Origin of the sequence: Mesorhizobium sp. B3-1-7 (assembly GCF_006439385.1) — a bacterium.
In the GTDB taxonomy this organism is placed as follows: domain Bacteria; phylum Pseudomonadota; class Alphaproteobacteria; order Rhizobiales; family Rhizobiaceae; genus Mesorhizobium.
Window position 1 is genome coordinate 1 of the sequence record NZ_VFTL01000020.1, and the last position, 57671, is coordinate 57671.

Genomic DNA, 57671 nt, shown 5'->3' on the forward strand with positions numbered 1-57671 from the left:
GCCAACTTCATGGGCTTCGTCAAACTCGCCGCTATCGCCATCTGGCTCAAATAGTTAAATCGTCACCACCGCCTAGTCGAGGGCAAGCTGATGACCAGACCGCCTCTCGGCTCGACGATGCGGCTGATCCGTCCGGCGCCGAATGTGCTCGGCTTCTACGATGGCCGTGTCGATGGCGTACGCATCTGGTCGGACGAGTCGAATTGGCTCGACGACGGCGCCTACACGCTCGGCATCTGCACCTATGCGATCGTCGATGGATCGCAGGCGCTCGTCTACGACACGCACATATCCCTGCCCCATGCCCGCTTCATCCGGAAAACCCTCGAAGAGCTGGGCGTGACCTCGATACGCGTCGTTCTCAGCCATTGGCATGACGACCATATCGCCGGCAACGAGGTGTTCCAGGACTGCGAGATCATCGCCAACACCCTGACTGCCTCGGCACTCGAACGCGGCCGCGCCGAGATCGAAAGCGGCAACCCGCCGATCAAGCCGCTCGTTATGCCCAATAGGACGTTCGACAACAGCCTCAGCCTGACGGTGGGAGCGATCCCGATCGAACTGCGCCAGGTCGAAATCCACAGCCATGACGGCACGGTGCTGCTGATGCCCCAAGCTGGCCTGCTGCTTGCGGGCGATACGCTGGAAGATTCCGTCACCTATGTCTCGGAACCGGAGCGTCTGGCGGAACACTTGATCGACCTCGAGCGCATGTCTGGCTGGCGGTTCGATCGAATCCTGCCCAACCACGGTTCCTTCGAGGCAATCGAAGCCGGCGGCTATGACAGAAGCTTTATCGCGGCGACCGAGGCCTATGTCCGAAAGCTGCTTGCCTGCCGGCAAGACCCCGACCTGGCGAAGCAGGATTTGAGGACCTTCGGCGCCGACATTTTTGCGACAACGGCGGTTGAGTATTTTGCGCCTTATGAACCCGTTCACCGGCAGAACGTGGAGGCCGTTATCGCGGCGAAGCGCCGGTAATGTGCGCTAGGCGAGGAAGGGCCGCAGCAACAGCTCGACGCCGAGCAGGACCAGAAAGATCAGGAACCACCGACGGAAAGTCGCTGGGCTGATTTTCTGGCGCAGCACCTGCCCCAGCCACATGCCGAGCAAGGCCGGCAGCACGGCGAGCGAGGACATCGCCAGATGCCCGGCCTCGAAGGCGCCATGCGAGGCAAGGCCTAGCGCCAGGGCGATCGTCGACACCGTGAAGGAGAGGCCGAGCGCCTGGATGAGATCATCGCGGCTCAAGCCCAGCGCCTGGATGTAGGGGACGGCAGGCACGACGAAGACGCCGGTGCCGCCCGTGACCAGGCCGGTGAGGAAACCCACAAACGGCGACGACCAGCGTTCGGCGCGTGCCGGCACCGTCGGCTGCCGCGCGAGCAGGCTGTAGGCGGCATAGACGATCAATGCCGCGCCGAGGCCGGCGGTCGTCCATTTGACGTTGTCGCTGGCGAGCAGCCGCGAACCGGCGATGGTGCCGATCAGGATGCCCGCCATCATCAGCCACAGCCGGCGCAGGATCGCGGAAAAACTCGGGCCGGCGAAAAGCTGCCAGACATTGGTGACGAAGGAAGGCACGATGAGCAGCGATGCCGCGGTCACCGGCGGCATGATGGTGCCCAACAGGCCCATCGCCAGCGTCGGCAGGCCCATGCCGGTCACGCCCTTGACGATTCCGGCGAGCAGGAAAGTGATTGCGACGGTGAGCGTCAGCAGCAGGGAAAAATCGGACATCGCCCTTCATGATGCGCCGCCGCATGCTTCAAAAGAGCCAGAAAGGCTCGTTGCGGGTGGCACAAAAAAGCGGCGCCTTTCGGCGCCGCTTCCGTCTCGGGAGGGAGACGTCGTCTGCGATGGAGCCCGCGGATTACGCGGCGGCTTTGGCCTCGATCTGCTTGGCCTTGTCCGAAGACTGGGTAATCGCGATCTTGCGCGGCTTCAGCTCCTCGGGAATGTTACGCTTGAGGTCGACGAAGAGCAGGCCGTTCTTCAGCGTGGCGCCTTCCACTTCGACGTGATCGGCCAGCTGGAAGCGGCGCTCGAAGGAGCGGGAGGCGATGCCGCGATAGAGCAGCTCCGAGCCCTCGCCGTTGTTCTCTTCCTTGCGCTCGCCCTTGACGGTCAGCACGTTGCGGTGCGCCTCGATCGAGATCTCGTCTTCGGAGAAGCCGGCAACGGCCATCGAGATGCGATAGGCGTTCTCGCCGGTGCGCTCGATATTATAGGGCGGGTAGGTCTGCGCGGTCTCGGGCTGGCCGAGCGAGTCGAGCATGGTGAACAGCCGGTCGAAGCCGACAGTCGAACGATAAAGCGGGGAAAAATCAACGTGACGCATAGGTGTTCTCCTTTTGAGCAACATGGTTTGCGTGTGACCGGTGCGAAACCCTCGAAAGGCGTTCCGGATGGGCCAGCGGCCCCGACATCGGCGGCCACAACCCTCATTTGGGAAGCTCAAAAAGCCATTTCAAGGTTTTCTTCGCGGTCGCAATGCGGCCACGTTCATGAACGGTGGATGAACCACCGCTTCGGCATCCGTTCAGTCATGCAGCGCTAGGCTTGGTCACGTTCGAGCAATTCCAGGAGAAGTGCGAAGCGGTTTTCCGTCCGGAATTGCGTCAAGACACAGAGACAAGCGGCGCCTCTTTCCCTGCGCCGCGACGAGGCCGAACCGGGTGCAACGTCCCTTCCTCCCGGATCGACAGAGGCCGGAAGTGCGCCGCAGGCACTTCCGGCCTTCCCCCTGCGCTGGCAGCCGCGTAAATCCTCGCAACGCCTTTGCTTTTGCCGCCTGGCCGTCTATCACCATGCCGACGCCTCGCCCGTCCGGGCAAAAGAGCAACCATCGACGCGCCGAATGACGGATCTTTTCCATCGCACAGAAGACAATCCCGCGCCGCAGAATGCCGCAGGCGGCTTCTTCATCACGCGCGACGGCAAGAAGATCCGCTACGGCGTCTTTGCCGCTGTCAGCCGCCCGCTGCAGGGCACGGTGGTTCTGCTGACGGGGCGCAACGAATGCATCGAGAAATATTTCGAGACCATTCGCGATCTCGCCGATCGCGGCTTCAGCGTCGCTGTCCTCGACTGGCGCGGCCAGGGCGATTCCAGCCGCCTGCTGCGCGACCGCCAGCGCGGCTATGTCCGCAGCTTCCGTGACTATACGCGCGACCTCGAGCAATTCTTCGAGGAGATCGTGCTGCCTGACTGCCGCGGCCCCTATTACATCCTAGCCCACTCCACGGGCGCGGTGATTGCGCTGCTTGCCTCGCCATCGATGGTCAACCGCGTGCGCCGCATGGTGCTGCTGACGCCCTTCCTCGCGGTGCCCGACCTGCCGGTTTCGATAAGCACGGTGCGGCGCGTCTGCGCGGTCTTCTGCGCGCTGGGTCTCGGCAGGCTCTATGCCGCGCTCGGTCCGCGGCCGAAAGTGCCGCCGCCCTTCGAAATGAACAAGGTGACCTCGGATCCCGAGCGCTACCGACGCAATGTCGGGATCTACGAGGCCTGGCCGCAGCTCGCGCTCGGCGGCCCGACGATCCGCTGGCTGAAGGCCGCCGCCGCCGCCGCGGAAGCCGTCAGCGATCCGGATTTCATGGCCAGGGTGAAGGTGCCGATGCTGATCGTCGCCGCCGGCGCCGACCGGGTGGTCTCGACCAGGGCGGTGGAAGCCTATGCCAGGAAACTGCGCGTCGGCTCGCTGTTGATGATCGACGGCGCCGAGCACGAAATCCTGCAGGAGAAGGACATCTACCGCGAGCAGCTCCTGGCCGCTTTCGACGCCTTCATTCCGGGCACCGGCGACGCTCCCTGAGCGCGATCGAAATCCTGCGGCGACCAGCCCTTGCCGCTTGGCGCATCAGCCGCGCAGCGCCGCCGTCGCCGCCGCGTGAAGCTCGGGCGTCGCGGCCGCCAGTATGTCGCCGCCCTTTTCCGCCGGTCCGCCTTCGAAAGTGGTAATGACGCCGCCGGCCTTCTCGATGATCGGGATCAGCGCCACGATGTCGTAGGGCTTCAGGCCCGGATCGGCGACGATGTCGATGCTGCCCGCGGCCAGCATGGCGAAGGCATAGCAGTCGGTGCCGTAGCGGGCGAGTTGCACCTTTGTCTCGAACTGGTCGTAGCGCTTGCGCGCATCGCCCTTGAACAGGGCCGGCGTGGTCGTGAACAGCGTCGCTTGCGCAAGGTCGGTCGTCTTGCGGGTCGCGAGCCTGCGCGGGCCGCCCGGTCCCTCGTAGTGCGAGCCGGAAGCGTTGGCGTAGAACAGTTCGCCGGTGAAAGGTTGCGACATCATGCCGGCGACCGCGTCGCCGTCGACGGTGAACCCGACCAGCGTTCCCCACACCGGGACGCCGGAAATGAAAGCGCGGGTGCCGTCGATCGGGTCGATGACCCAGACATGCCGGCTGGCGAGGTTCTGGCTGCCATGTTCCTCGCCGAGAATGCCGTGCTCGGGATATTCGGCGGAAATCAGCGCCCGGATCGCGCGCTCCGCCTCGCGATCGGCCTCCGTCACCGGATCGAAGCTTCCCGCAAGCTTGTTGGTGACCGCCCCCTGGCTGCGGAAGCGCGGCAAGGTTTCGGCGGCGGCGGCATGCGCGATGCGCCGCATGAAATCGGTGCTGATATCCAAGTCACTCTCCCCATCGCGGCCTTTGCCAGCCGCTCTTTCTCACGGAACAGGCGCGCTGAAGACCGGCCAGACGCCCGTTTTCTGTTGCCCGAATGTCACATCTGAGCCGCCGAAGCGGAATTTCCACATCATATTGAATTAAAAAAGCCTGCTGTCGATTGACATTTGTGCGGCGCACAATAATTTTGTCATCGGACAGGTTTTCCTGTCCATGCCCTCCTTGGGCGTTTCCTCCCTAGACTTCGACCGTGTCGTGAAAACGATGCGGTCTTTTTTTCGAGCGATTCCAGGAAAAGTGTGAAGCGGTTTCCGTCCGGAATTGCGTTTATAAGAACTCGGCGCGCCGACCGCGCCGTCATTCCGCCGCGAGCGGCAAATCGACGAAATGATGGTCGGGCATCGACATCAAATCGGCCGAGAAGCGGGTCAGGTTGCAGGCCAAAGCGTCGAAGCCGGCCGATTTCTGGAACGTCCGCTCGTCCATGTAAAGCCCGCGATTGACCTCGATCTGCAGCGCATGCAGATGCCTTGCCGGCCTGCCATAATGCTCGGTGATGAAGCCTCCGGCATAGGGCTTGTTGTGCGCGACCGAGTAGCCCATGCCGACAAGCAGGCTGATGGCCATCTCGGTGAGCGCCGGCGATGCTGAAATGCCGAACCGGTCGCCGATGATGAAGTCGGGCCGCACACCATTGTCGCCGACGCGGATCGAGGCCGGCATCGAATGGCAATCGATAAGCACGGCATAGCCGAACCTGGCATGCGTCCTGGTCAGGAGCCGCTTAAGCGTCTCGTGATAGGGCTTGTACACCGCTTCGACGCGTCCCACCGCCTCGGCCAGCGGCAACCGGCCAGGATAGATATCGAGCCCCTCGCCGACCAGTTTCGGCACCGTGCCGAGCCCGCCGGCGACACGCGCCGAGCGGATGTTGCAGAAGGACGGCACTGGCTCCGCGAACATGCGCGGATCGAGTTCCCAAGGCTCGCGGTTGACGTCGAGATACGCACGCGGAAAATTGGCGGCCAGCAACGGCGCGCCGAGCGCCACGGCGCCACCGAAGAGTTCCTCGACATAGCAGTCCTCCGACCGGCGAATGGCGTTGCGGTCGAGCCGCGCCATAGCCAGGAAGCGCTCCGGATAGTGGCGGCCGCTATGCGGTGAGTTGAACAGGAAAGGCACGCGCTGTTCGGCGCCCGATCGGATTTCGAAGGGTGGAATGACCGAAAAATCCTCGGCTGCCGTCTTCAATTTGTACGAACCAGGAAACAGCACTGCATCATGGCATGAAATTGCCATCTTGCGTCCGGCATGTCCAGCATTTCAGGCGGTGAAACCGCGCCTCGAGCCGGATGTCGGATGCCCTTCATTCACTTGATGTTTACCGGCGCGACCGCATATACAGGATGGTTAACGGTCTTGCCCGACGGCAGGCTTGGGGCGGGTGATTCGGACGGGATATGATGGCACGCATTCTGCTGGCGGAAGACGATGACGATATGCGCCGCTTCCTCGTCAAGGCGCTGGAGCGCGCCGGCTACCAGGTAAGCGATTTCGACAATGGCGCCAGTGCCTATGAGCGGCTGCGCGAGGAACCTTTTTCGCTGCTCCTGACCGACATCGTCATGCCGGAGATGGATGGCATCGAGCTCGCCCGCCGCGCCACCGAGATCGATCCGGACCTCAAGGTGATGTTCATCACCGGCTTTGCCGCGGTCGCGCTCAATCCCGATTCCAAGGCACCCAAGGACGCCAAGGTGCTGTCGAAGCCCTTCCATCTGCGCGATCTCGTCAACGAGGTCGAGAAGATGCTGCAGGCGGCCTGAGCCGTCTTCTGCTTCGCATTGAGACTCCCATCGGCGGGCTCTTCGCCGATGCGACAAACGGAAGCCGTCTTTCCACATTCCCGCTATTGACGCGCCGGATCAAAAGTGGTGTATGCGCGGCTTCGGATGGGCGTGTAGCTCAGCGGGAGAGCACTGCATTGACATTGCAGGGGTCACAAGTTCAATCCTTGTCACGCCCACCATCCTTCCAATAACTTCGCCGATCTCCGCCACTAGACCCCGAGCACACCGGCTAGGAGCATTGCAGCCACTGGTCGCGCCCGGTGGCGACGTGAGCAGGCGGCGTCTTAATATTTGTGAAAGTGCACGCAGCCGTGCTGCGATGGATTCCCCTCGCTGAACAGCCCGTAGGCCTCTGTCGGCGGGATTTTTGTTGCGCGGCCTAATTTCATTAGTTGTCACTAAAATCATTGATGCAGAAACCTGCCAATTGGCGCATAATATTCGCCTGCCCCGCGCAGCAATCCGGGGTAAGGGCCCGGCCTGTCTGCCCTAGTCCCCCGACTTCCCGCAGGCCGGGTATCGTATGTCTGGCCAGCTAGTTCAGCCTGGGCGCCTTGTCGGCAACGAAGGGCGCCAGCGCGTCGGAGCAGCGCAAGAGCTGGACGCCTTCCCCATAGAGCGGCCCGACAGTTCCGCGTTGGGGTTTGCGTTGGGTTGAACCGCCGGGCCTAACCGACTCGGTAAGGGTGAGTCGGCCAAAGAGAAGGCTAAATTAGCACCCATGCATTGATATAGATTTCTATGCCTTTCCACTGGTTTCGTTGGCCGGATACGCGGCTTGCGCAATGTTGCTCAATCATATGACAGGGCTCGTCTGAACTAAGGCGGCAAGAGCAGCACGGCCATGAGAGCGTTTGCTGCCATCCCGATCATAATCGCGCTGCCGGTAGCGCCAAACTGCGATGGCGAGCATCACGGCGCCGATGGCGGCGATGTAGGTTGAGACGGGATCGATAGCGTTCAAGATGCGTCCGCGGCGATGGTGAACGGGCGGGTGGTGGCCGTGGTGCCCTCCGAGGGAACGCGAATTGCGCTACTCAACCTTCACGTTGATCGTGATGCTGTAGGATGCGCCATCGTATGTGTGTACCGACAGGGCGATCTGGTCATGGCCTTTGAACCCTGACATGGACCGGTACAGCACCTTTATGCCGTCCACCTTACGGAAATTGCATTTCCATCGAATGTTGCTTTTGGTGAAGTGAGGAAACGTCTTCGCGTTGACGATGGAGATTTTCCCGTGACTCGGTCCGGAAACCGCCTTCAGATCGACCGGCCCCGCGTTCGAGCAGTCGGGGTTAACGCTAGCTCCGTCGTAGACTTTGATTTCCTTCCCCGAAAGCGCTGTCCTTTCGAGGGTTTTCGAGTTCCCCCATGCGGCGGCCTGGCCTGCACCAAGTCCCAAAAAAATAAGCGCGATCCCAACGGCAGTAACGCGGTAGCCCATCTTTGTTGCCCCTTCGTTGAAGTAGATATCCCGAGTGTTCTAGAGGCGCCCCGGCAAAACGCCATGTATCGTGCTATCAAATGACCGTTATTGGCGAAGAATTCGATAACCGCTCGATTGAGTATCGTATTTTGCCGGCCCGCCGAAACGGCACCTTTTCCTTTGGCTGACACACAGGGAAGATCGCACTCTCTGGCACAGGAACGGCACAGATATTTCGAATGTTTTTGCTCTGTTCACGTTCATTTTGGGCCCATTACGCAATGAAATCAGAGAACGAACTGCATTGACATTGCCGGAGCCACAAGTTCAATCCTTGTCACGCCTTCCAAATAACTTAGTCAAGCCATCTGGCTGAGAACACTCCGGCGGCACAACTACTTGAGATCCCCTTCGAACATCACGAGCACGCGGTTCGACGCCTTGAGCGCGAAGCGCATGGCTTCCTCATAATCCGGGTCCGCGTAACAGGCCTTGGCGATCTCCAGCGACGGAAATTCCACAAGGACCATGCGCTTGGCATCGCGCGCCTCGACGAGCAGAGGCGGCTGCTTTGTCGTGTTGGTTCGTGCCTGGTATCTTTCGCCGATCGGCATCCAGAGGCGGCTGTACTCGGCCTGCGCCTCCTGGTCCGAAATCTCGGTTCCGACGATGAGCCAGTATCCTTTCACGCTGAAGCGCTCTCCCTGATGATTACCGGCCTACACCATGAACTCGCCGCCGTTGACGTGCCACAAATGGCCGGTGACGATTTTGCCCATATCCGATGCCGAATAGAGGCAGGCATGGCGACATCCTCTGCGGTGCCGAGTGGCATGGTCGGCTTGCCGCGCGCGGCAGTCACGATCTCGATCCTCGCCCGCCGCGGGGTCGCACAAGGCCCGCGCGGGGGATGGGCTCAGATGCCCGACATCGCCAGCAGGGTCTTCATCCTGGCGGTCGCAAGATCGGGGTCTGCCAGCAGGCCGGCCTGGTCGGAGAGCCGGAAGACCTCCGCGTAATGGCATATGCCGCGCGCCGACTGCATGCCGCCGATCATGGTGAAATGGTCCTGGTGCCCATTCAGCCATGCCATGAAGACGATGCCGGCCTTGTAGTATTCGGTCGGCGCCTCGAAGATCTTGCGCGACAGCGGCACGGTCGGCGCCATCAACGCGTCGTAACCGGTCTTATCGCCTTCTGCCAGCTTCGCCAGTGCGGCATTTGCCACGGGTGCGATGGCGTCGAAGATGCCGAGCAGTGCGTGCGAATGCCTCTTGCCGTCCCCGGCGATCAGCTCCGGATAATTGAAATCGTCGCCGGTGAACATCACGACGCCCTCGGGCAGCCGGTCGCGCAGCAGCACTTCCTTCTCGGCATCGAGCAGCGATATCTTTATGCCCTCGACCTTGTCGGCATGCCGCTCGATGATGGCGACGACCGTGTCGAGCGCCGCGTCGAAGTCGTTGCTGCCCCAGTAGCCCTTGAGCGCCGGATCGAACATGTCGCCCAGCCAGTGCAGGATGACCTTGCCCGACGCCTGGGAGAGCATGCGGTCGTAGACGCGGGCATAATCGTCAGGCCCCTTGGCCACCGCCGCCAGAGCGCGGCTCGCCATCATGATCGCCTTGCCGCCCTCGCCTTCAATGAAGGCGAACTGGTCTTCATAGGCGCGGATGACGTCGTCGACCGTCTTGGCCGCAGCCGGCGCAAGGTGATCGGTCCCCGCCCCCGATGCGAGGTCGGCGCCCGGCACCGTTTTGGCCTCCGCGATCGAGCGTCGGATCAGTTCCTTCGCGCTCGCCCAGTCGAAACCCATGCCGCGCTGGGACGTGTCCATGACCTCGGCGATGCGGAAGCCGAGCCGCCACAGATGATGGCGAAACGCGATCGTCCTGTCCCAGTCGACCGCTGGCCGAGACCAGGGATTGGTCATGGCGATGGGATCGGCAACGACATGGGCGGCGGCATAGGCGATGCGTGAAAATCGCGCGCCCATGCTCGGTTCGACCGGTTTGCCGACGAGCCGGTAGCTGACCCGGCCGCGGTTTGCCGCAGGCAAGATGATGTCCATGGAACTCTCCCGTTGCGGCCGCTATAAATGGAACGTTCCAATAAATCAAGAACCTTTATGATTCAAGGCGCCCCAGCCGGTGAAGCATCGTGTCTCTAGAGGATAATCCTTGCATTCATTGAGATTTTGAACCGCTCCAATCAATTTTTTGAATCTTATCGGAATCGCAATTGACTCTGATTTCGAACGATGATTAGAACGTTCCAATAAATTCGTTCAAAAAACACGGAGAACGGGACGAGGATGGCCAGCCGGGCCAAGGCAACGATCCTGGACATCGCCCGCGAGGCCGGCGTGTCCAAATCTACGGTGTCGCTCGTGCTGCAGGGCAGCGGGCTGATCCGGCCTGAAACCGCGACCAAGGTGCGCAAGGCGATCGAGGATGTCGGCTATGTCTACAACCGCGGCGCCGCCAATCTGCGCAAGGCCCATTCCAACGTCATCGGCATGGTGATCAACGATCTCACCAACCCGTTCTTCGCCGAGCTTGCCGTCGGCATGGAGCGCGTCTTCCAGGCGGCGGGCGTCGTCCCCTTCATTGCCAACACGGCGGAAAACCCGGTGCGCCAGGAAGAGGTACTGAAATCGCTGATGGAGCAGGGTGTCGCCGGACTGATCGTCTCGCCGGCGCGCGGCACCACGCCGGGCGCCTTCCGCCGCATCGAGACGGCCGGAGTGCCGATCGTCTTTGCCATGCGCCGCCTGCCCGACAGCCGCATCCCGGTGATCGCGCCGGACAATCATCGCGGCGCGGTGCTTGCCACCGAGCATCTGATCCGCAAGGGCCATCGCCGCCTGGCGTTCTTCGGCGGCTCGTCCGATCTCGTCGTCTATCACGAGCGCCTGGGCGGCTTCCTCGAGGCTTGCGAAACGATCGGTATTCCGGCCTCCGACCGGCTGATCGTCGAGGGCGAGACCAGCCGCAAGGGAGGCATGGCCTGCCTGGAGACGGCGCTCGCCGCGGCCGAACCGCCAACTGCGGCACTCTGCTTCAACGACGCGGTCGCCTTCGGCGCCATGCTGGCGCTGCGTCGTCGCAATCTGGAAGCAGGAGCGGACTTTGCCGTCGTCGGCTTCGACGACGTCGCCGAGGCCGAGCACTACAGTCCGGCGCTGACCAGCGTTGCCGTCGACACAGCGGGTCTCGGCGAACGCGCGGCCCACGTCATGCTGAAGATGATTCAGTCGCGCACCACGCGCGCCGAGGACCATATCGGCGCCGTCAGCCTGGTCGTGCGGGAAAGCAGCGGCCCGGAACGCAACAGCCAGGTGGGAGACGCGGCATGAGCGTGCGATGGGGATTGATCGGCGCGAGCACGATCGCCAGACAGTTCGTGATCGATGCCATCCGCGCGCAGGCCGATGGCGAGGTCGCCGCCGTGATGAGCTCGAATCCCGAGCGCGCCAAGGCCTATGCCGGCGAGAACGGCATTCCGACCGCCGTCTCGACCCTCGACGCGCTGCTCGACGCCGACATCGACGCCGTCTACATCTCGACCACCAACGAACTGCATCTCGAGCAGGGTCTTGCCGCAATCAAGGCCGGCAAGCATGTGCTGTGCGAAAAGCCGCTGGCGCTGACCGGCGCCGATGCCCGCAAGATGGTTGCGGCAGCCAAGGCCGCCGGCATCGTCTTCGGCACCAACCACCATTTGCGCAACGCCGGCGCCCATCGCGCCATGCGCGAGGCGATTGCCGCCGGTCGTATCGGCAAGCCAGTCGCGGCGCGCGTCTTCCACTCCGTCTACCTGCCGGAGAACCTGCAGGGCTGGCGCATCGCCAAACCCGAGGCCGGCGGCGGCGTGGTGCTCGACATCACCGTGCATGATGCCGACACGCTGCGCTTCGTGCTCGGCGACGATCCTGTCGAAATTTCGGCCTTCACGCAGTCGGCAGGCATGGCCGGCGGCGGCCTGGAGGACGGTGCCATGTGCATCTGGCGCTTCAAGTCGGGTGTCATCGCGCAGTCGCATGAAGGCTTCACGACAAAATTCGCCGGCACTGGCTTCGAGGTGCATGGCTCGGAAGGCTCCCTGATCGCCACCAATGTGATGACACAGAAGCCGGTCGGCTCGGTGCTGCTGTGCACGGCCAAGGGCGAAGAAGAATTGAGCTTCGACCGCGAGGACCTCTATGCCCGCTCGCTGCGCCAGTTCCATGCCGCGATCCGCGGCGAAGGCCAGCCTTCGGCCACCGGCGAGGACGGCATCTGGTCGCTGGCCTCCGCCGAAGCGGCTTTGCAGTCGGCGAAGACCGGCAAGACTGTTTCGATCGATCCGAAACTCGGGAGCGGAAATTGAGCAAGGTTGTTTCCGCGGCCCAGGCCGCCAGCCTGATCAAGGACGGCATGGTCGTCTCGGTGTCGTCGTCGAGCGGCCTTGGCTGCCCGGACGCCGTGCTTGCCGCGATCGGCGAGCGTTTCGACGCGGAGGGCCATCCGAAGGCGATCACCACGCTGCACCCGATCGCCGCCGGCGACATGTACGGCATCAAGGGCATCGACCATCTCGCCAAGCCGGGTCTGTTGAAGCGCACTTTGTGCGGCTCCTATCCGTCCGGCCCCTCCTCGTCGGAGCCACCGCGGATTTGGCAGATGATCGGCGACAATTCGGTCGCCGCCTACAATGTGCCTTCAGGCATCCTCTTCGATATGCATCGCGAGGCCGCCGCCAAGCGCCCCGGCGTGCTGACCAAGGTCGGCCTCGACACGTTTGCCGATCCACGTCACCAGGGCTGCGCCATGAATGCGGCGGCCAGCGAGCCGATCGTTTCGGTTGAGCAGTTCGACGGCGAGGAATGGCTCTATTTCCGCGCCATCGTCCCCAACATCTCGATCATTCGCGCCACCACCGCCGACGAACGCGGCAACCTGACTTACGAGCATGAGGGCGCCTATCTCGGCGGCCTGGAGCAGGCGCTGGCGGCCCGCAACAATGGCGGCATCGTCATCGCGCAGGTCAAGCGCGTGGTCGAGAACGGCACGCTGAAACCGCATGACGTGCGCGTGCCGGGCGTTCTGGTCGACCATATCGTCATTGCGCCCGACCAGTTGCAGACGACGCAGACCCCTTACGATCCGGCGATCTCGGGCGAAATCTTCCGGCCGCTGTCGAGCTTCCGCAACGCCGAGATGAACGTGCAGAAGGTGATCGCGCGCCGCGTCGCCATGGAATTGCGCGACGGCATGGCGGTCAACATCGGCTTCGGCATCTCGGCCAACGTGCCGCGCATCCTTCTCGAAGAAGGCCAGCACGGCAAGGTCACCTGGGTGATCGAGCAGGGCGCGGTCGGCGGCGTGCCGCTGCTCGACTTCAAGTTCGGCTGCGCCTCCAACGCCGAGGCGATTATGCCTTCGCCGCACCAGTTCATCTACTTCCAGGCCGGCGGCTTCGACGCCTCGCTGCTCTCCTTCCTGCAGATCGACCGCCACGGCTCGGTCAACGTCTCGAAGCTTTCGGCAAGGCCGCATGTCACCGCCGGCGCCGGCGGCTTCGTCGACATCACGGCGCGGGCGAAGAAGATCGTCTTTTCCGGCTTCTTCAATGCCGGCGCGAAACTCTCGCTGGCCAATGGTGCGATCCGCATCGACCAGGAAGGCAAGGTCAAGAAGGTTGTCGAGGAGGTCGAGCACATCTCCTTCTCCGGAAAACGCGCCGTCGCGCAAGGCCAGGACATCACCTATGTCACCGAACGCTGCGTGATGAAGCTGACCCCCGACGGCCTGATGGTGACGGAGTTGGCGCCCGGCATCGACCTCGAGCGCGACGTGCTGGCGCAGGCCGAGATCCCGCTCGCCGTCGCCAACGACCTCAAGGTCACGCCTGCGGCGCTCTATCAGGACCGGCCGATCGGCCTGTCGCTCAATGGCGGCGCTTCGCTCGGAGGTGCGCATGGCTGAGCATCTCGTCACCTTCGAACAGAACGGCGCCATAGGCATCGTCACACTGCGGCGGCCGGATAAATTCAACGCGCTCGACATCCCGATGCTGCGTGCGCTCGAAGCAGCGCTTGACGAAGCGGAACTGGCCGAGGGCGTTCGCGCCGTGCTCATCGGTGGCGAAGGCAAGGGCTTTTGCGCCGGCGGCGACGTCGAGGCCTGGGGGACGATGAGCGCGGCCGATTTCCAGGTGCAATGGGTGCGCTATGGCCACCGCGTCTTCGACCGGCTGGCGCGCCTGCGGCAGCCCACCATCGCGGTGCTGTCCGGCCATGCGCTGGGCGGCGGGCTGGAACTGGCGGCGGCCTGCGATTTCCGCGTCGCCGAAACCCAGGTGAAGCTGGGCTTCCCGGAAACCTCCATCGGCGTCGTGCCCGGCTGGTCCGGCACGCAGCGCGCCGTGCGCCGCTTTGGCGCGCAAGTGGTGCGGCGCATGGCGCTGGGTGGCGAGATTTTGCTGGCCCCTGACGCGCTTGCGCTCGGCGTCGTAGACCGTGTCGTAGAAACCGGCAAGGCGTTCGACGAAGCGAAAGCTTGGGGAGAAAAAATCGCCGAGCGCGGGCCGCTGGCAACCGAGGCCGCCAAGCTGATGATCGGCATTGCCGAGGGCGAGGAAAACGCCGCCGCGGCCGAGGCGCTGGCCAGTGGTTTCATAGCGCTCACCGCCGACCTGAAAACCGGCGTTAGCGCCTTCAAGGCCAAGCAGAAACCGGCCTTTTCGAGATCCTAGAGAAGAGACGATGAACGCACCGCTCAACATTGCCATGCCGGCCGAGGCGTCCCAGGCGCCCAAGACCTACAAGCTCCTCATCGACGGCAAGCATATCGAAGCGCGCGATGGCCGCGCGATCGAGCGCGCCAGCCCCGGCCATGGCTTTGTCGTGTCCCGCTATGCGCAAGCAGGCGCAGCGGACGTCGAGGCTGCGGTTCAGGCGGCGCACAAGGCTTTCGAAACCGGCCCGTGGCCACGCATGAAAGCATCGGAACGCGCGGCGGTTCTGCTGAAGACGGCCGACCTGATCGAGACTCGGCTGGAAGAGATCGCCCGCCTCGATGCGCTGGAATCCGGCAAGCCGATCGCCCAGGCGCGCGGCGAGATCGGCGGCGCGATCGACATCTGGCGCTATGCCGCCTCGCTCGCCCGCACGCTGCATGGCGAAAGCTACGCCAATCTCGGCGACAATATGCTGGGCGTCGTGCTGCGCGAGCCGATCGGCGTCGTCTCGATCATCACGCCGTGGAATTTCCCCTTCCTGATCGTCAGCCAGAAGCTGCCCTTCGCGCTCGCCGCCGGCTGCACGGCGGTGGTGAAGCCGAGCGAGATGACGTCGGCCTCGACCTTCGTGCTCGGCGACATCCTGCTCGAGGCAGGGCTTCCTGCAGGCGTCGTCAACATCCTTGCCGGCTTCGGCGCCGATGTCGGCGCGCCGATGGTCAGCCATCCGCTGGTCGAGATGGTCTCCTTCACCGGCTCGACCCGTGTCGGCAAGATGACCATGGCGGCCGCTTCCGATTCCTTGAAGAAGGTCTCGATGGAACTCGGCGGCAAGAACGGCCAGATCGTCTTCCCGGACGCCGACCTCGAGGCAGCGGCGGATGCCGCGGTGTTCGGCGGCTTCTTCAACGCCGGCGAATGCTGCAATGCCGGCAGCCGCCTGATCGTGCATGAGGCGATTGCCGACGACTTCCTCAACGCGGTCAAGGCGCTGTCCCAGAAGGTCCGCGTCGGCGATCCGCTCGACGACCGCACCAAGGTCGGCGCGATGATCTCGGCCGATCATGTGGAAAAGGTAGCCGGCTATGTAACGGCGGCGAAAACCCACGGCGGCAACGTTTTCACCGGCGGCGCCCGGCTTGCATCCAATGCCGGCCAATATCTCGATCCGACCATCATCCGTAACGTTACAGAGGATATGGCGATCGCGCGCGAGGAAGTGTTCGGACCGGTGCTGTCCGTGCTCACTTTTGAAACGATTGAAAAGGCATTGCACATTGCCAACAACACGCCCTATGGTTTGTCTGCAGGGGTGTGGAGCGCCGGCGTCGACACGTGCATGTCGGTGGCGCGCGGTGTGCGTTCGGGGACGGTTTGGGTGAATACGTTCATGGAAGGTTATCCCGAACTGCCCTTCGGCGGCTACAAGCAGTCCGGTCTGGGACGCGAACTCGGCAAGCGCGCAGTCGAGGACTATACCGAGGAAAAGACCATCCAGTTTCATCGCGGCCAGCGCACCGGGTGGTGGGTCGGCTGAGTTGGGAGACCCCGGCGGACACCCGCCGGTTATGTGTATGCAACAAGGGAGGTAGTACATGTTGCGCAAACTGCTTATCGGAACGGCTCTTGCGACGAGCTTTGCGTTCTCGGCGCATGCCGCGGACGTCAAGGAAGTGCAGATGCTGCATTGGTGGACGTCGGGCGGCGAAGCGGCCGCTCTGAACGTGCTGAAGCAGGATCTGGCCAAGGAAGGCTATGCCTGGAAGGACGTGCCGGTGGCCGGCGGCGGCGGCGACGCCGCCATGACCGCGCTGAAGGCGATGGTCGCGGCCGGCAACTATCCGACCGCATCGCAGATGCTCGGCTACACCGTGCTCGACTACGCCGCCGCCGGCGTCATGGGCGACCTGACCGAGACCGCCAAGAAGGAAGGCTGGGACAAGTCGGTTCCGGCCGCCCTGCAGAAGTTCTCCGTCTATGACGGCAAGTGGGTCGCGGCTCCGGTCAACGTCCACTCGGTCAACTGGCTGTGGATCAACAAGGCGGTGATGGACAAGATCGGCGGCACCGAGCCGAAGACCTTCGACGACTTCGTGGCCCTGCTCGACAAGGCCAAGGCGGCCGGCGTCACCCCGCTGGCACTCGGCGGCCAGAACTGGCAGGAAGCCACCATGTTCGACTCCGTCGTGCTGTCGACCGGCGGTCCGGAGTTCTACAAGAAGGCAATGAACGACCTCGATGAAGAGTCGCTCAAGTCCGACACGATGAAGAAGTCGTTCGACAACCTCGCCAAGCTGGTCACCTATGTCGACCCGAACTTCTCGGGCCGCGACTGGAACCTCGCCACCGCCATGGTCATCAAGGGCGACGCGCTGGTTCAGGTCATGGGCGACTGGGCCAAGGGCGAGTTCCACGCCGCCAACAAGACCCCGGGCACCGACTTCCTCTGCTATCGCTTCCCCGGCACCGACGGCTCGGTGATCTACAACTCCGACATGTTCGGCATGTTCAACGTTCCGGACGACCGCAAGGCCGCCCAGGTCGCTCTGGCCACTGCCACCCTGTCGAAGAGCTTCCAGTCGGCCTTCAACGTGGTGAAGGGTTCTGTCCCGGCCCGCACCGACGTGCCGGACACCGACTTCGACGCTTGCGGCAAGAAGGGTATCGCCGACCTGAAGAAGGCCAATGAAGGCGGCACGTTGTTCGGCTCCCTGGCGCAGGGCTACGGCGCCCCGCCGGCCGTCGCCAACGCCTACAAGGATGTCGTGTCGAAGTTCGTCCATGGTCAGATCAAGACCTCCGACGAAGCCGTGACCGAGTTGGTCAAGGCGATCGACGACGCAAAATAAGCGTGCCTTGAACTGAGCCTCCCCTGCCCTGGCGGGGGAGGTCTCCTACCGAAGCAAGGTCCGGGATTGCTCGGGCTGGCGCGGTTCGCGCCGGTCGGTCCCGTGGCAAACCGGTACTGGACAAGCCGATGAGCACAGTTGCCGAAACCCAGATCAAGCTGACACCGGAGCACGACGCCCGGCCTGGCGCGTCGGTCCGTTCGCGGCTGCAGGACCTGCTGCCGAAGATCGTGTTGGCGCCAAGCTTCGCGGCGACGATCGTCTTCGTCTACGGCTTCATTCTGTGGACGATCTATCTGTCCTTCACCAATTCCAAGACCTTCCCGTCCTATGCCATCACCGGCCCCCGCGCCTATCAGCGGCTATGGCGCTGGACCTTCGAGAGCGACCCGCCGTCGAGCTGGTACACCTCGATCACCAATATGGGCATCTTCGGCTTCCTTTATATCGGAATCTGCCTGGCGCTCGGCCTGTTCCTGGCCATTCTGCTCGACCAGAAGATCCGCGGCGAAGGTGTCTTGCGGCCCATCTACCTCTACCCGATGGCGCTCTCCTTCATCGTCACCGGCGTCGCCTGGAAATGGTTCCTCGACCCCGGCCTCGGGTTGGAACAGACGCTGCATCAATGGGGCTGGACGAGCTTCCATTTCGACTGGATCAAGAACAAGGATTTCGTCATCTACACGGTGGTGATCGCCGGCGTCTGGCAGGCTTCCGGCTTCGTCATGGCGATGTTCCTGGCCGGGCTTCGCGGCATCGACGGCGAGATCATGAAGGCGGCGCAGATCGACGGCGCATCCACCTTCCAGCTCTACCGCCGCATCGTCATCCCGCTGCTGCGGCCCGTCTTCCTGTCGGCCTTCATCGTGCTCGCGCACCTCGCCATCAAGTCCTATGACTTGGTGGTGGCGCTGACCAGCGGCGGCCCCGGCGGCTCGGCCTGGCTGCCCTCCAACTTCATGTATGAGTTCACCTTCAAGCGCAACGAAATGGCGGTCGGCTCGGCAAGCGCGGTGATCATGCTGATGACCATCACGGCCATCATCGTTCCGTATCTCTACTCCGAGCTCAGGGAGAAGTCGCGATGAGCGCCGTCACTTCACCCGCCCGCCAGGCCGAAAGCGGCGTCCGCGCCAGGACGCTCAACCGCATCGTCATCTACGGGCTGCTCGCGCTGTTCGCGATCTTCTACTTGATGCCGCTCTTCGTCATGCTCGTCACCTCGTTCAAGACCATGGACGAGATCCAGAACGGCAACATGCTGTCGCTGCCGCATGCGCCGACCTTCGCACCATGGGTAAAGGCATGGAGCGAAGTTTGCTCGGGCCTGACTTGCGTCGGCATGAAGGGCTACTTCTGGAACTCCATCAAGATGGTCGTGCCAGCGGTGCTGATCTCGACGCTGCTCGGCGCGCTCAATGGCTATGTGCTGACCAAATGGCGCTTCCGCGGGCACACCCTGGTCTTCGCCATGATGCTGTTTGCCTGCTTCATCCCATTCCAGTCGGTGCTGTTGCCGATGGCGACGATTCTGGGCAGCCTTGGCCGCTTCGGTGTCACCCTGCAGAACGCCACCGGCTTTAATTTCGGCCTCGGCAATTCGACCGTCAATCTCGTCTTCGTCCACGTGGTCTACGGCCTCGGCTTCACCACGCTCTTCTTCCGCAACTACTACGAGGCCTTCCCAACCGAGTTGATCAAGGCGGCACAGGTCGACGGCGCCTCCTTCTTCCAGATATTTCGGCGCATCATGCTGCCCAATTCGCTGCCGATCATCGTTGTGACGGTGATCTACCAGTTCACCAACATCTGGAATGACTTCCTGTTCGCCTCCGCCTATGCCGGGTCCGGCGACGTGATGCCGATGACGGTGGCGCTGAACAATGTCGTCAACACTTCGACCGGCGTCGTCGAATACAACGTCAACATGGCGGCGGCGATGATTGCCGCGCTCCCCACGCTGATCGTCTATGTCGTCGCCGGCCGCTATTTCGTGCGCGGGCTGATGGCGGGCGCGGTCAAGGGCTGACCCTATTTTCTGAAGGAACGATCATGGCTTTTCTGGAAATTGATGGGCTGAAGAAGCGCTTCGGGAATGTCGAGATTCTGAAGGGCATCAATGTCGAGCTCGAAAAGGGCGGCTTCCTCGTGCTGGTCGGCCCGTCCGGCTGCGGCAAGTCCACGCTGCTCAACACCATTGCCGGCCTGGAGCAGATCACCGAGGGCGAGATCCGCGTCGACGGCCGCGCCATCAACGACCTGCATCCCTCGAAGCGCGACATCGCCATGGTGTTCCAGAGCTACGCGCTCTATCCGAACATGACGGTGGCCGGCAACATCGCTTTCGGCATGGAGATGCGCGGCGTGCCGGTGACGGAGCGCCAGGCTGCGATCGACAAGGTGGCCAAGGTTCTGCAGATCGGCCACCTGCTCAACCGCAAGCCCAGCCAGCTTTCCGGTGGCCAGCGCCAGCGCGTCGCCATGGGCCGGGCGCTGGTGCGCGACCCGAAACTCTTCCTGTTCGACGAGCCGCTCTCCAACTTGGACGCAAAGCTGCGTGTCGACATGCGCATCGAGATCAAGCGCCTGCACGCCACGACCGGCACGACCATCGTCTACGTCACGCACGACCAGATCGAGGCGATGACGCTGGCGACCAAGATCGCCGTCATGCGCGACGGCGAGGTGCAGCAATTCGGCACGCCGGCCGAGATCTACAACAACCCGACCAACATCTTCGTCGCCGACTTCATGGGCTCGCCGGCGATGAACCTGATCCCGGCCAAGATCGACGCTAATGGCAGCGGGCTGTCGGTGGTGCTGGACCGCGAGGCGCGCCAGCCGATCGTGCTGCCCATGCCCGCCGCGCCTGCGGGCCTGTCGGCGTTCAAGGACAAGCAGGTGATCTTCGGCGTGCGTCCCGAAGCGCTGACCGACCCTGAGGGGGCCGAGCGGAACGGTTCGAACATTGCCACCGCCGACTGCCACATCGAAGTGGTGGAGCCGGCGGGTTCGGATACGTTCGCCGTCACCAATCTGGGCGGCAAAGGCGTCGTGGCGCGGCTGCGGGCCGATGCCAGGATCCAGCCCGGCACCAGCACGCCTTTAGCCTTCAACCTCAGCAAGGCGGTGTTCTTCGACCCCGCGACCGAGAAGCGCATCCTCTGATGCCTGTCGCCCAAAAGTGGGTCCGGTTTTGGGGCAACGACATGCAGCAAAACAAAGATCTATGAAAAATCCGGATATCGTCATCATCGGCTCCGGCATCGGCGGCGCCACGATCGCCTCCGGCTTGGCCGGCAGCGGCGCCTCGATCCTGATCCTTGAGCGCGGCGAACCGCTGCCCGCGACGCCGCATGCGCGCTCGACGCGTTCCATCTTCGTCGACGAGCACTACCGGCCGAAGGAGATGTGGCGCGAGGCCGGCGGTGCTGCCTTCAACCCCGGCAACTACTACTATGTCGGCGGCAATTCGAAGTTCTTCGGCGCGGTGCTGATCCGCTACCGCAAGGAGGATTTTGCCGAGCTCGAGCATTTCGGCGGCGTCTCGCCGGCCTGGCCGTTTTCCTATGACGAATTCGAGCCCTGGTATTCGAAAGCCGAGCAGCTTTTTCGCGTGCGCGGCACGCTCGGCGAGGACCCGACCGAGCCGTTCCATTCGATCCCCTACGCCTTCAAGCCGGTGCCGGACGAGCCGCCGATCGCGCGCGCCCGCGCCGAGTTGAAGAGCCTCGGACTGCATCCGGCATCGCTGCCGCTCGGCGTCGACATCGAGGCCTGGCTGAAAGACGGCAAGACGGGCTGGGATGCGTTCCCCAACACCGGCCAGGGCAAGATCGACGCGCAGACTGGTCCGCTGACCGAAGCGCTGAAGGATCCCAACATCCGGCTCGAAACCGGCGCCTATGTCGACTGGCTCGAAACCGCGCCGCACGGCAAGTCGATCGCCGCCGTCCACTATACACAGAACGGTGCGCAAAAGACGCTGTCGCCGAAGCTCGTCATCCTGTCGGCCGGTGCGATCAACTCAGCCGCGATCCTGCTGCGCTCGCCGTCGCCCAATACCAGCAAGAAAGGGGGCAAGGGCCTCGCCAACAGCTCCGACCAGGTCGGGCGCAATTTCATGAACCACAATTCGAGCGCGATGCTGGCGATCGATCCGCGCCGCCGCAACGATAGCGTCTACCAGAAGACGCTGATGCTCAACGACTACTATCTGTCCGACGGCAAGGGCGGCAAGCCGCTCGGCAATGTGCAACTGCTCGGCAAGATCGACGGCAACATGCTCAAGGCCAATGTGAAGACGATGCCGAAATTCGCGCTCGACTACATGGCCGGCCACGCCGTCGACTGGTACCTGATGTGCGAAGACCTTCCCGATCCGGAAAGCCGCATCATGGTCGACGGCAAGGAGATCGTCATGCAGTGGCGGCGCTCCAACATGCAGTCGCTGGAAGGCTTGGCCAAGGTGATGCGCGAGAACCTTCGCGCCTGCGGTTATCCAATCGTGCTGTCGCGCCCCTTCGACAAGCGCACGCCCTCGCATCAGTGCGGCACGGTGAAGATGGGCGACGATCCGGCCACCTCGCCGCTCGATCCGCTCTGCCGCGCCTGGGACCACCAGAACCTCTACGTCGTCGACGGCGGCTTCCTGCCGACATCGGCCGCCGTCAATCCGGCGCTGTCGATCGCGGCGCAGGCGCTGCGCGTCGCCGAACATATCCGCAGGACGGAACTTTCTTCATGATCGGTCGGCGCCGCCCCTCATCCGCCTGCCGGCACCTTCTCCCCGTAAACGGGGAGAAGAGGGCTGGCCGCAACGCCGGCACTCATTCTGCAGCGCTGGCGATTGGCGAAAGCGCCGGCGACAGCATCCTTCTCCCCGTCACTATACGGGGAGAAGTGCCCGATCCACCCTCCGCAGCAGCAGCGCAGCTGCTGCGGAGGACAGGCAGGGCGATGAGGGGCAGCGCCTGCGTCCGCGAGGCTAGTCTCCTATGACCCGCCCGGCAGCCATCGTCACCGGCGGCGCGCGCGGAATTGGGCTCGCTTGTGCCGAGGCATTGGCCGACGCCGGCTTCGACATTCTGATCGCCGACCTTGCCGAGAAGCCCGATGTCAATCTGGCCTCCAACATCACCAAGCGCGGCGCGAAGTTTGCCTACCATCGCTGCGACATCGCTGATCTCGCAGGCCATGCTGCACTCGTTGATGCTGCGACCAAAGCCTTCGGCCACATCGGCTGCCTGGTCAACAATGCCGGCGTCGGAGCCGTCATGCGCGGCGACTTGCTGGACCTGAAGCCGGAGAATTTCGACCGCGCATTAGGCATCAACCTGCGCGGCACGGTGTTCCTCAGCCAGGCCGTCGCCAAGGCTATGCTTGCGGCGCCTGCCGGTTCAGCCCGATCGATCATCACCATCACTTCGGTGAGCGCCGCCATGGCCTCGCCGGAGCGCGCCGACTACTGCGTCTCGAAAGCCGGCCTATCCATGTGGGTGAAGAACCTGACGCTGCGACTCGCGGCTGAAAAGATCGGCGTGTTCGAGGTACGGCCGGGCATCATCCGAACCGATATGACGGCGGGCGTTTCCGCCAAATATGACGCGTTGATCGAAAGCGGCCTGGTGCCGGCAAAACGCTGGGGCGAAGGCGCCGATATCGGGGCCGTCGTGGCCGCGCTTGCCTCCGGAAAGTTCGGCTTTTCGACCGGATCGATCATCGATGTCGACGGCGCGCTCTCCGTGCCACGCTTGTGAGGAACAATGGCTGATTACATCATTGTTGGCGCTGGTCCGGCCGGCTGCGTTCTCGCCAACCGGCTGAGCGAGGATCCGTCGAATTCCGTCCTGCTGCTCGAAGCCGGCGGCAAGGACTGGCATCCCTATATCCACATGCCGGCGGGCTTCGCCAAGATGACCAAGGGCATCGCCTCCTGGGGCTGGTCGACCGTGCCGCAGAAGCACATGAAGGACCGCGTCTTCTGGTACACACAGGCCAAGGTGGTCGGCGGCGGCTCGTCGATCAACGCCCAGATCTACACGCGCGGCAATGCCCGCGACTACGACGCCTGGGAGAAGGAGGAAGGCCTCGCCGGCTGGGGCTATCGCGACGTGCTGCCCTATTTCAAGCGCGCCGAGAACAACCAGCGCTTCGCCAACGATTTCCATGGCGACCAGGGCCCGCTCGGCGTTTCGAACCCAATCTCGCCGCTGCCGATCTGCGAGGCCTATTTTCGCGCCGGCCAGGAGATGGGCATCCCCTTCAATCCCGACTTCAACGGCGCTGCCCAGGAAGGCGTCGGCTACTATCAGCTGACCCAAAAGAATGCGCGGCGGTCATCCGCCTCCGTCGCCTATCTGAAGCCGATCGGCGCCCGCAAGAACCTGACGGTCAGGACCGATGTGCTGGTCACCCGTGTCGTTGTCGAGAAGGGCCGCGCCATCGGTGTCGAGGTGGTCGACAGACCTGGCGGCGAAAAGACGATCCTGCGCGCCGAACGCGAGGTGATCGTTTCCTCCGGCGCCATCGGCTCGCCCAAGCTCCTGATGCAGTCGGGCATCGGCCCGGCCGACCATTTGAAATCGGTCGGCGTCAGGCCCGTTCACGACCTGCCCGGCGTCGGCTCCAACATGCAGGACCATCTCGACCTGTTCGTGATCGCCGAATGCACCGGCGACCACACCTACGACAATTACGCCAAGCTGCACCGCACCCTATGGGCCGGTCTGCAGTACCTGCTGCTCAAGAAGGGGCCGGTCGCCTCGAGCCTGTTCGAGACCGGCGGCTTCTGGTACGCCGACCCGACGGCCGCCTCCCCCGACATCCAGTTCCATTTGGGCCTCGGCTCCGGCATCGAGGCCGGCGTGGAAAAACTGAAGAATCCTGGCGTGACGCTGAACTCGGCCTTCCTGCGTCCGCGCTCGCGCGGCACGGTGCGGCTGAAGAGCGCCGACCCGGCCGATCATCCGCTCATCGATCCGAACTACTGGTCCGATCCCTATGATCGCGACATGTCGATCAAGGGCCTTAGATTGGCGCGCGAGATCATGCGGCAGAAGGCGCTTGCCCCCTACGTATTTCGCGAGGTGCTGCCCGGGCCAAACCTAGAGAGCGATGCCGACCTCACCGACTATGCCTGCCGCACCTCCAAGACCGATCATCACCCCGTCGGCACCTGCCGCATGGGCCATGATGCGATGGCCGTGGTGACGCCGGACCTGAGGCTGCGCGGCATCGAAGGTCTCCGGATCTGCGATGCATCGGTGATGCCGCGCGTCCCGTCCTCCAACACCAATGCGCCGACGATCATGGTCGGTGAAAAAGGTTCCGACCTCATTCTCGGCCGCGAGCCGCTGCCGCCGGCCGTGTTCAAGGGCAACCAGGCAGCGTGAGGCACCGATAATGATCCGTCACTGCGTCTTTGTCCGCTTTCGCGACGACGTTCCTGAAACCGAGCGGGCGGCGATCCACGCCGATCTCGAAGCGCTGCGCGCCGTCATCGACGGCATGGGCAAGGTGGAATTCAGCGCCAATGTCAGCCCGGAGCCGTTCGCGCGCGGCTTCAGCCACGGCTTCACCATCGACTTTAAAAATGCCGCCGCGCGTGACGCCTATCTGGTGCACGAAGCGCATCAGCGCGCCGGCGCCCGTCTGGTCGCCGCCCTCGAAGGCGGCACCGAGGGGCTGATGGTCATCGATCTCGAGGTGACGCAAATGTGACCGCTCGCCGGCTTAAAACCGGCAGCTGTCCGGTTCTCTTTTACCCGCCCTGGAACATATCGTTGCTTTTGGGGGATGCAAAAGGAGGACCGCCTTGAACCTTACCACCGAGCAGAAGAAAACCGTACTCGCGTCGTTCCTCGGCTGGACGCTCGACGCTTTTGATTTCTTCCTTCTGACTTTCCTGCTTACCGATATTGCAACGGAATTCCAGACCGACGTGCCGGCGGTCTCCAAAGCGCTGTTCCTGACCTTGGCGACGCGTTTCATCGGCGCGTTCTTCTTCGGCATGCTTGCCGACAGATACGGCCGCAAGCCCATTCTGATGCTCAACATCGTCAGCTATTCGGTGATCGGCGCTTTGGCCGCCTTCTCGCCCAATCTCGGCATATTCCTGGCGCTGCGCGCCCTGTTCGGCATCGCCATGGGCGGCGAATGGGGCCTCGGTAGCTCGCTTGCCATGGAGTCCATTCCGCCAAGCGCGCGCGGCATGGTCTCGGGCATCCTGCAATGCGGTTATCCGGCCGGCTACCTGCTGGCCGCGGTGGTCTACGGGCTGCTCTACGGCCAGAAGATCGGCGACTTCACCTTCGGCTGGCGCGCCATGTTCCTCCTGAGCTTCATACCGGCGCTGATCGTGCTCTTCATCCGCTCGCATGTGCCGGAATCGCCAGCCTTCGTCGAAGCCCGCCAGCACGTGAAGCCAGGAATGCTCGAAACGCTGCGGAAGCACTGGGGCATCGCGCTCTATGCCGTGGTGCTGATGATGTTCTTCAACTTCTTCAGCCACGGCACGCAGGATCTCTATCCGACCTTCCTCAAGAAGCAGCATGGCTTTGATCCGCATACGGTGAGTTGGATCACCATCGTCGCCAACATCGGCGCCATCGTCGGCGGACTGTCCTTCGGCGCGCTGTCCGAGAAGATCGGCCGCGTCAATGCCATTACGCTCGCTTGCCTGATCGCCTTGCCGGCACTGCCTCTATGGGCCTATTCGACCACGCCCTTTGTGCTGGCCGTCGGCGCCTTCGTCATGCAGGTGGCGGTTCAGGGCGCCTGGGGTGTCATCCCGGTGCATCTCAACGAGCTCTCGCCAGGCGCCGTGCGCGCGACCTTGCCCGGCTTCATCTACCAGGCCGGCAATCTGGCGGCATCCTATGGCGGTCCGTATCAGGCGGGCATCGCCGAGGCGCCCGGCAGCAGCTATGGCTACGCGCTGGCGCTCTTCGCCGGTGTGGTCGCGGTCTGCATCATCATCGTCATCCGCTTCAGCCCTGAGAAGCGCGGCCAGGTGATGACCGTGTTGGACCATGAGGTTGGAGCAATCCCGGGAAAAGTGTGAAACGGTCAGGCTCGGCGACTTCGCCGTAGCCCGTCCGCAATTACTAAAACGAAGAGATAGAGGGCGCCGTTTCCGCGAGACGGCGCCCGCTATCCGAGCCTGAGCGCCGCGACGCCGGCAACGATGCCGAGCGCCGCGGCTGCGCGCCAGGCCGTCATCTTTTCTCCCAGCGCCAGCACCGAGATCAGCATGGCGAACAGGATCGAGGTCTCGCGCAGCGACGCGACCGAGGCGATCGGCGCCTTGGTCATTGCCCACATCACGATCCAGTAGGCCGCGCCGCTGAGCACGCCGGTGAACAGGCCGGCTTTCCAGTCGCGTGCCAGCACCGGAAGCGACTGCGGTCCGCGGACGGCGATGCACAGCACAAGCGCCCACGCCGCATCGCAGACGAACAGCCAGGCCGCATAGCTTTGCGCGGTTGCCGCGAGCCGCGCGCCGCTGCCGTCGGAGAGTGTGTAGCTGGCGATGAAGATCGATGTGCCGAGCGCGAAGCCGACCGCGCGCAAATTGAGCTTCTCCAGATGCGCCCCGCCGCGGAACGACATGACCAGCGTGCCTGCCGACAGAAGCACGATGCCGACGATGGCGAACGGCGCCGGGACCTCGCCTATCATGACGATGCCGCCGAGCGCCGAGAGCAGCGGCGCGGTGCCGCGCGCCAGCGGATAGGTCTGGGCGAAATCGCCCGCCTTGTAGGCGCTGACCAGGAAGGTGCGATAGCCCATGTGGAAGATCACCGAGGCGATGATGTAGGGCCAGACTTCAGCCTTTGGCACCTCGACAAAGGGAAGTGCGAACAGCGCCGCAAATCCCATCCCGAGCGTCATCAGCGTGATCGACAGGAAGCGGTCGAGATGCACCTTGACCAGCGCGTTCCAGATCGCGTGCATGGCCGCCGCCGAGAGCACCGCCAGGAAGACGAACAGCGTCATGTCGGTTTCGTCGACCTTCTCGAGCCGAAAGGCGTTTCGAGATCGATATCGACCCTGAGCGGAAAATGGTCGGAAGCCACCTCGCCGATATCGGCGGTTACCGAACGCACGCGATCGGCCAACCCGCCGCCGACGAAACAATGGTCGAGCCGTCGTTTCGCCAGCCTGCCATCGATGATCTTTTCGTGCGTATGGAAGTCCGGCCCGGACTCGCCGGCGACCGCTACGGCATCGACGAATCCGTCGATGTAAGCAGCGCCTCGATGGTAGGGCGTGCTACCGACAATACGCCGGTATTCGGCGCTGCCCGGCTCCATGTTGAAGTCGCCCAGCCAGATCGCCGCCAACGGATTTTCCGGTTCCGTCTGGCCGTTCGTCCAGTTGCGCCGCGGCTCGTCATCGACGCCGCTCCAAGGGCCGCCGTCGGACGGCGCGCGGCGATGCTCGGCATTGAGATAGTCGATCTGCTCCAGCCGCTCCTCCGCCGCGATATGGGCAAGATGCAAGGAAAGCACCCGCACCGGTCCAGCCGGCGTGCGGATCATGCATTCCAGCGCCGCGTTGCGGGTGTTGAGCGGCCTCAGCGTGCGCCGTAGCGGCAGCGTGTGCAGGCGCGACCAGACGATCGGCAGCTTCGACAGCACCATCGTGCCGAACTGCCGCCGGCGGTTGACGACGCGGCCGTCGCGTCTCTCGCTGGCGTCCATATCGAAGGCCGGGCCGTAAGCCCAGTAATAGTCGGGCAGCAGGCTGGACAGGATCTCGGGCTGGTCGTCCTCATTGCTGCGCTGCCAGTGCCGCTCGACCTCCTGCAGCGCGATGATGTCGGCGCCGTTCACCAGCCTGGCGCAGCGGCTGAGATCGTAGCGCCCGTCGCTGCCATAGCCGTACTGGATGTTGTAGCTGATCAGCTTCATTGATTAACCGGCTCACTTCTGGTGATCGCAGTAGCGCAATTCCAGGAAAAGTGTGAGCGGTTTTCCGTTCGGAATTGCGTCAAAACAAAGGGATAGAGTGGTTCGCCGTCTTCGGTGAACCGCTCTATCGCCCCGCCTCTTGCGTTGCAATGTGCCGCGAGGCCAAGCGGAATAGTCCAACGGAGACCAGCGAACCGCTGCGCCTAATAGGTCGTCAGTGGCTGGAAGCTTCCGGCGGGCGACGCCGCCAGTTCCGACCAGTCGATCTCCTCTTCCAGCCGGTGATAGGCTTCGTCGCCGATCGTGCCATTGCTGCGCAGTTCCTCCAACCTGTCGCGCTGCCGCTTGATGGCGTAAAGACGCAACCGGTCGTATTCCGTCGCGGCTTGTGCGTCGTCGGGATTTTCGGCAACCCGCCGCTGCGCCTCGTACTGCTCGCGCACGACGGCGGCAGCGGCCGACGTCTTGCGGCTCAGCACATCGAGCGCAACCTGCATGATCGCCACCCGTGCCTCGGCCACCTCGCGGTCGATCGAGGTATCCCGCTCGAAGTTGAGCCGGCGCAGCAGCGGCTTGAGGCTCATGCCCTGCAGCACGAGCGTTCCGAGGACGACCGCGAAGGCGGCCAGCACGATCGGATCGCGACCGGGGAAGTCGGCCGGCAAGGCAATTGCCACCACCAGTGTCACCAGCCCGCGCATGCCGCACCAACCCACAAGCACGGCGCCGCGAAATGTCGGTGCATCGCGCCTTTCTTCCTCGCTGTCATAGCGGGCAAACCAGCGTATGACCGTGACATAGCCCGCCACCCAGACGAGACGCGCCACGATGACGACCGCAAGCACCGTTGCGGCGAAGAGAAAGGCTTCGCCTTGCCCGTCGCCGGAAAGCCGGCCGACAATCGAACGGGCCTGCAAGCCCATCAGCACGAAAGCCAGCACATTGAGTACGAACACGGCCGATTCCCAGACCGAATAGGTGCTGACGCGGCGCCGGGCCGACATGCGGCGTGGCGCGGTGCGCGCGATGGTGATGGCATAAACGACGATGGTGATGATGGCGGAAAGGCCGAGTCTGTCGGCAATGATCCAGACCGCGAAGGTTCCGGCGAATTGCACCACGGTGCTGCTTGCCGCATCCTCGATGCGCGTCAGCGTGAGCAGCGAGAAGCGGCCGAACAGATAGCCGGCGATAACGCTGCCGACCGTTGCAAGCAGGATGACGGGCACTGCGTCTTTCAGCATGAGCGTGCCGATGGCTGCCGCGACCGAAATCCGGTAGATCAGCAGCGCCGTGGCATCGTTGAGCAGGCTCTCGCCCTGCAGGATAGCGGTGAGGCGGTGCGGCACCTTGAATTGATTGAGCACCGCGCTTGCCGCGACCGCATCCGGTGGCGCGACGATGGCGCCGAGCGCGATCGCCGCCGCGATCGGCAGTCCAGCCATTTTCCAGCCGACGAAGGCAACGACCACAGTGGTGAAGACGACGGCGCCGAGTGCCAAAAGCACCAGCGACAGGCGATAGCGCTTCAGGTCGCGCAGCGAGGTGTCATAGGCGGCATCGAGAAGCACTGGCGCGATGAACAGTGCAAGCGCCAGTTCCGGATCGATCTCGATCACCGGCGCGCCCGGCACGAAGGCAAGCCCGACCCCGGCAAGCGCCAGCAGCGACGGGTAAGGCACCTCCAGCCATCGCGATACCGCCGTCAGCGCGACGGCGATGAGAAGCAGGATCAGAGTAAGTTCGAACAGCGCCATGGCTTATCGTAACGGCGAAGCACGAAGCTTGGCAGTACCCTGAAGCAGGATACTGCTGATTTATCCGACAAGGCCTGTAGTGCCCGGCAGGCCGCGCCTCCGGCCGATCGACGGATTACCCCCTCGGCCAGCGCAAAGGCTTCGCCTGTCTCATCGGCGTCAAGACGGCCAGGCCGTCAGTGCAGGACCAGCATATCGCCCGACGAGAACGAAATATCCGCCTTGTCGCCAACGATCGGCGGCGGTGTCGTCGAGTTGTTGAAGGTGTCGAGCGACACCGTGTTGCCACCGATGCCGACGCGCACCCGGATGACCGAGCCGAGGAAATGCACTTCGGCGATCTCGCCCGAAAGGCTGGTATCGTGCCCGGGCTGGCGCGCCAGCGAAATCGCTTCCGGCCGCAGCGCCAGCGACAGCGTATCGCCGGACTTCGAGCCATTGAGCTTTCCCTTAAGCGAGACTTCCTGGGCGTTGACCTGCACCTTGCCCGTTGAAGCATCGGTGACCTTGCCTTCGAGCACGTTGAGCGTGCCGACGAAATTGGCGACGAACTTGGTCGCCGGCCGGTTGTAGATCTCGAATGGCGTGCCGACCTGTTCGGCCCTGCCGCCATACATCACCGCGATGCGGTCCGAGATCGACAGCGCCTCTTCCTGGTCATGCGTGACGAAGATGGTGGTGATGTCGAGCTTCTTCTGGATCGAGCGGATTTCCTCGCGCAGCGACACGCGCACCTTGGCGTCGAGCGCCGACAGCGGCTCATCGAGCAAAAGCAGTTTGGGTTTCGGAGCAATTGCCCGCGCGAGCGCGATACGCTGCTGCTGGCCGCCGGACAGCTGATAGGGATAGCGATCGGCCATCTGCGGCAGCTTGATCATGTCGAGCATCTCTGCAACGCGCTTGTCCGCGTCAGGCTTCGACATGCCGGCCACCTTCAGACCGAAGGCGATGTTCTGCGCCACCGTCAGGTTCGGGAACAGCGCGTAGGCCTGGAACACCATGCCGACATTGCGCTGATTGGGCTTCAGCCTAGTGATGTCCTTGCCGGCGACGACGATCTTGCCGGCCGAGGGCTCCTCGAAACCGGCGACCATGCGCAGCACAGTGGTTTTGCCGCAGCCGGATGGCCCCAGGAAGGAGACGAACTCGCCGGGCTCGACGTCGAGGCTGAAATCCTGCACCACGGTGTTGGCGCCGTAGGACTTTCGCACATGCTGGATAGACAGGAATGGCTCGGCCATGGCTTTTCTCTCAGGTCAATTCGGGCGGTTCGCCGATTTCGGCGCGAAACGGGACAGGATTTGGATCAGCGACATGCAGCCCCAGGTAATGGCGAAGGCGATGATGGCAAGTGCCGCCGGCTCGTAGGCGCGGTTGGCGCCGATGTTCTGCAGATAGGGGCCGAAGGCCGGACGGTTCAGCAGGCTGGCTATCGTGAACTCGCCGATGACGATGGCGAAGGTCAGGAAGGCGCCCGACAGAACGGCGATCAGTACATTGGGAAGAATGACCCGGGTGATGATCGTGGCCCAACCGGCGCCGAGGATTTGGGCGGCTTCCGTCAGCGTTCTGACATCGATGGTACGAAGACCGGTGTCGACGGCGCGGTACATATAGGGCAACGCCAGCGTCGCATAGCCGATCACCAGCAAGGCGCTGGCGCCGAGATCGCTGGCCAGGAACGGCAGCGGCGAATTCGAGCCGTACATGCGGATATAGCCGAACACGATGACGATCGCCGGAATGACCAGCGGCAGCAGCGTGATGAATTCGACGATCGGTCTGATTTGAGGCAAACGGAGACGGATCCAATAGGCGGCCGGCACCACGATCAGCACGCCGAGAATGATGGTGAAGATCGCGGCGACCACCGAATACAGGAACGTCGCCTGGAAGCGCGGATCGCCGAGCACGACTTGATAGGCGTCGAAGGAATGGACGCCGCGCCGCATGCGCAGCGAAAACTCGAACGTCGCCAGCAGCGGGATGAAGAAATAGGCCGTGCCGATTCCGAAGACGACCCAGGCCCAGAATTTGCCCGACTTCATTTCAGCCACCTCTCGGAACGGGTCCGGAACCAGATGTAGAAGACATTCGCCAGTCCGGTGATGACGATCATGCCGAAGGCGATCGCGTAGCCGAGCTGCGGGTTGTGCAGCACATCGCCGTTGATCTGCGAATAGAGCTTGATGGGAACGATGTTGAGCTGCGGGCCGGCGAACGCATAGGCCGTTGCGATGGCGCCGAAGGCGTTGGCGAACAGAAGGATGACGGTGCCGAGGAAGCTCGGAAACAGCACCGGTATCACCACCATACGCCAGTACTGCCACTGGGTGGCGCCAAGCGTGGCGGCGGCCTCGTTCCATTCCTTCTTCAAACCGTCGATCGCCGGCACGATGATGACCACCATCAGCGGGATCTGGAAGAAGAGATAGACCACGATCAGGCCCCACGTGGTCAGGAAATTGAACCCCATCGCATAGATGTTGAGATTGAATATGTCGCGCAGCAGCACCGTCACGATGCCGACGCGGCCAAGCGTGGCGATGAACGCGAAGGCAAGCGGCAAGCCGGCAAAATTCGAGGCGACGCCCGAGAAGGTCAGCGTCGCGGAGCGAACCCAGCTGGGCAGGCCGCCGCGCACGATGGCCACGGCGATCGCCAGTCCGGCAAATGCGCCGACGATGGCCGACCAGAAGCTGATCTTGATCGAGACCCAATAGGAATTGCTGATTGAAGGATCGCTCACCAATTGCAGAATGTTGTCGAGCGTGAACCCGCCTTCCCCGGTCTGAAACGCGCCGATGACGAGATAAAGCGTCGGCATGATCAGGAACATCAGGGTGAAGACGAAGAATGGCGCCACACCGATCCATTGCGTCGGCAGGCGAAAAGCGGTCGCCGCGTTCGGCGGCACGGGCTTGGTGGCAACTGACTGATTTGAAAGCGATAGATCGGTCATGCGCCCGGCACCGTCTTCGAGGGAAAGCCGGGCGGCCAAGTGGCCGCCCGGTGCACTTCAAGTCTTACTTGACGTTGGCGCCGACAGTGGCGTCCCAGTTCTTGCTGATGGCTTCCTTGGCCTTGCCCTGCTCGTCGAGCGTCGGGAAAGCCGCCGAGGCGTAGGACTCAGCCGGCGGCAGCTTGGCCAGCACGTCCGCCGGGATCTTGCCGTTCTTGGCGAGATCGTTGAAACGGATCGGGTGACAGTAGCCCTTCAGCCAGCCGATCTGGCCTTCGTCGGAATAGAGGTATTCCATCCACAGCTTCGCGGCATTCGGATGCGGCGCGTAAGCGCTGATCGCCTGCACATAGACACCGGCGACAACGCCGGTCTTCGGCACGATCACGTCGACGGGCGGGTTGCCCTTCAGCGTGTCGCGGCCGGCAAGCGCGTTGTAGTCCCAGTTGATCAGGATCGGCGTCTGGCCCTGGGCCAGCGTCGCCGGCTTGCCGACGACCGGAACGAAGTTGCCGGCGGCATTGAGCTTCTTGAAGAAGTCGAGACCAGCGGTGCCGGCGGCTTCACCAGCGGCGGCGCCCGACGACAGACCGGAGGCATAGACCGCCTGAATGGCCTGGTTCGAAGCGCGCGGATCACCGGCGAGCGCGACCGAATTGGCGAATTCCGGCTTCAGCAGGTCGGCCCAGTCGGCCGGCGATTCCTTGACCAGGTCCTTGTTCACCATGAACGACAGCACGCCGTAATAGTCGCCGTACCAGGCGCCATCGGCATCCTTGGCGCTGTCCGGAATCGAGTCCCAGGTCGACACCTTGTAAGGCATCAGCAGGCCGTCGGCCTTGGCGGTCGGGCCGAACGACAGACCGACGTCGATGACGTCGGGCGCTTGCGGGCCCTTGTTGTCCTTATTGGCCTTGATCGCCTCGACCTCGTCGCCCGAGCCGGCGTCCGGGTTGAGTTCGTTGATCTTGATTTCCGGATACTTAGCCTTGAAAGCGTCGATCACTGCCCCGTAGCCACACCAGTCATGCGGAAGCGCGATGGTGGTGAGCTGGCCTTCAGCCTTCGCGGCCTTGACGAGATCGTCCAGCGAATCCGCGGACGAAATCACCGTCGACGCAAAGAGCGCCGCGGCCGAGAGGGAAAGCACTTTCCCCGTGAACTTGAACATGTGTTCTCTCCGTTGAACTGGCGCGTTTAAGCGCCTGCGATGCGGGTATCGTTTTCGTGTGACAGCCAGATGAAGACTTTTTGAAACCCGAGCCCCGCGGCCAAAAAAGTTAACTCTTTTTAACAGACTGTAGCAATTAGCCCGCGCTTAATTTTCCGGCTAATGGTTAGTCGCCTTGCCTTTTGCCCTCTCCCTCCGCTCTGGAACGCCCCTTCATTCAACTCTTCGGCATTGAAAGCCGGCTCTCAGACGGAGCCGGCGATCGCATTTTCGAGCAGCGTCAGCGCCGCTTTCTTGGTGAGCTTGACCGGATTGCCGCCGGCGGTCGGATCGACCACCGCCATGTCGGCGATCAGCGCCTTGCGCTTCTTGTCCATGTCGAGGCCCTTGATCAGGCCGGGCAGCGCGTGCGGCACCTTCAATTCCTTGCGCAATTTGATGATCGCCTTGGCGAAGCCCTCGAAGCCGCCCTTGATGCCGCAATAGGCGGCGAGCCGGGCGATGCGCTCGTCGATGCTCTCCCTGTTGAAGGCGAGCACATAGGGCATGAACACGGCATTGGTCATGCCGTGATGGGTGTCGTAGAGCGCGCCGATCGGATGCGACAGCGAATGGATGGCGCCGAGCCCCTTCTGGAAGGCGGCGGCCCCCATGGCGGCGGCGCTCATCATATGGGCGCGGGCGACCAGATCCTTGCCGTTGGCGAAGGCCTTGGGCAGGTTCTCGAACACCAGCCGGATGCCTTCCACCGCGATGCCGTCGGCCATCGGGTGATAGCCCGGCGCGCAATAGGCCTCGAGGCAGTGGGCCAGCGCGTCCATGCCCGTGCCGGCGGTGATGAAGGCCGGCATGCCGACCGACAGCTCCGGATCGGCAATGACTATCGCCGGCAGAAGTTTCGGATGGAAGATGACCTTCTTGGTGTGGGTCGCCTCATTGGTGATGACGCCGGCGCGGCCGACCTCGGAGCCGGTTCCCGCCGTGGTCGGCACGGCGATGATCGGCGCGATCGCGTCCGAGTTGGCCCTGGTCCACCAGTCGCCGACGTCCTCGAAATCCCATACCGGCCGGGTCTGCCCGGCCTGGAAGGCGATCAGCTTGCCGAGGTCGAGCGCCGAGCCGCCGCCGAAGGCGATCACGCCGTCATGCTTGCCCTTCTTGAACACGGCGATACCGGCGGTCAGGTTGGACTCGACCGGGTTCGGCTTCACCTCCGAAAACACGCCATAGGGAACCTTGGCGTCGTCGAGGATTTTCAGCGTCGAGGCGACAACCGGAAGCTTTGCCAGACCCGGGTCGGTGACGAAGAGCGGGCGCTTGATACCCGCCGCAGCCAGTACGTCCGGCAGTTCCTTGATGCGGCCGGCGCCGAAGCGAACGGTGGTGGGATAGTTCCATTTGGAGATGAGCTTGGACATGTCTTGTCTTTCAAAAAGTCAGATCGCTTCACGCAGGTGATAGGATTTCGGCCTCGTCAAATTGTCGTAGCCGATGGCCGAGAGCGCGGCACCCTTGCCGGTGTCCTTGACGCCGGTCCAGACCAGCGCCGGGTCGAGATAGTCGCAGCGGTTCATGAACACCGTGCCGGTTTCGACGCGGTCGGCGATGGCAATTGCGCGCCCCGTGTCGCGCGTCCAGATCGAGGCGGTCAGCCCATAGGGGCTGTCGTTCATCAGGGCGATCGCCTCCTCGTCGTTGCGCACCTTCATGATGCCGACGATCGGCCCGAAGCTTTCCTCGCGCATGACGCTCATCTGGTGATCGACTTCGGTCAGCACTTCCGGCGCCAGATAGGGCGAGCCCGGCTTGTCGTTCTCGACCTTCATGTTGATATGCGCCTTGGCGCCCTTGCGCAGCGCTTCTGCCTTCTGCTCGCGGATCAGGTCGGCGAAGCGCGCCTGTGCCATCGGCCCCATCGTGGTCGCCTGGTCCAGAGGATTGCCGACGACATAGTTCCTGGTCTCGGCGACGAAACCCTCGACGAACTCGTCATAGACCTTCTCATGCACATAGACGCGCTCGATGCCGCAGCAGCACTGGCCTGAATTGTAGAAGGCGCCGTCGACCAGATTGGCGACAGCATGGTCAATCTTGGCGTCGGGCAGCACATAGGCCGGGTCCTTGCCGCCGAGTTCGAGGCCGAGCGTCATGAAGGTGCCGGCGGCCGCCTTCTCGATGGCGCGGCCGCCGCCGACGGAGCCGGTGAAATTGACATGGTCGATCTTGCCCGAGCCGAGCAGCTTCTCGGTCTGGGCGTGGTTCATGACCAGGTTCTGGAACAGTCCCTTCGGCAGGCCGGCCTTGTCGAAGGCTTGGCTGAAGCGTTCGCCGACCAGCAGCGTCTGCGCGGCATGCTTGAGGATGACGGCGCTTCCGGCCATCAGCGCCGGCACGATGGTGTTGACCGCTGTGAGATAGGGATAGTTCCACGGCGCGATCACCAGCACGACGCCGAGCGGCACCTTCTTGACATAGCGGCGGAAGCCGTCCTTCGGATTGGAGGCAAGCACCGGCTTCAGCGCGGCTTCGGCGATCTCGACCATGTAGTTGGTGCGTTCCTTGACGCCGCCGAACTCGCCGCCATAGCGTACCGGCCGGCCCATCTGCCAGGCGATCTCGGGCACGATCTCGTCGGTCATCGCAACCAGGGCTTCCAGCATCGCCAACATGTATTTGCCGCGCTCGACGACCGGCGTCTCGGCCCACTTCTCTTGCGCCGCCCTGGCGCGCTCGACGGCCGCGTTGATCGCCTGGTCGCTCGCGACCGGCCGCTCGGCATAGATCGAGCCATCGATGGGGGATTTGAGTTTGACCGTTTCGGTCATTTCTTCCTCGCAGTTTTGCAACAATCGAAATCACTTGGCTTGGCGCCGCCCCTCATCCGCCTGCCGGCACCTTCTCCCCGTATAGTGACGGGGGAGAAGCTCCCGCGCTGGCGACCCCTCTCCCCCGTTCTTCACGGAGAGGGTAAGGGTGAGGCGCAGCGCCGACGCTAACCCGGCCCCCTAGTACCGTTCGAATCCTCTGTGCAGCTCCCAATCCGTGATGCGGCGGTCGTATTCGAACTGCTCCCAGCGGGCGGTGTGCACATAGTGCTCGATCACGTCGTCGCCGAAGGCCTGCTTCAGCATCTTCGACTTGGCCAGCGTCTCGGTGGCGTCGCGCAACGTCTTCGGGATCTCGGGCAGGCGCGAGGCCTGGTAGGCATCGCCGACGAACGGCTTCTGCAGCTCCAGCTTCTCGTCGATGCCGGCTAGGCCCGACGCGATCAGGGCGGCGAAGGCGAGATAGGGATTGAGATCGGCGCCGCCTATGCGGCATTCCATGCGGATGCCCTTGGTGCCCTCGCCGCACAGCCGGAAGCCGGCGGTTCGGTTGTCCTCGCTCCACATGATCTTGGTCGGCGCGAAGGTGCCGGCCTGGAAGCGCTTGTAGGAGTTGATGTAGGGCGCCAGGAACCAGGTGAACTCCTTGGCGTATTTGAGCTGCCCGGCCGCCCATTGCTGGCCGAGCGCGGACAGCGTCCAATCGGCCTTCTTGTCGAAGAACAGCGGCGTCTTGCCGTCCGCGCTCCACAACGAATTGTGGATGTGGCTGGAATTGCCGGCGAGCCCGTAATTGTACTTAGCGATGAAGGAGATGGCCTTGCCCTCGGAATCGGCGATCTCCTTGGCGCCGTTCTTCAGGATGACGTGGCGGTCGGCCATGTCGAGCGCTTCGGCATAGCGCACATTGATCTCTTCCTGCCCAGGGCCCCACTCGCCCTTGGAATTTTCGATTGGAATGCCGGCGGCTTCCATCTCGTTGCGAAGCCGGCGCATGACGCCCTCTTCCTTGCTGGTGATGCCGATCTGGTAGTCGCCGATATAGGGCGAGGCGCTGTCGAGCCCCTGCCAGTGCTTCTTGCGCGCGGAATCGTAGGTTTCGCTGAACAAATAGAATTCGAGCTCGGAGGCGAAATAGCCGATATAGCCGCGCTCCTGCAGGCGCTTGACCTGCTTCTTCAGGATCGCGCGGGGCGAGTGTGCCAAATCCTCATGGTCGTGATGGTCGAGCACGTCGCAGATGACCAGCGCCGTCTTCTCCAGCCACGGAATGCGCCGCAGCGTCGACAGGTCCGGCTTCATGACGAAGTCGCCATAGCCCTTCGACCAGCTCGCCGCCTTGTAGCCCGGCACCGGTTCCATATCGATGTCGCAGGCCAAGAGATAGTTGCAGCCATGCGTCTCGCCATGCGCGGAATCGACGAAATACTGGGCCAGGAAGCGTTTTCCCGAGAGCCGGCCCTGCATATCGACGGTGCAGGCCAGCACCGTGTCGATCTCGCCGTTCGAGACCGCTTTCTTCAACTGATCGAACGAGAAATTCCCGGCCATTCCTTTGGCACTCCAGCGCTTGTCGATTGAGGGGAAACAAAACCATGGCCGGCGTTGCGCCGGCCATGGCCATGAGGCGAAGTGTCAGTGGCCGGTCTCGCCGACCGCCTGTTCGGCCGCCTTGATCGCTGCCTGGCGCGCCGCGATGATGTCGCCAAGCGGCGGACCTTGGAAGCGGTTGCGCTCGAAGGCGAACCAGACGATCGCCGTCAGGATGAAGAAACCGACGGTGATATAGAGCGCCCAGTCGTTCGGCGGCTGGATGCCAATGACGAAGATCAGGATCATCGACAGGATCGAGAGAACGCCGAACAGCATGAAGACGGCGCGCCCCATGTTCCACGGGCCCATCTTGTCCCACTTCGGCGTTCCCCAGGCCATCATGCCGAGCACGATAGGCACAATGAAGGACAAAAACAGGAAGATGACCGTGCAGGATACAACGATCGTATAGGCCGAGGTGCCGGCGACCGAAACCAGGGTCGAACCCCACACGAACAGCACCGACAGGATCGAGGCCGTCCAGATCGCCGCCACCGGTGTGCGATAGGTCGGGCTGACCTTGGCAAGCGCTGCCGAGCCCGGCAGGCCGCCGTCACGCGAGAAGGCGAAGATCATGCGCGAGGCCGAGGTGACGGTGGCAAGACCGCACAGCAGCTGCGCGATGAACACGACGAGGTAGACGAACTCCTTGAGGCCGGGGCTGACGCGCTGGTCGAAAGCCCAGAAGAACACGTTCCAGCCGTGCTTGGCGGCGTCGTCCATGTTCGGGATCATCAGCACGAAGGCGGCCAGGAACAGGTAGCCGAACAGCGCCGACCAGACGACCGACATCACCATCGCGCGCGGCACCGAAGAGGCTGCCTTGATGGTCTCTTCCGACGTATGCGCCGAGGCGTCGTAGCCGGTGATCGTGTAGATCGGCAGCAGGAGGCCGAGCGCGAACACCCAGGCGTTCGAAACCGATGGCCACACACCGCCGCCGGCGTCGCCGGAGTAGTTATGGAAGGTGAAGAGGCGGCTGAAATCCCAGGTCTCGGCCGAAAGCAGGCAGACCACTGCGATCAGGATCGAGCCGAAGAAGATGAGATATCCCGAGAAATCGGTCAGTTTCGCTGTCAGCTTGATGCCGAGATGGTTGATCAGCGCCTGGGCGCCGGTGATGACGACCAGGAAGATCATCTGGTTGGTCAGCGTGCCCTCGATGCCGAGCGCCGGTCCGAAGGCGCCGATGAAGAAGGTCCAGGTGCCGACATTGATGGCGCCCAGCACGGTGATCAGGCCGAGCAGGTTGAGCCAGGCCGTCACCCAGCCGGTGCCGCGATTGCCGAGGATCGAGCCCCAGTGATAGAGGCCGCCGGCCGTCGGATAGGCCGAGCTGATCTGCGACATGGCAACCGCGAAGGTGAGCGACACGAAGCAGCCGACCAGCCAGCCGATGCCGATGCCGATGCCGCCGGCGCCCGACGTGGCCTGAGCCAGCGAATTGATGCCGCCCGACAGGATGCAGATGATCGAGAACGAAACCGCGAAATTCGAGAAGCGGCTGAGCCGCCGCTCCAGTTCCTGGGCATAGCCCATGCTGTGGAGGGCTTTCACGTCCTCCGCCTTGTCGACGTCTGTATAACCCGGTGTCGTCATGTTGGAATTCCCCTATGGTTCTTGGCTGGGCGGTCCTGCACCGTGATGCCCGATCGACCTGAGCCGACCGGGCGATATTGCGTTTGCCGTTAGCCCGCTGTCTGGCCGACTGCTTTTTCCGCGGCCGCGATCTCCGCCGCGCGACGAGCAATGTCGGCACCGATCGGCGGCCCCTTGAAGCGCCGCGATTCGATACCGAACCACAGAACGGCCAGCAGGATGATCAATCCGATGGCGTAGTTGATCAGGATGTCGAAGGGCGGCTGGATGCCGGCATACATCAGCACCAGGACCCCGAGCACGGTGACGATGGCGAAAGGCTTTGACCAGACGCCGAGACGGAACGGGCCGAACTCCGTCCAAGTCTTGCCTTCCGCAAACAGGCCTGCCGCCACCGGCATGGCATAGGACACGTAAAGGAAGAGAGCGCAGCCTGCTGCCAACGCCGCGAAGGCCGGCGAATAGAGCGTGGCCGCGATCGACAGCACGACGCCAAGCCAGATGGCCGGGACGGGCGTGCGCCAGGTCGGCGAAACCTGCTTCCACAAAGACGACCCCGGCAGGCCTCCGTCACGCGAGAAGGCGAAGATCATACGCGAGGTCGAAGTGAGCCCGGCCAGCGCGCACAGATAATTCGCCAGCACGATGCAGATGCCGAGCAGATCCTTCAGCCAGGTTGGCGCCGGCAGGTTGTTGAACAGGTTGAACCAGGCATTGCCGCCGTCCTTTGCGGTAGCCACGAGATCGGGGCTCGCGAGGACGAAGGAGACCGCCATGACGAAGCCAAAGACGAGAGACCACAGGACTGCGTGGATCATGCCCCTGGGCACTGCGGTGCGAGCATTGTGCGTCTCCTCGGCGGTGTGCGCCGAGGCGTCAAAGCCGGTGATCGTATAAAGTGGGTAGAGAAGGCCGATCAGGAAGGCCACCAGCGCCGTGCGGGCCGTCGGGACATAGCCGCCGCCGGCATCGCCGGTCGTGTTGACGAAAGTCGTCAACCGCGAAAGATCGAAGCCATGCGCGCCCCAGATCAGGAAGGTCAGCGTCAGCACGACCGCGACAACGAGGATGAGGTATCCTGAAAAGTCGGTCAACATCGTCGTCGTCTTGATGCCGAGATGGTTGAACAGGCCTTGGGTGACGGTGATGATGACAACCGCCGTCGTCTGCTGCCAGAAACCCCAGGTCGATGTGTCCAGGCCAAGGATCGGTCCCGCGACGAGCCCGGAAAACAACAGGTAGACGCCGACATTCACCGAAGCGACGACGAAGATCAGGCCGAGCAGGTTGATCCAGGCCGTTGCCCAGCCCCAGCCGCGCCCGCCCAAGATCGACGACCAATGGTAAAGCCCGCCGGCGGTAGGATAGGCCGAACCGATCTGGCCGAGCGAAGCCGCGACCACAAGGGCGAACAGACCGCCTATAACCCAGCCGATGGTCGCCTCGAAACCGCTGCCGGTGCCCATCGCCAGCGGGAACGACGTGATGCCGCCGGCTAGAATGCAAATGATCGAGAAGGAAATGGCGAAGTTGGAGAAGCCGCTCATCCGGCGGGCCAATTCCTGGGCATAGCCCATGCTGTGAAGGATTTTTACGTCCTCCGATTTCTCTGCGTGATCTGTTGTCATGTTGGAGTTCCCCTATCGTTCTTGGCTGGCCGTTCCTACTGACTTTCCCATTGCGCGCGGTCGGGAGCCCCTGGCCTCGTCGGGCTCCAGATTCGAGAATATGCCTGTGAGCAGATCCGCCCATTTCCGCTGCCCGGCATCGCCGGCGATTTCGTCGTTGCGGATTTCGATCATCGCGCAGGCGAGGCCGCGCGAACGCGCATGCCGTTCCAGCGTGAAATAGACGCGGTCGGCCGGCGAATAGGGTTCGTTGACGCCGACAGTGACGCCGGAGAGCCGCTGCAGCGCCGATATCAGCGGCGCCGCCAGGCGGCGATCCTCGTCATGGATGATGCCGATATGCCATGGCCGGCTCTTGCCCTTGTAGATCGGCGTGAAGGAGTGCACCGACACCAGCCGTGTCTCCTGGCCGCGCGCCAGCCGCTCGTCGATGATCCGGGCGATCGTGTCGTGGAACGGGCGCCAGGCAAGGTCGATCCGCGTGGCGCGCTGCTTGTCGGACAGGCCCGAATTGCCGGGAATGGCTGTCGTCTCGCTGACCGGCGGAACGAGGTCCGGCGCGTCCAGCGGCCGGTTGCAATCGATGACGAGCCGCGACACACGGGTCTCGATCAAAGTGGCATCGAGCGCTTCGGCCATGCGGCGTGCGACGGGAAGCGCGCCCGGGTCCCAGGCGATATGGCGCGAAAGGTCCGCGGCCGGCAGGCCGAGCGTCCCGAACTCGGCGGGAAGGACGTTGGAAGCGTGGTCGCAAGTGATGACGAAGGGGCTTGAGCCGCCAGGGTTGGTCACCCTTACGGTTTCAGACGGTGCAAGGCTGACAGGCCGTGCTTTCTCCATGCTGCCGTCCCCTGGGGGAGCGCTGTATCGTATGTTACGTATTTTGTCTCATTGCGTCCCTGTGAATGATTTCATACAGTTTGACCGGCTTTGTCAAACGCGAATTCGGGAAAACGGCGGCGGGCGGCCAACAGGCGGGGGAAAACATGATTTCCAGCATTGCCGAACTGATCTCGGACCGCATCGGGACGATGCCGGCCGGCGAGCGCCGCGCGGCCCAGACGCTGATTGCCAACTATCCTTTGACCGGGCTGAAGACGGTCGCCGAATTCTCGGCCGCGGCCGGCGTGTCCTCGCCGACGATCTTGCGCTTCGTCGCCAGGCTCGGCTTCCAGAACTATCCTGAATTCCAGTCGGCGCTGCAGGATGAATTGGCGGCGCAATTGCAGTCGCCCGCTTCGCGCACGCTCGATCCAAGCTCGGCCGGCGGCGCCGTCTCGCCGATGCTCGAGGCAACGCTCGACAACATGCGTGAGACCTTCCGGCACCTCACCGACAGACAGCTTGCCGACATAGCCGCACGGCTTGCCGAGCGGCGCGGCAAGACCTTCCTCATCGGCGGTCGCTTCACCGATCCGCTGGCCCGCTACATGGCCGCCCATCTCGCCATCATCCAGCCGGACGTCTATCACCTCGCCGGCCAGGAGAGCATCTGGCGCGACCGCCTCATCGACATGGGCAAGCGCGACGTTCTGGTGATCTTCGACATCCGCCGCTACCAGGAAAGTCTCGTCCGCTTCGCCGAGAAGGCGCATCACCGCGGCGTGCAGATCATTCTCTTCACCGACCAGTGGCTTTCGCCGATCGCCCGCTTCGCCCGCCACGTGATCGCCGGGCGCACCGCCGTGCCTTCGGCCTGGGATTCCTCCGCCGCCTTGTTCGTGGTCGCCGAAACCCTTATCGGCGCCGTGACCAGGCAATTGGAAGCGGCCGGCGCCAAGCGCATCCGCGATCTTGAAAGCCTCCGCTAGCGAGGCGGAGGCAGGCGGCGAAATGCGGCAAAACGCAAGAGTCCGAACCGTGCCCGGACCTCACGTTACCGAGATTTAATGTGCACGATTGTGTGATAATTGCCATAAACCGCTGATATCGGGGTGTGGCGTGGCCGGTTTTCGCCCCCAGCCCGTATCGTCGAAGTGCCTGCTTCCGCTGGAATCCGGCAGACGAGCCCTGCCGCTGGAGTGTCGATGTCGAGCTGGAAACAGATTGTTGCAGCGTTTGTGATTCTGGTCGCCGCCGTGGCCGCCTGGGCACGCTTTTATCCCGGCGCGCCTCAGATGCTGGCGCGTTGGGGAATGGACTGGGCCATCGCCGCGACACCTCCCGCGACGGAAAGCGCCGCCGGCACCGGCCAGTCCGGACGCAACCGCGCCGGTCAGATCGTCACCATCGTCGCTTCGCCAGCCGGCACCGCCACCATCAACGACAGGCTGCAGGCGATCGGCACCGGCCGTGCCAACGCGACCGTCACCGTCAATCCATACTCGTCCGGGCGCCTCACCGAACTGCTGGTCCAGTCCGGCACGCATGTCGAAAAGGGCGATGTCATCGCCAGGCTCGATTCCGAGACGGAAGTGATCGCGCGCGACCGCGCCCAGGTGGCGATCGAGGATGCGCAGTCCAAGCTCGACCGGGTAAAATCGCTCAGGGCGTCCAATGCGGCCACGCCTGTTGCCGTCGCCGACGCCCAGGTGACGCTCGCCAACGCCAGGCTGGCGCTGCGCGATGCCGAGCTCGCGCTCGAGCGCCGCTCGATCGTGGCGCCGATCGAAGGCACCGTCGGCATCCTGCCGATCGCCGCCGGCAACTATGTCACCAATCAATCGGCGATCGCCACGCTCGACGACCGCTCCAGCATCCTGGTCGATTTCTGGGTGCCGGAACGCTTCGCCGCCGCGGTCAAGGTTGGCGCCCAGCTGTCGGCCACGCCTCTGGCCAACCCCAACCAGGTCTATACCGGCACCGTCTCGGCCATCGATAACCATATCGACGAGAACAGCCGCACGCTGCTCGTGAAAGCGACGATCGCCAACCCAGCCGATTCGCTGCGCGCCGGCATGTCCTTCCAGATCGGCATGCGCTTCCCCGGCGATACCTATCCGGCAGTCAGCCCGCTCGCCATCCAGTGGGGGACCGACGGCGCCTATATCTGGGCCGTCGACAACGGCAAGGCCAAGCGCGTTCCGGTGCGCATCATCCAGCGCAACACCGAGACCGTGCTGATCGATGCTTCGGTCGTGAGCGGCGACATGGTGGTGACCGAAGGCACGCAGAGCGTCAGCGAAGGCGGCGATGTCCGCATCGCCGGCGAGGATCGCGCCGCCGGGACCGAGGGCTCATGAGCGGCGCCGGCGACGCCGCCGCGGGATCTGGCCTGACGGCGCTTTTCATCCGCAGGCCGGTCATGGCCTTCGTGCTCAACACGCTGATCGCGGTGGCCGGGCTTGCTGCCTTCTGGGGCGTCGAGATCCGCGAATTGCCGGATGTTGACCGCCCCGTCATCACCGTCAACACCACTTTCGAGGGCGCGGCCGCCGAAACCGTCGACCGTGAGTTGACCGACGCGATCGAAGGCGCCGTCGCGCGCGTTTCCGGCGTCAAGTCGATCTCGTCCACCTCCTCCTTCGGCCAAAGCCGCGTCACCATCGAATTCAACGACGGCGTCGACCTCAACGTCGCGGCCTCCGACGTGCGCGATTCCGTCAGCCGGATCACCAATCAGTTGCCCGAGACTGCCGACGCGCCGCGCATCGTCAAGGCCGACGCGAATTCGGACCCGGTGATGCGGCTGGCCGTCACCTCCGACACCATGTCGGTGCAGGACATGACGGTGTTCGTGCAGGACCGCATCGAGGACGAGCTCGCCGCGGTGCCGGGTGTCGCCGACGTCCAGGTCTCCGGCGACCGCGACAAGATCTTCCGCATCGACGTCGACCAGAACAAGCTGGCGAGCCTGGGCTTCACCGTCGCCGACCTTCGAAAGGCTCTTGCCTCGGTCGCCTTCGATTCCCCGGCCGGCTCGATCACCACGACCAATCAGGACCTCATCGTTCGCACGACCGCCGACGTGACCACGCCGGAGGAGTTCGAGAACATCGTCATCGGCGGCGCGACCCGTATCCGCGACGTCGCCACCGTGACGCTCGGGCCCGATGTCGGCCAGACCTCGCTGCGCTCCGACGGCAAGACCGGTATCGGCCTCGGCATCATACGCCAGGCGGAATCGAACACGCTCGACATCTCGACCGGCGTGAGGGCCGCCGTCGCGAAGCTGCAAGAGACGTTGCCCGCCAGGATGTCCATCAAGGTGACCAGCGACGACGCCGTCTTCGTCAATGGCGCCGTGCACGAAGTCGAGATCGCGCTGGCGCTGTCGGTCTCGATCGTGCTCGTCGTCATCTACGCTTTCCTGCTCGACTGGCGCGCCACGCTGATCCCCGGCCTGGCGATGCCGGTCGCCATGATCGGCACCATCGCCGCGATCTATCTCGCCGGCTTCTCCGTCAACATCCTGACGCTGCTGGCGCTGGTGCTGGCGACCGGCCTTGTCGTCGACGACGCCATCGTCGTGCTCGAAAACATCGTGCGCCGCCGCAACGAAGGCATGGGGCCCCGCGCGGCGGCGGTGCTTGGCACGCAGGAAGTGTTCTTCGCCGTCGTCGCCACAACGCTGACGCTGGTCGCGGTCTTCGTGCCGATCTCCTTCCTGCCGGGGCAGACCGGCGGCCTGTTCCGCGAATTCGGTTTCGTGCTGGCGATGTCGGTGCTGCTCTCCTGCGTGGTCGCGCTGACGCTCTGCCCCATGCTTGCCTCGCGCATGCTGACCAGCGCATCGCTTCACCATGAAGGCGGTACCGGCATCGGCGCGCGCATCGGCGGCGCCTTGCACGGGCTCTACAAGCATTGCCTGCGTCTTTGCCTCGACGCACCCTGGATCGTTGTCCTGGTCGCGCTCATTTTCGCCGGCACCGCCTTCACGCTGTTCGGCACCATCCGCCAGGAACTGACGCCGACGGAAGACCGTGCCGTGGTGCTGTTGCGCATCAGCGCGCCGCAAGGCGTCAGCCTCGACTACACGACCGAGCAGATGCGCAAGATCGAGCGGCTGATCCAGCCGCTGCGCGATTCCGGCGAGATCCGCTCAACCTTCGAAAACGCCGGCAACAACGGCTCCTACAATTCGGGCTTCATGGTGATGACGCTGGCGCCCTGGGACGAGCGCAGCCGCAGCCAGCAGGAGATCATGGCCGACATCAGCCGCCTGACCAGGCAGGTGCCGAGCGTGCGCGTCTTTCCGGTGCAGCCGAACAGCCTCGGCATTCGCGGCGCCGGCAACGGCCTGCAATTCGCGCTGGTCGGCAACGACCGCAAGGCGCTGAGCGAGGCGGCGGTGAAGATCGTCGACGAGATGCGTCAGGACCCGCGCTTCCAGACGCCGCGCCTCTCCGTCGACCCGACGCAGCCGCAGCTTGCCGTGGCCATCGATCGCGAACGCGCCTCCGATCTCGGCATCGACATCACCGGTCTGGCCGACACACTGCAGGCCATGCTCGACGGCAACGATGTCGTCGACGTCTACATCGCCGACCGCAGCTATGGCGTGAAGCTGGTCTCGACCACCAACCCGATCAACGACCCGACCGACCTGGAAAACATCTTCCTGAAGACGTCCGATGGCCGTTTCGTGCCGATGTCGACCATCGCCACGCTGACCGAGCGCGCCGTGCCGCCGTCGCTGACGCGCGAGCAGCAGCAGCCCTCGGTCGCGATCACCGCCAATCTCGGCAGCGGCTTCGCGCTCGGCGAGGCGCTGACCCGAGCCGAGGAGATCGCGACGCCGCTGCTGCCGCCCGGCGCGCGCATCCTACCGCTCGCCGAAGCCGCCACGCTCGGCGAGAGCAACAACGCCATGATCGCCGTCTTCAGCTTCGCGCTGGTCATCATCCTTCTGGTGCTGGCGGCCCAGTTCGAGAGCTTCGTCAGCGCCCTCATCATCATGGCGACGGTGCCGCTCGGGCTCGCCTGCGCCATTTTCGCGCTGCTCCTGTCGGGCACCAGCCTCAATGCCTACAGCCAGATCGGACTGGTGCTTCTGGTCGGCGTCATGGCCAAGAACGGCATCCTGATCGTCGAGTTCGCCAATCAGCTGCGCGACCGCGGGCTCGGCGTGCGCGAGGCGATCGAACAAGCTTCGACCATCCGGCTGCGCCCGGTGATGATGACCATGATCTGCACCGTGCTCGGCGGCGTGCCGCTGGTGCTCGCCGCCGGCGCCGGCGCCGAGGCGCGCGTGGCGCTCGGCTGGGTCATCGTCGGCGGCCTTGGGCTCGCCACTGTCTCGACCCTGTTCCTCACCCCTGTCGCCTACTTGCTGCTTGGCCGCTTCGTCACACCCAAGGCGCATGAGGAAGCGAGGCTGAAGCGCGAGCTCGAGGAAGCCGTGTATGTCGACGCGGAGCCGGCCGAGTAGACTATCTCAACAGCCGACCCTCGATCGACCAGCGTGCCGCCAAGAAGTTCAGCACAGCGGCCACCACGACACCGATGATCTTGGCCGGCCACACGCCGATGGCCCCCGCGAGGGCGGCGATCGACAGGCTGGAAACGCCAAGCGAAATCAACGCGCCCAGCGAGACGAAGCGCAGGAAGGACTGGCGGAGCCGGATGCCCGGGTCGCGCTCGAACGACCAGAAGCCGTTCGCCGCGAAGGAGAAAAGGACCGCGACGAACCAGGCGCCGATATTGGCGGCCAGAGCCGGTATCGCGAGCTTGAGCAGCAGGAAGAATGCGGCGAGGTCGATGCCGCTGTTGACCAGCCCGACCAAGGCGAAACGAACGATCTTGTTGCCGGTCGAACGCTGCGGCTGGCCGGCGCTCATGTTTTGCCGTCCATGACGCGCATTCCGGCCCGTTCGAGGCTGGCGCCGAAATCCTCAGAACTCAGAACCGTGAACTCGACCTCACGCGCGCCCTGCATCGGGTCTCGCGCCCGTAAAATGTCATCGACTTGACCCGGATGGCACATGAACACCCCTTGTTCGGGCAAGGTGTCGATCGCGACGCGCAGCGTCGGAGCGAATTTTTGCGGCTGCCGCCAGTCATAGATGCCGCAGAGCGGCGTCATGAGGCTGAAGCCCGCCCGCTGCATCGACCTGTTGAAGCCGGCGGCCAGAGCCGCGATCGCCGCTATCTTGGCCGCCGCTGCATCCAAGCCCGGAAACCCGGGCGCGCCGCGCAGCGCCGGCTTGTGTGCGCTCCCCCCAAACCGCGCGAGCAGCCAATTCCGCACCACCGGAAGAAAATGCACATGCTGGTGTCCGTCGATGTGGTCGGGCGGGCCAGCCAGCGCTTCGGTGAAGCGGTCGTACTGGGCGTCGAGCTCGGCATGAACGTCCCGCTCGTCGATGCGCTCGCGCCGCACCGGCAGCGCAAGAGAGGCAAGCCTGGGCAACTTGTCGTCCGGCGCCAGGCTGGACGATCCGGTCACGGCTATCTGATCGGTCAGGGTCAGGTGCAGCCCGACGGCCGCGCGTTGACGGAACGGCCTGATGCGCGCCGCCGCTTCTTCCCATTCGGGAAAGCCGGTCATGCAACTGGTCCCGGTCAGGCGGCCGCGCTCGATGAGGTCGAGGATCGCACCCGATACCCCCGGCGCCAGCCCGTAGTCGTCGGCGATCAGGCGGATCGACCTGGTCATCTCTCGGAAGCAACCTGCTCGGCGGCATTGCCATGCAACACGTCGCGCACGATGTAGACGGGCCGGTCCTTGCTTTCGCTGAGCGTCACCCAGACATACTCGCCGATCAGGCCGAGCAGCGCCAGGTTGAGACCTCCAAAAAGCACGACGGCGACCATGATGCTGGGGTAGCCTGGCACGGCGATGCCGTAGAACAGCACCTCGAAGAGCACCTTCACGCCATAGGCGAGACCTGCGAATGCCGCGAGCAATCCGATGAGGCTGATGACGCGCAGCGGGATCACGGAAAACGAGGTGAACCCTTCAAGCGAGAACGCGATCAGGTTGAACCTGGTCCATTTCGACGTGCCGCTGGAGCGGTTTTCCGGCGAGTAAAGCACCGCCTTCTGGCGGAAGCCGGCCCAGGCGAACAGGCCCTTGTTGAAACGCCGCTTGTCGCGCACGCTGGTCAAGGCACGTGCCACCGCACCGCGCATGACACGGAAGTCTCCGGCATTCTCGGGAATATCGAAGCGCTGGCTGCTGTTGATCAGCCTGTAGAAGAGCCGCGCCAGCTGGCTGCGCCGCCAGCTCCCCTCGCGCCGGTCGTTCTGGGCGTAGACGACATCGATTTCGGGATTCTCGACCAGCTCGCCGATCATCCTCAGGCTGATATCCATGGAATGCTGGAGGTCGGAGTCCATGATCAGGACCATGTCGCCGCGGGAATGATCAAGGCCGGCGAGCACCGCCGCTTCCTTGCCGAAATTGCGGCTGAGCCGCACGATTTCCCACGAGCCCGACAACGCCGCGGCGAATGTCTCGGCGCTGCCGTCGCGGCTGCCGTCGTCGACGAGTATCTTGCGGACGGTCATGCCGAAGCGCTCCGCCACGGCCGCTTCCAGCCTGTCGAGCAACCCAACGAAGGCGATCGCGGATTCGGCCTCGTTGAAGAACGGCGCGATGACGTCGAGCATCTCAGCCATGCGCGACGGCTCCGGGGGTCGGCACTTTGTCCCCGCCTCGCCCCCAGAACCAGGCGACAAGCATGCAGGCGACTATGCTGGTGCTGATTGGCCACAGCCACAAGTGGAAAAGATCGTGCAGCCGGAGATCGACACTGGTCAGTCCGGTAACGAAGAGGAGTATCGCCGGCAACCAGCGCATGGCCGCGTTTTCCTTCTTCCGCCACACCAGGGCGATGGAAAGGCCGGCTGGCACCGCCACCATGGCATAGGTGTTCTGCTCGACCCGCGGATTGAAGACGCACATGTAGAACGCCGCAATGAGGAAGATGGCCAGTCCGCCGATGTTGGAGTCCAGCCTGCGGTCCAACTGGAGCACCGCCCAAAGCGCAAGCAACCCCACGACCACGCGCACGATCGTCGCCTCGGCTTCGGACAGCGGCATCCCAAACCGCGTGAAAGGCGCTGTGAAGTCGGCCGGAGTGAAGGGACCGGTTGGGTCGACCGTCATCGACGTCAGCATGCGGAAGAAATCGTGGTACTGGGCGTTGATGTAGTCCGCGGGCGCAAAACCATAGGGGATGGCGAGCACGAGAAGGACCGCCAGCACCAGCACCGGTATCAGCCGGGGACGCAGCGCTCCCACCAGAAGCAGCATGATGATCGCCGTGGGCTTGGCTATGACCGCAAGCATGGCCCAGAAGAAGCTTTCAGCCCGGCGCCCCTCGAGCGCCGAGAGCGTGAGAAACCAGCACGCTCCGGTGAGCAGGATCGTCGCCTGGCCGTTGCGAAGTGCCGCCAGCGCCATCGGCAAGGCAAGGAACAGGCCGAAGGACAGCAGCCATGTCTGCTCCTGGCCGTCGATCTTGCGCACCTGACGCATTGCGGCGAAAGTCAGCGCGCCGAAGCCCAGCACGTGCCACAAAACGCTGCCCAGATGCGGCCCGAGCTTCACCAGGGGAACGTAAAGGGCGGCGAAGGCGGGCGCGTAGAGATACCCCATCGCGGCCTGGACGTGATACAGCGGTTCACGGCCCAAGAAAGCTTCGCTGCCATGTCTGTAGATATAGACCACCGAACGCGTATCCGGCGACCATAGCGCCAGGCCAAGCACAATCAGAAACGACCCGACCCACAGCCAAAACCCCAAACGGTCGAAAACCGGCTTGGTTACCGTCATAGCGCACCCCGCGTTCCGACCAGGATGGCGTTCCCATCGCCGCCTGGCCTTCAGCGCCGGCGAGATATCACATCGAAATGAAATAGAACATACGAGCGTGACTGTTACCGGCGCGGGGGCAAAGGACGGCGCAACAGCGGCGTTTTTCCGCCGCCACCTTGTCGATCACAGATTTGTGTTCAAGGCGTCGGCCGTGGTCTGAACAGCTGCGAGCGGCGTCCGGGGGAGCTTACGGTTTGATGAACACCTTTCCGTTGGGCTTGGCGAGCTCGGCCGGCAGCCGCGCCATCGCCTCGTCCAGCGGCACCACTGCCGCGACGTCGGTCGACCAGCGTCCATCGGAAAAGCGCTTCTGCGCTTCCAGAACCGCCGGGCCCAGCCTGTCGCGGAACTGGCGCATCCATTCGGCCAGCCAGAAACCTTCGACGCGCTTATGCTGGAAGATCAGTTGGCCGGGCTCGCGGATCACCGTCGGCTCGGCGTCGAGCCTTCCATAGACGATCCAGCGCGCGCGTTTCGGCATGGCATTGAAGATGGTCGAAGCCAGCGGGCCGGTGACCGCGTCGAGGAAGATGCGCGGCTGCTCGGCCTTCATCGCCTCGCGCAACGCCGCCTCGAAATCCGCCGCTTTCTCGTTGAGCACATGGGCGGCGCCGAGCTCCGCCAGCTGCGGAATCTGCTCGTCGCGACGCACGGTGACGATCGGGCGGAAACCTTCCTCCTTCGCCAGCCCGATGATCAGCTTGCTGAGCTGGCTGGCGCCCGCGGTCATGACGAAGGATTTTTCGCCCTCCTCTCTGACGATGTCGAACATGGCCAAGGCCGTCAGCGGATTGACGATCATCGCGGCGCCGTCCTCGTCGCGCACCGTGTCGAGAAGCGGAATGCAGGACGCGGCCTCGGCAACCGCATAATCCGCCCACGCCCCCCAGTTCGACACGCCGGTGGCGAAGGCGACGCGTTTCCCTGCAAGGCTCCTTGCATAGGGATCATCGCCCGTGGCGACGACAATGCCGACGCCCTCGAAACCCGCCGGACGGCCCTTGACCCGCGGCTGGCCGTACTGGCCCTTGATGAAGGCGATGTCGGACGGGTTGATCGAGGCGAGGCTGACCTTGATCAGCGCCTGTGTCGGCCCTGGCACCGGCACAGCTATGCGGCCGGGCTGGAGGTAAGGCTCCATCGCTTCGAGCGCAGCCGGCGAAGGCGTCCTGGTGTAACCGTCGCCGACAAGCAGCAAGCCCCGCATTTGCGATGGAAGCGTCATGGCCGTCAGACCTTTTCCTGCGTGTATTTCTTCAGTTCCGTGCGCGCCACTTGCCGCCGGTGCACCGCGTCCGGTCCGTCGGCCAGCCGCAGCGTCCTCAGATGCGTCCAGGAGCGGGCGAGCGGGGTATCCTGGCTGATGCCTTGCGCGCCGAACATCTGCACCGCCTCGTCCGTGACTTTCAGCGCGACGCGCGGCGCCACCACCTTGATCTGGCTGATCCAGGGCGCGGCGGCGCGCGCGTCGCCCTGGTCGATCATCCAGGCGGCCTTGAGGCAGAGCAGCCGCGCCATCTCGATCTCCATCCGGCATTCGGCGATGATGTCGAAATTCGCGCCGAGCTTGGCCAGCGACTGACCGAAGGCTTCGCGCCGCACCGAGCGCTGGCACAGCATCTCCAGCGCCATCTCGGCCTGGCCGATGGCGCGCATGCAGTGATGGATGCGGCCAGGCCCCAGCCGCCCCTGCGCGATCTCGAAACCCCTGCCCTCGCCGAGGATCAGGTTCGCCGCCGGCACCCGCACATTCTCGAATCTCAGATGCATATGGCCGTGCGGGGCGTCGTCGTCGCCATAGACCTGCATGGGCCGCAGCCTAGTGATGCCCTTGCTGTCGGAAGGCACCAGGATCATCGAATGCCGGCGATGCTGCGGCTCTTCGTCCGATCCGGTCCTGACCATGACGATATAGATGGCGCAGCGCGGGTCGCCCGCGCCGGAAGCCCACCATTTCTCGCCGTTCAGCACATAGTCGTCGCCCTGCCGCTCGCAGCGCATCGAAATGTTGGTCGCATCCGAAGAGGCGACGTCAGGCTCGGTCATCAGATAGGCCGAACGAATCTTGCCCTCGAGCAGCGGCTCCAGCCAGTCCCGCTTGTGCCCTTGCGAGCCGTAACGCTCCAGCACTTCCATGTTGCCGGTGTCGGGCGCCGAGCAGTTGAAGGTCTCGGCGCCGAGATGCGCCTTGCCCATCTCCTCCGCCAGATAGGCGTATTCGACAGTGGAAAGGCCATAGCCGCGCTTGGAATCGGTCAGCCAGAAGTTCCACAGGCCGCGTTCGCGCGCCGCCTTCTTCAAGCCTTCGAGGATTTCCGTCTGCCTGGCCGTATAGGACCAGCGGTCGCCGCCCTTGCCGATCTCGGCGAGAAATTCTTCGCCGAGCGGCGCTATCTCGTCGCGCACCATCGCCGCCACGCGCTGGTGGATTGGCTTCAGCCGCTCGGTCATGCCGAGATTCATATCCGTCATCGCTTCCGGCCTTTCCGAAGATAAATCTTTACCCGTGGCAAGGATGACCGTACTTCGGCTAGCCTTGTCAACGCGAGTCCTTGGGCGAGTCCCCGGCCTGGCCGGATGCGGAGAAACACGATGAGCTATCTGGACAAGCTGTTCTCGGTCGCCGGCAAGACCGCGCTGGTGACGGGTGCTGCGACCGGCATCGGCCGCATGGTGGCGACCGGACTGGTACGCGCCGGCGCTCATGTGATGATCGTCTCGCGCAAGGGCGGGGATTGCGCCAAAGTCGCCAACGAATTGAACGCGCTCGGCGGCTCCGGCCATGCCGAGGGCTTTGCCGGCGACGTGTCCAGCGAAGCGGGCATCGCCGCTCTGGTCGCCGAGGTCAAGGCGCGCGCGGAGCGCCTGCACATCCTGGTCAACAATGCCGGCATTTCCTGGGGCGCGCCGCTGCAGGATTTCCCTTACCACGCCTGGGCCAAGGTGTTCGGTGTCAACGTCACCGCCGTCTTTCACCTGACACGGGAGCTCTTGCCGTTGCTCGATGCCGCCGCGAGCGACGAGGATCCTGCCCGCGTCGTCAATCTCGGCTCGGTGATGGGCACCCAGCCGCTGGCCGACGACGCCTATTCCTACGCGGCATCGAAAGCGGCGGTGCATCATTTGACGCGCACGCTGGCGATCGAGTTCGCGGCCCGCCGCATCACCGTCAACGCCTTTGCGCCTGGTCCTTTCCAGAGCCGTATGACGGCGTTTGCCACCGCGACCGAGGAGCAGGCGAAACATGTTGGTAACCATGTTCCGCTCGGCCGCATCGGCGTGGCGGATGACATTGCCGGCGCAACGCTTTATTTGTGCAGCCGGGCCGGCAGCTATGTCACCGGCGCCATCCTGCCGATCGACGGCGGCCAGTCGGTGCAGCATGGAATGACTTTGTTCAAGGAATAAGGTGCCCGGTTCGAGGAATCGTAATCCGGGCGGGGGTGCGGAGGACATCAGCGTGGAACCGATCAGTCTCGATACGCTTGTGGCAAGCGTCGGCAAGGAGGTCGGCGTCTCGCCCTGGCGAATGGTGACGCAGCGCATGATCGACCAGTTCGCCGATGCGACCGACGACCACCAGTTCATCCATTGCGATCCGCAGCGCGCCGAGCGCGAAACGCCCTTCGGCGGCACCATCGCTCATGGTTTCCTGTCGCTGTCGCTTCTGTCGGCAATGACCTTCGAGACGATGCCGCCGCTGGAAAACACCAAGATGGGCGTCAACCACGGCTTCGACACGCTGCGTTTCCTGGCGCCGGTGAAGACGGGCTCGCGCATCCGCACCCGCTTCGTGCTGGCGGACGTCAAGGTGCGGCCGTCCGGCTGGGTGCAGACGGCGCATGATGTGACCATCGAGATCGAAGGCTCGAAGAAGCCGGCGCTGACGGCGCGTTGGCTGACCTTGACGCTGATCGAGCGCCAGCCCGAAAACGCATGAGCGGCGAGGCCGGCGCCATAGACCAGGCGGCGCTTGCGCCCTATCTCGAGGCGCATATCCCGGGTTTTACCGGCCTGTCCGCGATTGAAAAATTCAAATCCGGACAATCCAATCCGACCTATCTTTTGACCGCCGCCAGCGGCCGCTATGTGCTGCGCGCCAAGCCGTCGGGACAATTGCTGAAATCCGCGCATCAGGTCGACCGCGAATTCCGGGTCATGCAGGCGCTTGCCGGCACGGCTGTGCCGGTGCCGCGCATGCTGCACCTGTCGGGCGAAACCTCCCCGATCGGCCGCATGTTCTATGTCATGGAATATCTCAACGGCCGCATCTTCTGGGATCCGTCATTGCCGGACTTTTCCGGCAATGACGAGCGCGCCGCGATCTACGACGCGATGAACGCGACGCTTGCCGCCCTGCACGATGTCGATGTCGGCGCCGTCGGCCTTGGCGATTTCGGCAAGCCCGGCAGCTATTTCGAGCGCCAGCTCGCGCGCTGGACCGGCCAATACCGGGCCTCCGAAACCGAAACCGTAGCCGATATCGACAGGCTGATTGCGTGGCTCGAAACCCATATACCGGCCAATGACGGCCGCGTTTCGCTTGTCCATGGCGACTACCGGCTGGACAACATGATGTTCGCGCTCGATGCGCCGAAAGTCATCGCGCTGCTCGACTGGGAGCTGTCGACGCTCGGCCACCCCTTCGCCGACCTCGCCTATCAATGCATGCAATGGCGCCTGCCGCATGCCTCCGGCTTTCGCGGCCTTGGCGGCGTCGACCGCGCCGCTGCCGGCCTGCCGTCCGAGGAGGCCTATGTCGCAGCCTATTGCAAACGGCGCGGCATCGGGAAGATCGACAACTGGACCTTCTTCCTCGCCTTCTCCTTCTTCCGGCTGGCGGCGATCTGCCAGGGCGTCTATCGCCGCGCACTGGATGGCAATGCCTCCAATCCGGAAAAGGCAAAGACCTATGGGCAAGCGGTTAAGCTGATCGCGATACTCGCGGCGGAGCTGAGCGGCGGGAAGAACTGAAGAAAGGAAAGCTGAGCGATGGGCCGTTTCGATGGGATGACGGTGCTGGTCACCGGCGCGACGGGCGGCCTCGGCAGCGGCGCGGCAAAGGCTTTCGCGGCGGAAGGCGCGCGGCTCGTGCTCTCCGATCTCGACGAGGCGGCGCTCGGCGATTTTGCGGCGACGCTCGACGCCGAGACCGCTCACCTTGCCGGCAACATCGCCGACGAAAAGCTCTCGGAGGATCTGGTGCAACTGGCCGTCGAGAAATTCGGCCGGCTCGACATCGCCGTCAACAATGCCGGCATCGTACACAACTTCGTGCGCTTGCCGCAGGTGACCTCGGAAGAGGCGCGCCGCGTGGTCGAGGTCGACCTGCTCGGCGTCTTCTATGCCATGAAGCACCAGATTCCTCAGTTGGAACGGCAGTTCAGGGAAAGCGGCAAGGGCGGCGTCATCGTCAACATCGCCTCGGTCGCCGGTCTATCGGGCGCGCCGAAACTTTCGGTCTATGCCGCCGCCAAGCATGGCGTCGTCGGGCTGACGCGCTCTGCCGCCGTGGAATATGCCAGCAAAGGGATACGCATCAACGCCGTCTGCCCGGCCCACACCCGCACGGCGATGGTCGACGGCTTCGTGCGTTTCAGCGGAGCGCCCGAAGCCGAAGCGCTTGCCGAACTCACGCGCGGCGTGCCGATGAAGCGTGTCGGCGAGATCGACGAGATCACTACCGGCGTCCTGTTCCTTGCCGACCCTGCCAACTCCTTCATGACCGGTCACGCGCTGGCGCTCGACGGCGGCATTGGCGCCATTTGAGCATGCCGGGAACGGCTTGCGTCCGCAATCGCGTTAACCGAAGAGCTTGAACGGACGTTGCGGAACCGGAACGCTCTCTTGTCCGTTTCCGTACAGCGTATATAATTTCGTCAGGCAACCAACGACAAAGGCAGCGGACATTGACGCTGAGCGTTCAGAAACGCCGCGAAAAACAGAAGGCGGAGCTTCGCTCCGAACTGGTCGCGGCGGCTCACAAGCTGGTGCAGGAAGAGGGTTACGAGGGCCTCACCATCCGCAAG

General features: G+C 63.7%; 52 protein-coding genes and 1 tRNA gene (1 of these 53 running past the window's edge). 26 read left to right on the forward strand and 27 right to left on the reverse strand.

The window, feature by feature from the left end; genetic code table 11:
* The first annotated feature begins 90 nt into the window (after window positions 1-90).
* Window positions 91-984, forward strand: a complete 894-nt coding sequence (locus FJ417_RS17470) for an MBL fold metallo-hydrolase (protein WP_140784341.1) — start codon at window positions 91-93, stop codon at window positions 982-984.
* 6 nt (window positions 985-990) lie between these two features.
* Here FJ417_RS17470 and FJ417_RS17475 read toward each other — a convergent pair whose 3' ends face one another.
* The gene (locus FJ417_RS17475; RefSeq protein ID WP_140651490.1) at window positions 991-1743 is read right to left on the reverse strand and encodes a sulfite exporter TauE/SafE family protein; all 753 of its coding nucleotides are present in this window, start codon (window positions 1741-1743) and stop codon (window positions 991-993) included.
* A gap of 133 nt (window positions 1744-1876) precedes the next feature.
* Window positions 1877-2344 carry an Hsp20 family protein gene (locus tag FJ417_RS17480; RefSeq protein WP_140642283.1) on the reverse strand — a complete coding sequence of 156 codons (468 nt, stop codon included), beginning with the start codon at window positions 2342-2344 and terminating at the stop codon, window positions 1877-1879.
* 519 nt (window positions 2345-2863) lie between these two features.
* Here FJ417_RS17480 and FJ417_RS17485 point away from each other — a divergent pair.
* Window positions 2864-3820: an alpha/beta hydrolase gene (locus FJ417_RS17485; protein ID WP_140784342.1), complete on the forward strand. Its 957-nt coding sequence runs from the start codon at window positions 2864-2866 to the stop codon at window positions 3818-3820.
* A 45-nt stretch (window positions 3821-3865) separates the two neighbouring features.
* Here the strand turns inward: FJ417_RS17485 and hisN are convergent, their stop codons facing one another.
* Together hisN and FJ417_RS17495 are read right to left on the reverse strand one after the other, a co-directional pair.
* Entirely contained in the window at window positions 3866-4639 is a 774-nt protein-coding gene (hisN, locus tag FJ417_RS17490) for a histidinol-phosphatase (RefSeq protein ID WP_140784343.1), read from the reverse strand.
* Between the two features lie 355 nt (window positions 4640-4994).
* The gene (locus tag FJ417_RS17495; protein ID WP_140784344.1) at window positions 4995-5936 is read right to left on the reverse strand and encodes an N-formylglutamate amidohydrolase; all 942 of its coding nucleotides are present in this window, start codon (window positions 5934-5936) and stop codon (window positions 4995-4997) included.
* 164 nt (window positions 5937-6100) lie between these two features.
* Between FJ417_RS17495 and FJ417_RS17500 the strand changes: the two genes are divergently transcribed.
* Window positions 6101-6463, forward strand: coding sequence for a response regulator (locus tag FJ417_RS17500; protein WP_006199474.1), 363 nt, complete (start codon window positions 6101-6103; stop codon window positions 6461-6463).
* A gap of 128 nt (window positions 6464-6591) precedes the next feature.
* Window positions 6592-6666: transfer RNA gene (locus FJ417_RS17505), tRNA-Val, on the forward strand.
* Window positions 6667-7283: 617 nt separating this feature from the next.
* On the opposite strand, the gene FJ417_RS33135 is transcribed toward FJ417_RS17505, so the two are convergent.
* From FJ417_RS33135 to FJ417_RS17520, 4 genes are all read right to left on the reverse strand, one after another.
* Entirely contained in the window at window positions 7284-7451 is a 168-nt protein-coding gene (locus FJ417_RS33135) for a hypothetical protein (protein ID WP_181175468.1), read from the reverse strand.
* A 69-nt stretch (window positions 7452-7520) separates the two neighbouring features.
* A complete protein-coding gene (locus tag FJ417_RS17510; RefSeq protein ID WP_140784345.1) occupies window positions 7521-7934 on the reverse strand; it encodes a hypothetical protein in 414 nt (137 codons plus the stop codon).
* A gap of 377 nt (window positions 7935-8311) precedes the next feature.
* Window positions 8312-8605: a DUF1330 domain-containing protein gene (locus FJ417_RS17515; protein ID WP_140784346.1), complete on the reverse strand. Its 294-nt coding sequence runs from the start codon at window positions 8603-8605 to the stop codon at window positions 8312-8314.
* 227 nt (window positions 8606-8832) lie between these two features.
* Window positions 8833-9987, reverse strand: a complete 1155-nt coding sequence (locus FJ417_RS17520) for a dihydrodipicolinate synthase family protein (RefSeq protein WP_140784347.1) — start codon at window positions 9985-9987, stop codon at window positions 8833-8835.
* A 243-nt stretch (window positions 9988-10230) separates the two neighbouring features.
* Between FJ417_RS17520 and FJ417_RS17525 the strand changes: the two genes are divergently transcribed.
* The 14 genes from FJ417_RS17525 (at window position 10231) to FJ417_RS17600 (ending at window position 26552) form a co-directional block, all read left to right on the forward strand.
* The gene (locus tag FJ417_RS17525; RefSeq protein ID WP_140642298.1) at window positions 10231-11274 is read left to right on the forward strand and encodes a LacI family DNA-binding transcriptional regulator; all 1044 of its coding nucleotides are present in this window, start codon (window positions 10231-10233) and stop codon (window positions 11272-11274) included.
* The gene (locus FJ417_RS17530) at window positions 11271-12287 is read left to right on the forward strand and encodes a Gfo/Idh/MocA family oxidoreductase (protein WP_140651477.1); all 1017 of its coding nucleotides are present in this window, start codon (window positions 11271-11273) and stop codon (window positions 12285-12287) included. The genes FJ417_RS17525 and FJ417_RS17530 overlap by 4 nt, the downstream gene beginning before the upstream one ends.
* Window positions 12284-13885 (forward strand): acyl CoA:acetate/3-ketoacid CoA transferase, encoded by a 1602-nt coding sequence (locus FJ417_RS17535; RefSeq protein ID WP_140784348.1) that lies wholly within the window; start codon window positions 12284-12286, stop codon window positions 13883-13885. Before FJ417_RS17530 ends, FJ417_RS17535 begins: the two co-directional genes overlap by 4 nt.
* Window positions 13878-14654: an enoyl-CoA hydratase/isomerase family protein gene (locus FJ417_RS17540; RefSeq protein WP_140784349.1), complete on the forward strand. Its 777-nt coding sequence runs from the start codon at window positions 13878-13880 to the stop codon at window positions 14652-14654. The genes FJ417_RS17535 and FJ417_RS17540 overlap by 8 nt, the downstream gene beginning before the upstream one ends.
* 10 nt (window positions 14655-14664) lie before the next feature.
* Entirely contained in the window at window positions 14665-16176 is a 1512-nt protein-coding gene (locus FJ417_RS17545) for an aldehyde dehydrogenase family protein (RefSeq protein WP_140784350.1), read from the forward strand.
* 58 nt (window positions 16177-16234) lie between these two features.
* Complete coding sequence (locus FJ417_RS17550; RefSeq protein ID WP_140642310.1) at window positions 16235-17488, forward strand: ABC transporter substrate-binding protein; 1254 nt, start codon at window positions 16235-16237, stop codon at window positions 17486-17488.
* 128 nt (window positions 17489-17616) lie between these two features.
* Window positions 17617-18576, forward strand: a complete 960-nt coding sequence (locus FJ417_RS17555) for a sugar ABC transporter permease (protein ID WP_140642312.1) — start codon at window positions 17617-17619, stop codon at window positions 18574-18576.
* Window positions 18573-19517: a carbohydrate ABC transporter permease gene (locus FJ417_RS17560; protein ID WP_140784351.1), complete on the forward strand. Its 945-nt coding sequence runs from the start codon at window positions 18573-18575 to the stop codon at window positions 19515-19517. Before FJ417_RS17555 ends, FJ417_RS17560 begins: the two co-directional genes overlap by 4 nt.
* A 23-nt stretch (window positions 19518-19540) precedes the next feature.
* A complete protein-coding gene (locus FJ417_RS17565) occupies window positions 19541-20656 on the forward strand; it encodes an ABC transporter ATP-binding protein (RefSeq protein ID WP_140784352.1) in 1116 nt (371 codons plus the stop codon).
* Window positions 20657-20717: 61 nt separating this feature from the next.
* Window positions 20718-22235 (forward strand): GMC family oxidoreductase, encoded by a 1518-nt coding sequence (locus FJ417_RS17575; protein ID WP_140784353.1) that lies wholly within the window; start codon window positions 20718-20720, stop codon window positions 22233-22235.
* Between the two features lie 250 nt (window positions 22236-22485).
* Window positions 22486-23247 carry a 3-ketoacyl-ACP reductase gene (locus tag FJ417_RS17585; RefSeq protein WP_140784354.1) on the forward strand — a complete coding sequence of 254 codons (762 nt, stop codon included), beginning with the start codon at window positions 22486-22488 and terminating at the stop codon, window positions 23245-23247.
* 6 nt (window positions 23248-23253) lie between these two features.
* Window positions 23254-24882, forward strand: coding sequence for a GMC family oxidoreductase N-terminal domain-containing protein (locus tag FJ417_RS17590; protein WP_140784355.1), 1629 nt, complete (start codon window positions 23254-23256; stop codon window positions 24880-24882).
* Between the two features lie 10 nt (window positions 24883-24892).
* Window positions 24893-25210 (forward strand): Dabb family protein, encoded by a 318-nt coding sequence (locus tag FJ417_RS17595; RefSeq protein WP_140784356.1) that lies wholly within the window; start codon window positions 24893-24895, stop codon window positions 25208-25210.
* A 94-nt stretch (window positions 25211-25304) separates the two neighbouring features.
* Window positions 25305-26552 (forward strand): MFS transporter, encoded by a 1248-nt coding sequence (locus FJ417_RS17600; RefSeq protein ID WP_140784357.1) that lies wholly within the window; start codon window positions 25305-25307, stop codon window positions 26550-26552.
* 89 nt (window positions 26553-26641) lie between these two features.
* Here the strand turns inward: FJ417_RS17600 and FJ417_RS17605 are convergent, their stop codons facing one another.
* The 13 genes from FJ417_RS17605 to FJ417_RS17665 form a co-directional block, all read right to left on the reverse strand.
* Complete coding sequence (locus FJ417_RS17605) at window positions 26642-27487, reverse strand: EamA family transporter (RefSeq protein ID WP_140784358.1); 846 nt, start codon at window positions 27485-27487, stop codon at window positions 26642-26644.
* Window positions 27484-28404 (reverse strand): endonuclease/exonuclease/phosphatase family protein, encoded by a 921-nt coding sequence (locus FJ417_RS17610; RefSeq protein WP_140784359.1) that lies wholly within the window; start codon window positions 28402-28404, stop codon window positions 27484-27486. Before FJ417_RS17610 ends, FJ417_RS17605 begins: the two co-directional genes overlap by 4 nt.
* A 203-nt stretch (window positions 28405-28607) precedes the next feature.
* Entirely contained in the window at window positions 28608-30161 is a 1554-nt protein-coding gene (locus tag FJ417_RS17615; RefSeq protein WP_140784360.1) for a sodium:proton antiporter, read from the reverse strand.
* A 176-nt stretch (window positions 30162-30337) separates the two neighbouring features.
* Window positions 30338-31402: an ABC transporter ATP-binding protein gene (locus FJ417_RS17620; RefSeq protein WP_140784361.1), complete on the reverse strand. Its 1065-nt coding sequence runs from the start codon at window positions 31400-31402 to the stop codon at window positions 30338-30340.
* Between the two features lie 15 nt (window positions 31403-31417).
* Window positions 31418-32209 (reverse strand): ABC transporter permease, encoded by a 792-nt coding sequence (locus FJ417_RS17625; RefSeq protein WP_140651453.1) that lies wholly within the window; start codon window positions 32207-32209, stop codon window positions 31418-31420.
* On the reverse strand, window positions 32206-33000 hold the full coding sequence (locus tag FJ417_RS17630; RefSeq protein ID WP_226892226.1) for an ABC transporter permease subunit: 795 nt from the start codon (window positions 32998-33000) through the stop codon (window positions 32206-32208). The genes FJ417_RS17625 and FJ417_RS17630 overlap by 4 nt, the downstream gene beginning before the upstream one ends.
* A 187-nt stretch (window positions 33001-33187) precedes the next feature.
* The gene (locus FJ417_RS17635; protein WP_140642344.1) at window positions 33188-34294 is read right to left on the reverse strand and encodes an ABC transporter substrate-binding protein; all 1107 of its coding nucleotides are present in this window, start codon (window positions 34292-34294) and stop codon (window positions 33188-33190) included.
* 245 nt (window positions 34295-34539) lie between these two features.
* Window positions 34540-35712, reverse strand: a complete 1173-nt coding sequence (locus tag FJ417_RS17640) for an iron-containing alcohol dehydrogenase (RefSeq protein ID WP_140784362.1) — start codon at window positions 35710-35712, stop codon at window positions 34540-34542.
* A gap of 18 nt (window positions 35713-35730) precedes the next feature.
* Window positions 35731-37119: an aldehyde dehydrogenase family protein gene (locus FJ417_RS17645; protein WP_140784363.1), complete on the reverse strand. Its 1389-nt coding sequence runs from the start codon at window positions 37117-37119 to the stop codon at window positions 35731-35733.
* Window positions 37120-37299: 180 nt separating this feature from the next.
* A complete protein-coding gene (locus FJ417_RS17650) occupies window positions 37300-38670 on the reverse strand; it encodes a glutamine synthetase family protein (protein ID WP_140784364.1) in 1371 nt (456 codons plus the stop codon).
* Between the two features lie 84 nt (window positions 38671-38754).
* Complete coding sequence (locus FJ417_RS17655; protein WP_140784365.1) at window positions 38755-40311, reverse strand: amino acid permease; 1557 nt, start codon at window positions 40309-40311, stop codon at window positions 38755-38757.
* An 89-nt stretch (window positions 40312-40400) separates the two neighbouring features.
* Window positions 40401-41939: an amino acid permease gene (locus tag FJ417_RS17660; RefSeq protein ID WP_140784366.1), complete on the reverse strand. Its 1539-nt coding sequence runs from the start codon at window positions 41937-41939 to the stop codon at window positions 40401-40403.
* 12 nt (window positions 41940-41951) lie between these two features.
* Window positions 41952-42779: an N-formylglutamate amidohydrolase gene (locus FJ417_RS17665; RefSeq protein WP_140784367.1), complete on the reverse strand. Its 828-nt coding sequence runs from the start codon at window positions 42777-42779 to the stop codon at window positions 41952-41954.
* Window positions 42780-42925: 146 nt separating this feature from the next.
* Here FJ417_RS17665 and FJ417_RS17670 point away from each other — a divergent pair, with 146 nt between their 5' ends.
* From FJ417_RS17670 to FJ417_RS17680, 3 genes are all read left to right on the forward strand, one after another.
* On the forward strand, window positions 42926-43750 hold the full coding sequence (locus FJ417_RS17670; RefSeq protein WP_140706854.1) for a MurR/RpiR family transcriptional regulator: 825 nt from the start codon (window positions 42926-42928) through the stop codon (window positions 43748-43750).
* 216 nt (window positions 43751-43966) lie between these two features.
* On the forward strand, window positions 43967-45121 hold the full coding sequence (locus FJ417_RS17675) for an efflux RND transporter periplasmic adaptor subunit (RefSeq protein WP_140784368.1): 1155 nt from the start codon (window positions 43967-43969) through the stop codon (window positions 45119-45121).
* Window positions 45118-48249, forward strand: coding sequence for an efflux RND transporter permease subunit (locus tag FJ417_RS17680; RefSeq protein WP_140784369.1), 3132 nt, complete (start codon window positions 45118-45120; stop codon window positions 48247-48249). Before FJ417_RS17675 ends, FJ417_RS17680 begins: the two co-directional genes overlap by 4 nt.
* 1 nt (window position 48250) lies before the next feature.
* Here the strand turns inward: FJ417_RS17680 and FJ417_RS17685 are convergent, their stop codons facing one another.
* From FJ417_RS17685 to FJ417_RS17710, 6 genes are all read right to left on the reverse strand, one after another.
* Window positions 48251-48658, reverse strand: a complete 408-nt coding sequence (locus tag FJ417_RS17685) for a GtrA family protein (protein ID WP_140784370.1) — start codon at window positions 48656-48658, stop codon at window positions 48251-48253.
* On the reverse strand, window positions 48655-49476 hold the full coding sequence (locus tag FJ417_RS17690; protein WP_140784371.1) for a ChbG/HpnK family deacetylase: 822 nt from the start codon (window positions 49474-49476) through the stop codon (window positions 48655-48657). Before FJ417_RS17690 ends, FJ417_RS17685 begins: the two co-directional genes overlap by 4 nt.
* Window positions 49473-50441 (reverse strand): glycosyltransferase family 2 protein, encoded by a 969-nt coding sequence (locus FJ417_RS17695; protein ID WP_140784372.1) that lies wholly within the window; start codon window positions 50439-50441, stop codon window positions 49473-49475. Before FJ417_RS17695 ends, FJ417_RS17690 begins: the two co-directional genes overlap by 4 nt.
* On the reverse strand, window positions 50434-51600 hold the full coding sequence (locus tag FJ417_RS17700; RefSeq protein ID WP_140784373.1) for a glycosyltransferase 87 family protein: 1167 nt from the start codon (window positions 51598-51600) through the stop codon (window positions 50434-50436). The genes FJ417_RS17695 and FJ417_RS17700 overlap by 8 nt, the downstream gene beginning before the upstream one ends.
* A 229-nt stretch (window positions 51601-51829) precedes the next feature.
* Window positions 51830-52867 (reverse strand): zinc-binding dehydrogenase, encoded by a 1038-nt coding sequence (locus FJ417_RS17705; protein WP_140784374.1) that lies wholly within the window; start codon window positions 52865-52867, stop codon window positions 51830-51832.
* A gap of 5 nt (window positions 52868-52872) precedes the next feature.
* A complete protein-coding gene (locus tag FJ417_RS17710; protein WP_140784375.1) occupies window positions 52873-54114 on the reverse strand; it encodes an acyl-CoA dehydrogenase family protein in 1242 nt (413 codons plus the stop codon).
* A gap of 120 nt (window positions 54115-54234) precedes the next feature.
* Here FJ417_RS17710 and FJ417_RS17715 point away from each other — a divergent pair, with 120 nt between their 5' ends.
* From FJ417_RS17715 to FJ417_RS17735, 5 genes are all read left to right on the forward strand, one after another.
* The gene (locus FJ417_RS17715) at window positions 54235-55050 is read left to right on the forward strand and encodes an SDR family oxidoreductase (RefSeq protein ID WP_140784376.1); all 816 of its coding nucleotides are present in this window, start codon (window positions 54235-54237) and stop codon (window positions 55048-55050) included.
* Window positions 55051-55096: 46 nt separating this feature from the next.
* Window positions 55097-55582 (forward strand): MaoC family dehydratase, encoded by a 486-nt coding sequence (locus FJ417_RS17720; protein WP_281405924.1) that lies wholly within the window; start codon window positions 55097-55099, stop codon window positions 55580-55582.
* Entirely contained in the window at window positions 55579-56616 is a 1038-nt protein-coding gene (locus tag FJ417_RS17725; RefSeq protein ID WP_140784378.1) for a phosphotransferase family protein, read from the forward strand. The genes FJ417_RS17720 and FJ417_RS17725 overlap by 4 nt, the downstream gene beginning before the upstream one ends.
* A gap of 18 nt (window positions 56617-56634) precedes the next feature.
* On the forward strand, window positions 56635-57411 hold the full coding sequence (locus FJ417_RS17730) for an SDR family oxidoreductase (protein WP_140784379.1): 777 nt from the start codon (window positions 56635-56637) through the stop codon (window positions 57409-57411).
* Window positions 57412-57551: 140 nt separating this feature from the next.
* A protein-coding gene (locus FJ417_RS17735; protein ID WP_140706834.1) for a TetR/AcrR family transcriptional regulator crosses the window boundary here: on the forward strand, window positions 57552-57671 show its start. It continues 525 nt past the right edge of the window; 120 of the gene's 645 nt are visible here — the first part of the coding sequence; the start codon lies at window positions 57552-57554; its stop codon lies beyond the right edge, outside the window.

Coding starts and splice junctions, on each gene's coding strand:
- FJ417_RS17470 (WP_140784341.1), top strand. CDS start 91: ATGACCAGACCGCCTCTCGGCTCGACGATGCGGCTGATCCGTCCGGCG.
- FJ417_RS17475 (WP_140651490.1), bottom strand. CDS start 1,743: ATGTCCGATTTTTCCCTGCTGCTGACGCTCACCGTCGCAATCACTTTC.
- FJ417_RS17480 (WP_140642283.1), bottom strand. CDS start 2,344: ATGCGTCACGTTGATTTTTCCCCGCTTTATCGTTCGACTGTCGGCTTC.
- FJ417_RS17485 (WP_140784342.1), top strand. CDS start 2,864: ATGACGGATCTTTTCCATCGCACAGAAGACAATCCCGCGCCGCAGAAT.
- FJ417_RS17495 (WP_140784344.1), bottom strand. CDS start 5,936: ATGGCAATTTCATGCCATGATGCAGTGCTGTTTCCTGGTTCGTACAAA.
- FJ417_RS17500 (WP_006199474.1), top strand. CDS start 6,101: ATGGCACGCATTCTGCTGGCGGAAGACGATGACGATATGCGCCGCTTC.
- FJ417_RS17510 (WP_140784345.1), bottom strand. CDS start 7,934: ATGGGCTACCGCGTTACTGCCGTTGGGATCGCGCTTATTTTTTTGGGA.
- FJ417_RS17520 (WP_140784347.1), bottom strand. CDS start 9,987: ATGGACATCATCTTGCCTGCGGCAAACCGCGGCCGGGTCAGCTACCGG.
- FJ417_RS17525 (WP_140642298.1), top strand. CDS start 10,231: ATGGCCAGCCGGGCCAAGGCAACGATCCTGGACATCGCCCGCGAGGCC.
- FJ417_RS17530 (WP_140651477.1), top strand. CDS start 11,271: ATGAGCGTGCGATGGGGATTGATCGGCGCGAGCACGATCGCCAGACAG.
- FJ417_RS17540 (WP_140784349.1), top strand. CDS start 13,878: ATGGCTGAGCATCTCGTCACCTTCGAACAGAACGGCGCCATAGGCATC.
- FJ417_RS17545 (WP_140784350.1), top strand. CDS start 14,665: ATGAACGCACCGCTCAACATTGCCATGCCGGCCGAGGCGTCCCAGGCG.
- FJ417_RS17550 (WP_140642310.1), top strand. CDS start 16,235: ATGTTGCGCAAACTGCTTATCGGAACGGCTCTTGCGACGAGCTTTGCG.
- FJ417_RS17555 (WP_140642312.1), top strand. CDS start 17,617: ATGAGCACAGTTGCCGAAACCCAGATCAAGCTGACACCGGAGCACGAC.
- FJ417_RS17560 (WP_140784351.1), top strand. CDS start 18,573: ATGAGCGCCGTCACTTCACCCGCCCGCCAGGCCGAAAGCGGCGTCCGC.
- FJ417_RS17565 (WP_140784352.1), top strand. CDS start 19,541: ATGGCTTTTCTGGAAATTGATGGGCTGAAGAAGCGCTTCGGGAATGTC.
- FJ417_RS17575 (WP_140784353.1), top strand. CDS start 20,718: ATGAAAAATCCGGATATCGTCATCATCGGCTCCGGCATCGGCGGCGCC.
- FJ417_RS17585 (WP_140784354.1), top strand. CDS start 22,486: ATGACCCGCCCGGCAGCCATCGTCACCGGCGGCGCGCGCGGAATTGGG.
- FJ417_RS17590 (WP_140784355.1), top strand. CDS start 23,254: ATGGCTGATTACATCATTGTTGGCGCTGGTCCGGCCGGCTGCGTTCTC.
- FJ417_RS17595 (WP_140784356.1), top strand. CDS start 24,893: ATGATCCGTCACTGCGTCTTTGTCCGCTTTCGCGACGACGTTCCTGAA.
- FJ417_RS17605 (WP_140784358.1), bottom strand. CDS start 27,487: ATGACGCTGTTCGTCTTCCTGGCGGTGCTCTCGGCGGCGGCCATGCAC.
- FJ417_RS17610 (WP_140784359.1), bottom strand. CDS start 28,404: ATGAAGCTGATCAGCTACAACATCCAGTACGGCTATGGCAGCGACGGG.
- FJ417_RS17615 (WP_140784360.1), bottom strand. CDS start 30,161: ATGGCGCTGTTCGAACTTACTCTGATCCTGCTTCTCATCGCCGTCGCG.
- FJ417_RS17620 (WP_140784361.1), bottom strand. CDS start 31,402: ATGGCCGAGCCATTCCTGTCTATCCAGCATGTGCGAAAGTCCTACGGC.
- FJ417_RS17625 (WP_140651453.1), bottom strand. CDS start 32,209: ATGAAGTCGGGCAAATTCTGGGCCTGGGTCGTCTTCGGAATCGGCACG.
- FJ417_RS17630 (WP_226892226.1), bottom strand. CDS start 33,000: ATGTTCCTGATCATGCCGACGCTTTATCTCGTCATCGGCGCGTTTCAG.
- FJ417_RS17635 (WP_140642344.1), bottom strand. CDS start 34,294: ATGTTCAAGTTCACGGGGAAAGTGCTTTCCCTCTCGGCCGCGGCGCTC.
- FJ417_RS17640 (WP_140784362.1), bottom strand. CDS start 35,712: ATGTCCAAGCTCATCTCCAAATGGAACTATCCCACCACCGTTCGCTTC.
- FJ417_RS17645 (WP_140784363.1), bottom strand. CDS start 37,119: ATGACCGAAACGGTCAAACTCAAATCCCCCATCGATGGCTCGATCTAT.
- FJ417_RS17650 (WP_140784364.1), bottom strand. CDS start 38,670: ATGGCCGGGAATTTCTCGTTCGATCAGTTGAAGAAAGCGGTCTCGAAC.
- FJ417_RS17655 (WP_140784365.1), bottom strand. CDS start 40,311: ATGACGACACCGGGTTATACAGACGTCGACAAGGCGGAGGACGTGAAA.
- FJ417_RS17660 (WP_140784366.1), bottom strand. CDS start 41,939: ATGACAACAGATCACGCAGAGAAATCGGAGGACGTAAAAATCCTTCAC.
- FJ417_RS17665 (WP_140784367.1), bottom strand. CDS start 42,779: ATGGAGAAAGCACGGCCTGTCAGCCTTGCACCGTCTGAAACCGTAAGG.
- FJ417_RS17670 (WP_140706854.1), top strand. CDS start 42,926: ATGATTTCCAGCATTGCCGAACTGATCTCGGACCGCATCGGGACGATG.
- FJ417_RS17675 (WP_140784368.1), top strand. CDS start 43,967: ATGTCGAGCTGGAAACAGATTGTTGCAGCGTTTGTGATTCTGGTCGCC.
- FJ417_RS17680 (WP_140784369.1), top strand. CDS start 45,118: ATGAGCGGCGCCGGCGACGCCGCCGCGGGATCTGGCCTGACGGCGCTT.
- FJ417_RS17685 (WP_140784370.1), bottom strand. CDS start 48,658: ATGAGCGCCGGCCAGCCGCAGCGTTCGACCGGCAACAAGATCGTTCGT.
- FJ417_RS17690 (WP_140784371.1), bottom strand. CDS start 49,476: ATGACCAGGTCGATCCGCCTGATCGCCGACGACTACGGGCTGGCGCCG.
- FJ417_RS17695 (WP_140784372.1), bottom strand. CDS start 50,441: ATGGCTGAGATGCTCGACGTCATCGCGCCGTTCTTCAACGAGGCCGAA.
- FJ417_RS17700 (WP_140784373.1), bottom strand. CDS start 51,600: ATGACGGTAACCAAGCCGGTTTTCGACCGTTTGGGGTTTTGGCTGTGG.
- FJ417_RS17705 (WP_140784374.1), bottom strand. CDS start 52,867: ATGACGCTTCCATCGCAAATGCGGGGCTTGCTGCTTGTCGGCGACGGT.
- FJ417_RS17710 (WP_140784375.1), bottom strand. CDS start 54,114: ATGACGGATATGAATCTCGGCATGACCGAGCGGCTGAAGCCAATCCAC.
- FJ417_RS17715 (WP_140784376.1), top strand. CDS start 54,235: ATGAGCTATCTGGACAAGCTGTTCTCGGTCGCCGGCAAGACCGCGCTG.
- FJ417_RS17725 (WP_140784378.1), top strand. CDS start 55,579: ATGAGCGGCGAGGCCGGCGCCATAGACCAGGCGGCGCTTGCGCCCTAT.
- FJ417_RS17730 (WP_140784379.1), top strand. CDS start 56,635: ATGGGCCGTTTCGATGGGATGACGGTGCTGGTCACCGGCGCGACGGGC.